The 40,437-nt window shown below is 68.2% G+C and carries 38 protein-coding genes; 18 read left to right on the forward strand and 20 right to left on the reverse strand.

Going from position 1 to position 40,437, the window contains the following annotated elements:
• Window positions 1-835: 835 nt before the first annotated feature.
• The 7 genes from aceK to katG form a co-directional block, all read right to left on the reverse strand.
• The gene (aceK, locus tag HFP89_RS13255) at window positions 836-2,581 is read right to left on the reverse strand and encodes a bifunctional isocitrate dehydrogenase kinase/phosphatase (protein ID WP_168718152.1); all 1,746 of its coding nucleotides are present in this window, start codon (window positions 2,579-2,581) and stop codon (window positions 836-838) included.
• Window positions 2,578-3,114: a DUF805 domain-containing protein gene (locus HFP89_RS13260; RefSeq protein ID WP_168718153.1), complete on the reverse strand. Its 537-nt coding sequence runs from the start codon at window positions 3,112-3,114 to the stop codon at window positions 2,578-2,580. The genes aceK and HFP89_RS13260 overlap by 4 nt, the downstream gene beginning before the upstream one ends.
• A 162-nt stretch (window positions 3,115-3,276) precedes the next feature.
• Window positions 3,277-3,921 (reverse strand): hypothetical protein, encoded by a 645-nt coding sequence (locus tag HFP89_RS13265; protein WP_168718154.1) that lies wholly within the window; start codon window positions 3,919-3,921, stop codon window positions 3,277-3,279.
• Window positions 3,922-4,047: 126 nt separating this feature from the next.
• Window positions 4,048-6,420 carry an SUMF1/EgtB/PvdO family nonheme iron enzyme gene (locus HFP89_RS13270; protein ID WP_168718155.1) on the reverse strand — a complete coding sequence of 791 codons (2,373 nt, stop codon included), beginning with the start codon at window positions 6,418-6,420 and terminating at the stop codon, window positions 4,048-4,050.
• 48 nt (window positions 6,421-6,468) lie between these two features.
• Window positions 6,469-6,912 carry a nuclear transport factor 2 family protein gene (locus tag HFP89_RS13275; RefSeq protein WP_168718156.1) on the reverse strand — a complete coding sequence of 148 codons (444 nt, stop codon included), beginning with the start codon at window positions 6,910-6,912 and terminating at the stop codon, window positions 6,469-6,471.
• A 134-nt stretch (window positions 6,913-7,046) separates the two neighbouring features.
• Window positions 7,047-7,688: a class I SAM-dependent methyltransferase gene (locus HFP89_RS13280; RefSeq protein ID WP_168718157.1), complete on the reverse strand. Its 642-nt coding sequence runs from the start codon at window positions 7,686-7,688 to the stop codon at window positions 7,047-7,049.
• Between the two features lie 142 nt (window positions 7,689-7,830).
• Entirely contained in the window at window positions 7,831-9,990 is a 2,160-nt protein-coding gene (gene katG, locus HFP89_RS13285) for a catalase/peroxidase HPI (protein ID WP_277347529.1), read from the reverse strand.
• 291 nt (window positions 9,991-10,281) lie between these two features.
• Between katG and nudC the strand changes: the two genes are divergently transcribed.
• Window positions 10,282-11,265, forward strand: a complete 984-nt coding sequence (gene nudC, locus HFP89_RS13290; RefSeq protein ID WP_168718159.1) for an NAD(+) diphosphatase — start codon at window positions 10,282-10,284, stop codon at window positions 11,263-11,265.
• 37 nt (window positions 11,266-11,302) lie between these two features.
• On the opposite strand, the gene HFP89_RS13295 is transcribed toward nudC, so the two are convergent.
• Window positions 11,303-11,902 (reverse strand): hypothetical protein, encoded by a 600-nt coding sequence (locus HFP89_RS13295; protein WP_168718160.1) that lies wholly within the window; start codon window positions 11,900-11,902, stop codon window positions 11,303-11,305.
• 267 nt (window positions 11,903-12,169) lie between these two features.
• Between HFP89_RS13295 and HFP89_RS13300 the strand changes: the two genes are divergently transcribed.
• Window positions 12,170-12,517: a hypothetical protein gene (locus HFP89_RS13300; protein WP_168718150.1), complete on the forward strand. Its 348-nt coding sequence runs from the start codon at window positions 12,170-12,172 to the stop codon at window positions 12,515-12,517.
• Here the strand turns inward: HFP89_RS13300 and HFP89_RS15855 are convergent.
• Complete coding sequence (locus tag HFP89_RS15855) at window positions 12,475-12,801, reverse strand: hypothetical protein (protein ID WP_206212371.1); 327 nt, start codon at window positions 12,799-12,801, stop codon at window positions 12,475-12,477. The genes HFP89_RS13300 and HFP89_RS15855 overlap by 43 nt on opposite strands.
• 613 nt (window positions 12,802-13,414) lie before the next feature.
• Here HFP89_RS15855 and HFP89_RS13310 point away from each other — a divergent pair.
• Window positions 13,415-14,785 carry a mechanosensitive ion channel family protein gene (locus HFP89_RS13310; protein ID WP_168718161.1) on the forward strand — a complete coding sequence of 457 codons (1,371 nt, stop codon included), beginning with the start codon at window positions 13,415-13,417 and terminating at the stop codon, window positions 14,783-14,785.
• A gap of 115 nt (window positions 14,786-14,900) precedes the next feature.
• On the opposite strand, the gene HFP89_RS13315 is transcribed toward HFP89_RS13310, so the two are convergent.
• The 3 genes from HFP89_RS13315 to HFP89_RS13325 all read right to left on the reverse strand — a co-directional run bounded on the left by HFP89_RS13315 (window position 14,901) and on the right by HFP89_RS13325 (window position 17,823).
• Window positions 14,901-15,428: a GNAT family N-acetyltransferase gene (locus tag HFP89_RS13315; protein ID WP_168718162.1), complete on the reverse strand. Its 528-nt coding sequence runs from the start codon at window positions 15,426-15,428 to the stop codon at window positions 14,901-14,903.
• Window positions 15,425-16,777: an MFS transporter gene (locus HFP89_RS13320; RefSeq protein ID WP_168718163.1), complete on the reverse strand. Its 1,353-nt coding sequence runs from the start codon at window positions 16,775-16,777 to the stop codon at window positions 15,425-15,427. The genes HFP89_RS13315 and HFP89_RS13320 overlap by 4 nt, the downstream gene beginning before the upstream one ends.
• Before the next feature lie 269 nt (window positions 16,778-17,046).
• Window positions 17,047-17,823, reverse strand: coding sequence for an exodeoxyribonuclease III (locus HFP89_RS13325; protein WP_168718164.1), 777 nt, complete (start codon window positions 17,821-17,823; stop codon window positions 17,047-17,049).
• A gap of 84 nt (window positions 17,824-17,907) precedes the next feature.
• Between HFP89_RS13325 and pyrE the strand changes: the two genes are divergently transcribed.
• From pyrE to purH, 5 genes are all read left to right on the forward strand, one after another.
• On the forward strand, window positions 17,908-18,582 hold the full coding sequence (gene pyrE / locus HFP89_RS13330) for an orotate phosphoribosyltransferase (protein WP_168718165.1): 675 nt from the start codon (window positions 17,908-17,910) through the stop codon (window positions 18,580-18,582).
• Window positions 18,583-18,587: 5 nt separating this feature from the next.
• Window positions 18,588-19,253: a DUF4124 domain-containing protein gene (locus tag HFP89_RS13335; protein ID WP_168718166.1), complete on the forward strand. Its 666-nt coding sequence runs from the start codon at window positions 18,588-18,590 to the stop codon at window positions 19,251-19,253.
• A 7-nt stretch (window positions 19,254-19,260) separates the two neighbouring features.
• Window positions 19,261-20,013, forward strand: a complete 753-nt coding sequence (locus HFP89_RS13340) for a zinc-ribbon and DUF3426 domain-containing protein (protein WP_168718167.1) — start codon at window positions 19,261-19,263, stop codon at window positions 20,011-20,013.
• Between the two features lie 182 nt (window positions 20,014-20,195).
• Entirely contained in the window at window positions 20,196-20,447 is a 252-nt protein-coding gene (locus tag HFP89_RS13345) for a helix-turn-helix domain-containing protein (RefSeq protein WP_168718168.1), read from the forward strand.
• The gene (purH, locus tag HFP89_RS13350) at window positions 20,444-22,012 is read left to right on the forward strand and encodes a bifunctional phosphoribosylaminoimidazolecarboxamide formyltransferase/IMP cyclohydrolase (protein WP_168718169.1); all 1,569 of its coding nucleotides are present in this window, start codon (window positions 20,444-20,446) and stop codon (window positions 22,010-22,012) included. Before HFP89_RS13345 ends, purH begins: the two co-directional genes overlap by 4 nt.
• Window positions 22,013-22,034: 22 nt before the next feature.
• Here the strand turns inward: purH and HFP89_RS13355 are convergent, their stop codons facing one another.
• A complete protein-coding gene (locus HFP89_RS13355) occupies window positions 22,035-23,252 on the reverse strand; it encodes a Calx-beta domain-containing protein (protein WP_168718170.1) in 1,218 nt (405 codons plus the stop codon).
• Window positions 23,252-23,959: a right-handed parallel beta-helix repeat-containing protein gene (locus HFP89_RS13360; RefSeq protein WP_168718171.1), complete on the reverse strand. Its 708-nt coding sequence runs from the start codon at window positions 23,957-23,959 to the stop codon at window positions 23,252-23,254. The genes HFP89_RS13355 and HFP89_RS13360 overlap by 1 nt, the downstream gene beginning before the upstream one ends.
• A 167-nt stretch (window positions 23,960-24,126) precedes the next feature.
• On the opposite strand from HFP89_RS13360, the gene HFP89_RS13365 reads away from it, so the two are divergent.
• Entirely contained in the window at window positions 24,127-26,868 is a 2,742-nt protein-coding gene (locus HFP89_RS13365) for a TonB-dependent receptor (RefSeq protein WP_168718172.1), read from the forward strand.
• 1 nt (window position 26,869) lies between these two features.
• Here the strand turns inward: HFP89_RS13365 and hemW are convergent, their stop codons facing one another.
• The 3 genes from hemW to rph are packed head-to-tail and all read right to left on the reverse strand — an operon-like array spanning window position 26,870 to window position 29,368.
• Window positions 26,870-28,030, reverse strand: a complete 1,161-nt coding sequence (hemW, locus tag HFP89_RS13370) for a radical SAM family heme chaperone HemW (RefSeq protein ID WP_168718173.1) — start codon at window positions 28,028-28,030, stop codon at window positions 26,870-26,872.
• A 13-nt stretch (window positions 28,031-28,043) separates the two neighbouring features.
• A complete protein-coding gene (rdgB, locus tag HFP89_RS13375; protein WP_168718174.1) occupies window positions 28,044-28,643 on the reverse strand; it encodes an RdgB/HAM1 family non-canonical purine NTP pyrophosphatase in 600 nt (199 codons plus the stop codon).
• Window positions 28,643-29,368 (reverse strand): ribonuclease PH, encoded by a 726-nt coding sequence (gene rph / locus HFP89_RS13380; protein ID WP_206212372.1) that lies wholly within the window; start codon window positions 29,366-29,368, stop codon window positions 28,643-28,645. The genes rdgB and rph overlap by 1 nt, the downstream gene beginning before the upstream one ends.
• 203 nt (window positions 29,369-29,571) lie before the next feature.
• Here rph and HFP89_RS13385 point away from each other — a divergent pair, with 203 nt between their 5' ends.
• The 9 genes from HFP89_RS13385 (at window position 29,572) to HFP89_RS13425 (ending at window position 37,915) form a co-directional block, all read left to right on the forward strand.
• Entirely contained in the window at window positions 29,572-30,441 is an 870-nt protein-coding gene (locus tag HFP89_RS13385) for a YicC/YloC family endoribonuclease (RefSeq protein WP_168718175.1), read from the forward strand.
• Window positions 30,431-31,072, forward strand: coding sequence for a guanylate kinase (gmk, locus tag HFP89_RS13390; RefSeq protein WP_168718176.1), 642 nt, complete (start codon window positions 30,431-30,433; stop codon window positions 31,070-31,072). Before HFP89_RS13385 ends, gmk begins: the two co-directional genes overlap by 11 nt.
• A 79-nt stretch (window positions 31,073-31,151) precedes the next feature.
• On the forward strand, window positions 31,152-31,421 hold the full coding sequence (rpoZ, locus tag HFP89_RS13395; protein WP_168718177.1) for a DNA-directed RNA polymerase subunit omega: 270 nt from the start codon (window positions 31,152-31,154) through the stop codon (window positions 31,419-31,421).
• Window positions 31,422-32,472: 1,051 nt separating this feature from the next.
• Entirely contained in the window at window positions 32,473-34,593 is a 2,121-nt protein-coding gene (locus tag HFP89_RS13400) for a bifunctional (p)ppGpp synthetase/guanosine-3',5'-bis(diphosphate) 3'-pyrophosphohydrolase (RefSeq protein ID WP_168718178.1), read from the forward strand.
• Window positions 34,571-35,242, forward strand: a complete 672-nt coding sequence (locus tag HFP89_RS16355) for a 2OG-Fe(II) oxygenase (protein WP_206212373.1) — start codon at window positions 34,571-34,573, stop codon at window positions 35,240-35,242. The genes HFP89_RS13400 and HFP89_RS16355 overlap by 23 nt, the downstream gene beginning before the upstream one ends.
• A gap of 62 nt (window positions 35,243-35,304) precedes the next feature.
• Window positions 35,305-35,667, forward strand: a complete 363-nt coding sequence (locus HFP89_RS13410; protein ID WP_168718179.1) for a metalloregulator ArsR/SmtB family transcription factor — start codon at window positions 35,305-35,307, stop codon at window positions 35,665-35,667.
• Entirely contained in the window at window positions 35,664-36,092 is a 429-nt protein-coding gene (locus tag HFP89_RS13415; RefSeq protein ID WP_168718180.1) for an arsenate reductase ArsC, read from the forward strand. Before HFP89_RS13410 ends, HFP89_RS13415 begins: the two co-directional genes overlap by 4 nt.
• Window positions 36,089-37,138: an ACR3 family arsenite efflux transporter gene (gene arsB / locus HFP89_RS13420; protein WP_240956397.1), complete on the forward strand. Its 1,050-nt coding sequence runs from the start codon at window positions 36,089-36,091 to the stop codon at window positions 37,136-37,138. The genes HFP89_RS13415 and arsB overlap by 4 nt, the downstream gene beginning before the upstream one ends.
• Before the next feature lie 219 nt (window positions 37,139-37,357).
• Window positions 37,358-37,915, forward strand: a complete 558-nt coding sequence (locus HFP89_RS13425) for a lysophospholipid acyltransferase family protein (RefSeq protein ID WP_168718181.1) — start codon at window positions 37,358-37,360, stop codon at window positions 37,913-37,915.
• Between the two features lie 31 nt (window positions 37,916-37,946).
• Here the strand turns inward: HFP89_RS13425 and HFP89_RS13430 are convergent, their stop codons facing one another.
• The 3 genes from HFP89_RS13430 to HFP89_RS13440 all read right to left on the reverse strand — a co-directional run.
• Entirely contained in the window at window positions 37,947-38,390 is a 444-nt protein-coding gene (locus tag HFP89_RS13430; protein WP_168718182.1) for a hypothetical protein, read from the reverse strand.
• Between the two features lie 125 nt (window positions 38,391-38,515).
• Window positions 38,516-39,091 carry a hypothetical protein gene (locus HFP89_RS13435; RefSeq protein ID WP_206212374.1) on the reverse strand — a complete coding sequence of 192 codons (576 nt, stop codon included), beginning with the start codon at window positions 39,089-39,091 and terminating at the stop codon, window positions 38,516-38,518.
• Between the two features lie 202 nt (window positions 39,092-39,293).
• A protein-coding gene (locus HFP89_RS13440) for an IS3 family transposase (protein WP_168718184.1) occupies window positions 39,294-40,437 on the reverse strand; the annotation gives its coding sequence in 2 pieces (ribosomal slippage) (window positions 39,294-40,198 and window positions 40,198-40,437; 1,145 coding nt annotated over the 2 pieces). This gene is flagged as partial in the annotation.

Raw genomic sequence — 40,437 nt, forward strand, 5'->3', positions numbered from 1 at the left:
CGAACCGAGCCAGCAGCAATGATCCGGCTTCGCCTCGGGTTCCAATGCCTCTGTACCCGGCAAGCCCTTCCTTCTCCGCGGCACTGCGCGATTTTTCGCGCCACGACCCCATGCCGGAGGGCAAACCCCGACCGGTACGCGTGCTTTTAAAAAAGCCCTTTTGGGTACTTTTGTGGCGATTGACAAAAGTACCTCGCCAGAAAGCGGACGACGTCCGCGTGGCGAAACGCTTGTAGCCCTGGGCAGCAACAACCCAGAGGCGAGCAAGACACGAGAAGCACAGCCGCCACGGATGCATCCGAGAAGTCAGGGCCAGGCCGACGAGGCGTTGGTCGGCCACAACCGTCGACCGAAGCGGCCTGTGTTCGAACCGAGCCACCGGCAATGATCCGGCTTCGCCTCGGGCTCTGACCCCTCTGTACCCGGCAAGCCCTTCCATCTCCACGGCACTGCGCGATTTTCCGCGCCACGACCCTCACCGGAGGGCAAACCCCGCCCGGTACGCGCGCTTGTAAAAAAGCCCTTTTGGGTACTTTTGTGGCGTTTGACAAAAGTACCTCGCCAGAAAGCGGGCGAAGCCCGCGTGGCGAAACGCTTGTAGCCAAGGGAAGCAACAACCCAGAGGCAAGCAAACCACCGAACGCAAGACATCCGCCCACCGAAGGGCCGTTCACCGCACCAGAAGTACGACACCCACCCACCCACCCGAAGGGCCGTTCACCCAACCGAGCCGCAATCACTCCGACACAAGCGAAACAACCGACCAGAAGAAACCTTCGCGCAAGGCGCCGTTCAGAAACGGCGCCGGCAACCAGCTGCCGGCCGGAGTCAGGACTCAGGCACCCGGATCGCGACAGGCCTGCAATCGAGCCGCTTCGGCATAGGGCCGCACGTCGGCGTCCGGTCGTTCGATCAACCGTTGTTTCAGCGCGCTCCACCAGTCGGGATCGAACAGTTCGCCGTGCGCTTCGTGGAAGGCTCGGCGATGGGCGGCAGGAAGGTCCATGAACCGGGGAAACTGTTCGGGAAAGACGTCGCCGGGGTTGACCGGGTACCAGGGCGTGTCGGCGAATTCCTCTTCTTCCGAGCGAGCCGGCGGCACGCGGCGGACGTTCAGGTCGGTGACCTTCGAGACTTCGTCGTAGTCGTAGAACACCGCCCGGCCGCTGCGCGTGACGCCGAAGTTCTTCAGGAACAGGTCGCCGGGGAACAGGTTGGAGCGGGCCAGGTCGCGCACGGCCTGGCCGTAGTCGAGCAGCGCTGCGCGTGCGACCTCGTCGGACTGTTCGCGCACGAACAGGTCCAGCGGTCGGACGCGGCGCTGGACGAAGCAGTGGCGCACCAGCACGGTGTCGCCGCGCAATTCGATCGCGCGTGCGCATTCGTTCAGCAGTTCCTCGAGCGCGGCCGGGTCGAAGCGGTCGCGGGCGAACGCCAGGTGGCGGTATTCCTGGGCATCGATCAGCCGGCCGACCCGATCGTGGTTGAACACGTAGCGGTACTGGGCCAGCACGTGCTCGCGGCCGATCTTCTTGCCCGGCGCGAAATGATCACGCACGACCTTGAACACCAGCGGAAACGACGGCAGCGTGAATACCACCATCACCATGCCGCGCTTGCCGTCGGCTTCGACCAGCCGATCGTCACGATCGAGGCCGAGATGATGGAAGAAGCGGCGATACCGCTCGGTCTTGCCCTGCTTGGCACGGCCCAGCACGGTGTAGAGCTCGTCGACCGGCTTGTCCGGCAGCAGTGTGCGCAGGAACACGATGGCATCGCCGACCGTGGGCAGGTCGGCGTGGAAGTAGCTGTAGGTAAAGCCGAACAGGATGCTGACCGCGGTGCGATCGAGCAGCACGGCATCGACCCGCACGCCGTCGTCGGGGTGGTCCAGTGCAATCACGCAGGGCCGCCAGCGTTCGGCGGCCAGCACCCGGCCGATCCGGTAGGCCCGTCGATCACGGAAGAACGGGACCTTCAAAAGTTCGATGGCCAGCGGCCCGCCGTCGTCGGCCAGCGTCGCGTTCAACCGCTCGGCCAACGCCGCGGCCCCTTCCTCCAGCGCCTCCTCGCCCAGGCCGAGGTCCGGCTCGGCGAGCAGGCGACGGCAGGCGTCGACCGGATCGTCGGCCAGTCCGTAGATCCGCCGGTCGACCGGCCGGGTGATGTGCGCGGTCGGTTCGATGTCCAGCGCCACGAACTCGACCCCGGCATCGACGCCACGCGTCTTGAACAGCCGGCGACTGGTGGTGTTGAAGAAGGTCTTGTACAGCTCGGCATCGAGCCGGTCGTCGATCAGCTCGGCATAGCGGGCATGGATGTCCAGCCACAGCGATCGAGACAGCAGCCGTTCGGCCAGCGCCCCTTCCAGCCGGCCGATGGTCTCGGCGATGCAGTCGTCGTAGAGCCGGATCCGCGCCCGCGCATCGCGCCCCTGGCGGGCCCAGTCACGGCGCCGGAAGTGGCGCTCGGCGCGGCGAGTGATGTCGGAGAACCGTGCGTTGTAGTCGTCGAAGGCGTCGACCAGCAGCGCAGCGGCCGCTTCGATCCGGCTCGATCGTGGATCGCGGCTCGGCTTCATCCGCCCGGTCGAGACGCGGGCGCGAGCGCGGTCGGGCGGGTCTGCAGCCAGACCACCAGGACCAGGCCGAACGGCACCAGCCAGAACAATTGCCACCAGGGACTTTCCCCGGCATCACGCAACCTGCGCGTCCCTGCCGCCAGCATCGGCACGATCAGGGCCAGCGCGATCAGGCCATGAACGACCGGGTGCAGCAAGGCGCCCATGGCCAGCACCAGGATCACCGCCAGCATGAACCACCAGTAGTCGGGCCGGCCGCTTCGCCCCGAAAAGTCGTCGAAGCGCTGCAGACCGCTGCGGATCGCAGCCACGGCACCGCTCGGTGCCATGGCCGAGCCGCAGTCGACGGACAACGAGTCGACCTCGACCTCGAACACCGCGGCCAGCGCTCGCAACGAGTCCAGCGATGCACGTCCGCTGGACTCCAGGCGCTGGACCGTGCGCAGGTTCAGGCCGCAGGCGTCGGCCAGCTGGTCCTGCGACCAGTGGCGGGCCCGGCGCAAGGCGCGGACCCGAAGGGAATCGATTCTCATGTCGGCATTGCTCGGTCGTCGTTCGGAGCCGCAACGATAGCGCCGCACCGGGCAGCGCCGCTACGGCAATGCTACGACAACTCGACGACAGCACGCCAACCGGGGCCGTCCGGCATGACGAGGGCCGGCTGGACCGGCCCTCTCCCGAACGGAACGACGCTGTCAGTCTTCGCCGACGGCGTACTGGCAGCTGACCTCCGGGTTGAACGGCGCGAACAGCCCGTCCGGGTTCGGCGTGGCCGCCCAGACATGCAGGGCCCAGATCCCGTTCGGCGGGACGTTGGGATTGAACTCGAGCTCCTGGCCGAGGAACTCGGGCGGAAACGGCTCGGTCCAGAGGTCGGCCGGGATGATGTACTCCACGCCGTGGAACTGCATCGATCCGTCTTCGGTCGGCGCGTAGAGCAGCACTTCGGGCCGCAGCAGGTTGAGGTGGCCGTTCATCAACTGGTCCATGTTGTGGACGTGATAGCCCATGCCCCCCATCGGACTCTCCACGCACTCGCCGAGAATCGTGTCCCAGCCGGCCGAAACGGCGACGTCGTAGTTGAAGAAGGGCATGATCGAGAGGGCCAGTGCGTCGAGCTGGTCGAGGACGTCCTGCGGCAGCCCCGGCTCGGCCTCATCGCGGCAGGCCGGCGGTTGCACCCCAAGCATGCCGAGCAGGATGCACATCCGCTCGGTGGGTGCGCCCATCCCGCCGGACTGCGCGCGTGCGTCGGGAGAAAACTGGACGGCGACGGCCAGCACCAGGGCCAGCGCGGCCGATCGGATCATCGGGATGTTCGAACGATTGGACAGCGTCATGCGTCGTACTCCTTGTCATGGGTCGATGCGACGGCGGGTCCACCCCGTCATCGCAGGTCCATCGTCGGAGACGGCACGGCCGAACACTTGAAGAAACCCTCAGAAACGCCTTAAATTTCGATCAAATCATGGGCTTGAGTGAATATCGACGGCCTGGGCGAAACGCCCGTCGCCGGCCGGACCGAACCAGCGGTCGATCCACTCGAGCAGGTGGCGGGACAGCTCGGTGTAGCCCGGCGGGAGGTGGCCCGAGTCCAGCGCGACGTGCTGCTTGTCCGGGCCCGGTGTCGCGAGACGCTCGAAGAAGGGGCGCTGCGATTCCTCGTAGGACATCGTCAGGTCGTTGCGCCCGGTGACCAGCAGCAGCGGCAGCGTCACGCGAGCGAGATAGTCGACCTGCTGGATTTCGGGCGGCAGATGCTCGGTCGGCGAAAGGCCGGTCGAGACCAGCATCGCGATCGCGAAGCGGGGCTCGGTGGCCAGCAGATAGGGAGCACGAGTGGCACCGTAGCTGACTCCGTGAAACGCCAGGCGATCGGTATCGATGTCGTCTCGGGTCTCGAGGTAATCGAGCGTGCGACGCAGGTCCTTGGCCTGCTGGATCAGCAGGTCACGCACTCCGATCGGACCCGACGGCGGAACCGGCCCGCGCTCGAACGTGCCCTTGAAGACGGGATAGGCCACCGCCCGGCCGGTGCGCAGGAACGGCTCGACATGCAGCAGCCCGGCATCATTGCTGTCGTCGAGCAGCCGGGCGTCCCCACCCGGAAAGTGGACGACGGTCTGGTACGGCGGCTCGACGTCTTCGGGAAGGAAGAGCTGCAGGATGACGCGTTCGTCGCCGTAGGCCGCGTCGAACTCGATCCGCTCCCGGCGCCAGTCGGCGTGGTCGTTGCCGACGGCCACGAGATCGACGTTCAGCGGCGTCTTGTCGTAGTCATACAGCCGGCGGTAGATCGCGAACGTCTCGTCGTCGACCGGGTCGGCCGGCGATCTGGCTTCGATCGTGACGGTACCGGGCAGCACGTCAGGCGTCTCGTCGGCCTGCAGCATCAGGCGGAATCCGGCACCGCGGTCGCGGGTGGTCGGCTCGAAGACCTGCCAATCGGTGAACTGGTAGCTGTTCTCGTGAAACGCCGCGCCCATGGCGTAGGGGCGGTTCCCGGCGCGGGTCCGGCTCCACTCCCGTACATTGCCGGCCATGTCGTAGGTCCCGAACGGCCCCAGCCCCCGGGCCTCGCCGACCGGCGTCGTCCCGTCGCGGCCGAAGTTGCTCGCCGGAAGGATTTCCGAGAACAGCGCTGCCTGGTCCCCGCCCAGCCCGGCGGCACGGTACCAGTGGAACGCGGTCGGCAGCTGCTTGCCCACCCACTCGGCATAGGCCGACGCCTCGAACCAGCTGACGCCGCTGACCGGATGCCCGCCCTCGCCGTCCGGATACGTCCCGAACGCCCAGCTCGACGGCCCCGGCATTCCGGTCCCATCGACGAACCGGCGCAGCAGTGCTGCGCGATCGAGCATCTCGCCGTCGATTTCGACCCGTTCGGGCCACAGCGCCGGGTCCTGGTACCCGCCGGCTTCGACGAACTCGAGGTAGTCCGCATTGGTGACTTCGTGCCGATCGATCCAGAATCCCGGCAGCTCGGCGCGCTCGCGATGGTACCGGGCCGGTCCCGGCGGCACGTACACCATGCCGTCCGGCGCCTCGTCGGCCGGGTGCAGCCGGAACGGCTCGGCGAACGGCAACACGCTGGGCGCCACCTCGATCGACTCGAAGCCGGCCTTCGACACCCGGAACCGGAGCGCCGACAGCGGCAGCCGTTCATCGGCCAGGGGCGTCGTCCCGATCGGCACCCAGTCCGCCGGTCCCGCGCCGTAGCCGGCCACCTCGATCCGGGCACCCGTCGGCTCGCTGTCGAGCGAGACCGGCAGCGACAGATCGAGCCACAGCTGTTCGATGCGGGGGTCGTCGGGGACGCGTTCCCGGGCTTCTCGAACCAGCCGCCAGGCGGCGGTGATGTCGGTCTCGATCTGCGCCTCGACGGCCGGAAGCAACTCGCGTTCGAGCCAGCGCCGATCGGCGCCCTGCCACCACCACGCCAGCGCCAGCACCGACACGGCCACCACCGACAGCAGCGCCGTCCACGGGGGCCGGGCGCGGTCCGGCGAGGCGCCCGCCCCGTGCGTTTCGATCGGCTCGACATCGGGCAGGATGCGGTAGCCCCGACGATGCAGCGTTTCGATCACAGAAGGGTCGGAGGCCGAGTCGCCCAGCGCCTGACGAAGCTCGCTGATCGCCTGCGGCAGGACGTTGGGCGACAGGGCCGTTCGGCCCCAGGCCTCGTCGAGCAGCGTGTCGCGATCGACCAGCGCGGGCGCATGATCCAGCAGCACTTCGAGCAGCCGGAAGGTCTGGCGACGAAGCGTGATCGGCCCGTCGGGGCCGACCAGCGCGCCCGTTTCGGCGTCCAGCAGGTAGGGGCCGAATCGATACTTCATCCTTCGAAATATACCCGGCCGGTGCGTCCGTCACCAGCCGGGGACCCGTCAGTCGTCGGCCGGAATCCGCGTTGCCTGCCACGTGAACGCCGCCCAGGAATCGCCGGCGCGCCGGAATACGCCGGTGTTGAAGTACTCGGCAATCCGCTGGCCGTCCTGGTCGGCAGTCAGGCGGAAGGTGACCACGGCGACGTCGTCCATGACCCGGACGGTCACGTCCTCGGCGCCGTAGCTCGGTGGATACGGGTCGTCGTCACCGGTGCCATCGAAGCCGGCCAGGATCTCGGCCTTGCCGAAGCGCTCGCCCGACGAGGCGGTGTAGATCAGGTCATCGGCCCAGAAGGACTCGTGGATCGCCCGGGCGTCGGCGGCGGCCAGGAAGGTGTGCAGCAGCCGTTCGAGCTCGGCGTGGTCATCAGCGACCGCGGCCGGCACGGACTGCGGGAGCAGCGCCAGGACCAGGGTCAGCAGCAGGGTTCGGACAGCGTTCATGCAGGTCTCACCGGAAGGCTTGGAAATGATCGGTCCCGAGGATAGCGCGGCGCAACGCCTTGCAACAGACTCGAACGACCGAAGCCGGCTGCATGCTCGCCCGCAGACCGCCCGACGGACGGAATATCACGCGGTCACTGCCGCCGCGCGACCAGGAACACGACCCGCCCGCTGCCGGTCCGATATTCATATTCGACTTCGAAGCCGACGTCCTGCATGCGTTGGAGGAGGTCGGCGCGATGCAGGACGAGCACCGGCGGGACTTTGCCGAACCAGCGACCGACGGCCAGGATCGGCCGCAGCCAGTTCATGCCGTCGGCCAGGCAGCCGGTGTTGGACACGAACAGGCCGCCGGGCCGGACCAGTTCGTGGATGTCGGCCAGTGCGCCGTCGAGATCCTCGACGAGGTGCAGCACGCTGAGCGCCAGCACGGCGTCGTAGCGGTGACCCCGAGACGCAACGTCGGCCAACGACGCGGTCTCGACCTCGATGGTATCGACTCCGGCCGCACGCGCCTTGTCGCGACCGATCTCGATCATCCGTTGCGAGAAGTCCGTGGCGTGGATCCGTTCCACGTGGGCCGCCTGCTCGATCGCCGTGGAGCCGGTGCCGCACCCCGTTTCCAGGCGATGCATTCCGGGCCGCAGACGCTTCTGCGTTTGCTCGAGCTTGTGCCGGTAGGCAGCGTCGTCTGCCATGGGCCGGCGGGCGTACTTGTCCGCGGTGCGGTCCCAGAAGCGGGCCGAACGATCGCCAGCGTGGGGAACGGTATCCATGCCACCTCGATAGCGCCCCGACCCGGCCGGGTCGTCTGCCAGAGGTCACGTCACGACAGCAGCACTCCGCGTCGACCGCAGCAAAGAAAACGGCGGCGCGGGGCGCCGCCGTTTTCGATGGTCCGTCAGCAGCCGATCGGAATCAGTTGCTGGCCATCATGGTGGTGTCGACATCGAACCGGTCGGCCGTCATGACCTTGGTCCAGGCCGCGACGAAATCGCGGATGAACTCCTCGTCACCGTCGGCCGACGCATAGGCCTCGGCCACGGCGCGCAGCTCGGAGTTCGAGCCGAAGACCAGGTCGACCGGTGTGGCCGTCCACATCGCTTCGCCGCTGTCCCGATCCCGGCCGACATAGATGCCATCCATCTCGTCGGACTTGCTCCAGGCGTAGTCCATGCTCAGGACGTTGACGAAGAAGTCGTTGGTCAGCTGCCCGGGCGTATCGGTGAACACACCGTGGTCGACGCCGCCAACGTTGGCGTCCAGCGCCCGCATGCCGCCGACCAGCACGGCCATTTCGGGCACGGTCAGATCGAGCAGCGCGGCCTTGTCGACCATCGCTTCCAGCGGCGCGAAGTAATGGCGGTCGCTGTAGTAGTTGCGGAACGCGTCGGCGTAGGGTTCGAGGTGGGCGAAGGAGTCGACTTCGGTCATCTCCTGCGTCGCGTCACCGCGACCGGGCACGAACGGCACCTCGATGTCGTGGCCGGCGTCGGCGGCGGCCTTCTCGATGGCGGCCGCGCCGCCGAGCACGATCAGGTCGGCCATCGAGACGTCGGCGCCCCGGCCTTCGTTGAAGTCCTGCTGGATGCCTTCGAGCACGCCGAGCACGCGGGTCAGTTCGTCCGGGTTGTTGACCTCCCAGCCGATCTGCGGCTCGAGCCGGATGCGCGCACCGTTGGCGCCGCCGCGCATGTCGCTGGCGCGGTAGGTCGAGGCCGAGGCCCAGGCGGTCCGGACCAGTTCCGGCACGGTCAGGCCCGAGTCCAGGATCGCGTCCTTCAGCTCGGCGATGCCGTCGCCGTCGACCAGGTCGCCGGACCAGCTCGGCACGGGGTCCTGCCAGCTCAGCACCTCGGCCGGCACTTCACTGCCGACGTAGCGGGCGCGCGGACCCATGTCGCGGTGGGTCAGCTTGAACCAGGCGCGGGCGAAGGCGTCCTCGAATTCCTCCGGGTTGGCCAGGAAGCGTTCGGCGATTTCGCGGTAGGCCGGATCGCGCTTCATCGCCACGTCGGTGGTCAGCATGATCGGCGTCGACGGACCGGCGCCCGGCTGCACTTCGGGCACGGTGTTGTCCAGCGCCCCGTCCCTGGCCACCCACTGGGCGCCACCGGCCGGGCTCTCGGACAGTTCCCATTCGAAGTTCAGCAGGTTCGACAGGTAGAGCATCGACCAGCGCGTCGGTGTCTGGGTCCATGCCCCTTCCAGGCCGCTGGTGATCGTGTCGGCGCCGTTGCCGGTGCCGCAGTTGTTCTTCCAGCCCAGGCCCTGCTCTTCGAGACCGGCCGCGGCCGGCTCTGCACCGACGCAGTCGGCCGGGCTGGCCGCACCGTGGACCTTGCCGAAGGTATGCCCACCGGCGATCAGCGCCAGCGTCTCTTCGTCGTTCATCGCCATGCGGCCGAAGCTTTCGCGGATGGCCGTGGCCGCCGCCACCGGATCGGGCACGCCGCCCGGACCTTCGGCGTTGACGTAGATCAGGCCCATCTGGGTGGCGGCCAGCGGTCCCTGCAGTCGACCTTCACCGTCGCGCCGCTCGGCGGCGAGCATGGCTTCTTCCGGGCCCCAGTAGACCAGGTCCGGCTCCCAGTCGTCCTCGCGGCCGCCGGCGAAGCCGAAGGTCTTGAAGCCCATGTCTTCCATCGACACGTTGCCGGTCAGCACCATGAGGTCGGCCCAGGACAGCTTGCGGCCGTACTTCTGCTTGACCGGCCACAGCAGGCGGCGAGCCTTGTCGAGGTTGGCGTTGTCCGGCCAGCTGTTCTGCGGGTCGAAGCGCAGCTGACCGCCGCCGGCGCCGCCACGGCCGTCGACCGTGCGGTAGGTCCCCGCCGAGTGCCAGGCCATGCGGATGAAGAACGGGCCGTAGTGGCCCCAATCGGCCGGCCACCAGTCCTGCGAGTCGGTCAGGACCGCGCGGATGTCGGCCTTGACGGCGTCGAGGTCGAGCGACGCGAATTCGGCGGCGTAGTCGAAGTCCTCGCCGTAGGGGTTGGACGAAACGTCCTGGTCGCGGAGCGGGCTCAGGTCGAGCTGGTCCGGCCACCAGAACTGGTTGCTCTTGGCGTCGTCCATCGCCGAGGCGTTGGCGACCGGCAATGCCAGCGACACGGCCAGCGCAAGCGCGGCGAGGGACTTGGTGGATGTACGCATGATGCGATCTCCCATGAGATTGAGTGGACCCGAACGGGGTTGGCTCATAACCTACGCCTTTCAAATCGAACCGTCCAATTGATATCGGCAATGCTGCCGATTGAGGAAAGGTATGCAACCCTTGAGCAAGAATCATTCAGGGGCAGTCGGACCCTCCATCGTCTCGGCGCGTGCCCCGATCGGGCGCGATGATCGGCTACAGTGATCCGGACCATGCCCGGATCCGATGCCAACAACCCTGCGCCGCTGCTGGCCTACTCCGGGCTGCGTCTCCGGCGGACCTCCCCGCTGCGCGAGCGCGACGACTGGCGCGAGGCCAGCCTGGCGAATCCCGAAACGCGGGTGCTGCCGGTCTGGCGGGGACGCAATCTCGTCGCCGGCTGGCGCGGCGGCAGCGGCGACGCCCGACCCGGCGATGCGTTGGACCTGCACGTGCTGCCGGCGGATGCGGCCGAATTCGCCGAACTGGTGCTGCTCGGCGTCGACGGCGACGCGCCGGTGCTGGCTGCCGACCTTTCGGACTGGCCCGAAGATCGAGCGAATGCACTGGCCGATGACGCCGGGTTCGTCGATCTTCGCCAGGTCGGTCCGGCCCTCGGCGCGCAGAGCGCCGCCCTGCTCAGCTACGCCCGCGGGATGGTCCACTGGCACCGCACCCATCGGCACTGCGGGCGTTGCGGCGCGGCGACGGCCAATCTGAGGGGCGGCATGCTGCGCCGCTGCCCGGACGAGCACTGCGGCGGCGTGGCGTTCCCGCGCATCGATCCGGCCGTCATCGTGCTGGTCGACGACGGCGGGCTGCACGGCGACGGCATCCCGCGCTGCCTGCTCGGCCGGGCCCCCGGCTGGCCGGCCGGGGTGTACTCCACGCTGGCCGGCTTCGTCGAGCCGGGCGAAACACTGGAGGAAACCGTGGCCCGCGAAGTGCGGGAGGAAAGCAACATCGGCGTCGAGAACGTCCGCTACATGGCCTCCCAGCCCTGGCCCTTTCCCTCCTCGCTGATGCTGGGCTTCCACGCCTCGGCCCGCACCCTGTCGATCCAGCGCAACGACAACGAGCTCGAGGACGCCCGCTGGTTCAGTGCAAACGAGCTGCGCAACGCCGGCACCTGGGGCGACGACGACGAGATCTGCCTGCCGCGCAGCGATTCGATCGCGCGCTATCTCATCGAGAGCTGGCTGGCCGGACAGGACTGACCGACGGCCGATCGCGCGGCCGGCGGACGGACGCGGATCAGTTGCGGGTAACTTCCCGGCGGTCGCCGTCGACCGGCACGCCGCCGGCCTTCAGGAGATCGACGATGTAGGCGCGGTGCTCGTCGCCGAGCTCGCCGTCGGCATAGATGCTCTGGACCAGACGGCGCAGCCGGTAGGCGTAGCGAACCACCGGCAGCAGCTTCTTCTGTTCGGCATCCAGCGCCCGGCGGGCCTGGTCGAGCTCGGCCTCGAGGTGGGCAATGCGATCCCGGGCATGATCGAGCTCCTGCTGCTTCGCGTCCAGCGCGTTCTGAAGCTCGCCGGTCGACTGGACCTGGCTGACTTCGGCCGAGAGGGTCGACCGACGGGCCTCGCGCAGCCGATCGGCCAGCTGACGGACCAGTTCCTCGTCGTCGCGCGCCGCGTCGGCCTCGGCCAGCTCGGCCAGGCGCTTGCGCAGCACGCCGACGTCGTTGCGCATCTGCCGCAGCTCACGCCGGACCGAATCGTCGGATTCGAGCATGGTCCGGGCGTCTTCGGGCAGGTCGGACGGCTCGGGATACTCGCTCACGTTGCCGGCAGCGACTTCCTGAAGCCACTGACGGAACCGCGCGCGCTGCGAGAGATGTTCGAGCATGACCTCAGCGTACCGGAGGTTTTTTTCAATTGCATCAACATCTTGAGGAACGGCTTCGCGTCTGCACGCGTGGAATGTGATGCAGGTTCCAGTTCGGCCGATCGCGTCTCTCGCGACCGGCCGTCCCGGCGCCGATCCGGCGAGCGAAGAACGCTGCCGACCCGATCGAACCGGGCGATCGGACGCGATGAATCCGATGTAACCGCGCTTGCCGGCGTACTACCCTTCGAGCGGTCACGACCGGTGACACACCGAGAGTCAATACCAATGAACAAGCACATTCCTGTCCTGCTGGCGCTGATCGCCGGCCTCGGCCTCGCCGCAGGTGCGGCCCGGGCCGACGATCCCTCGCACGAACCGCACGAATCCGAGCACCAGCATCACCACGGCGACGACGGCCATGCCGACGAGCACGAGCACCATCACGGCAACGACGGCCACGCCGACGAACACGAGCACCATCACGGCGACGACGGCCACGCCGACGAGCACGAGCACCATCACGGCAACGATGGTCACGCCGACGAGCACGAGCACCACCACCTCGACGGCGACGATCCCGAAGACCATCATCACCACCACCAGGACGATGGCGATACCGACGGCTCGTCCTGACGATCGTTTGAATCATCGACCCCGGAACGCGCCGGCCACGGGCGCGTTTCCGGTTCTTCGCCGTCGATGCGCCGGCGCACGAGGTCGATCGCCCGCCGGGCACCGAACCGCCGGACGATCTCGCGCAGTGCGCCGTCCCCGAAGCCGACCACGGACGCCATCGTCACCGATCCGCGAGTGAGCCCCTTCGTTGGTCCTGTACCGTCCAGCGAGTCGACATTGCCGCGTTCCGCCCCCTGGAAAGGACGCTGCCATTCCCTGCGAGACAGGCCTTGCAGCTGCACGCTCTCCGACTCGCCATACGTCACACAATGAGTGGCGGGGTACACTAGCCCGCATTACTCATGAATGAGCTCGCGCCCTTGCCTGGTTCTTGTCCGCACAGCGAATCGTCCTCGCTCGGAAATACAGCAGGGTATTCCGCTCGGTCGGAACATCCCCTGTGCGAACGATTCCCGGCGCAATCATCGCGGCGATTCATGAATAATGCGGGTCAGGAAACATCCGAACACGTCTGCGCGGAGCGCGCTTCAGTCGGAAACGCCGCAGATCGTGCGTGCCGTGGCGAGTGACAGTCGCCATGGCGACGGCCGAGTCACATCGCGTGCCAGCTGCGGCGTCTCCGGCGAACCCCGGTCGGGACGGGCCGTTGCGGGCCACACGGCGCCGCTTGTCATGACCATCGGACGCGTTGGTTCGGGTCGGGCGCGCTGATTCGGGAATCACCGAACCACGCTCGTCGAAGCCACGCCGGGTGATTGCGCCGCTCGTCATGACAAGCGTCATGACAAGCGTCATGACGAGCGCTCCGTCGCGCCCGCGCAGACCTGTTCAGAGCTTCCCCAGCGGACTTCGAGCATCGTCCGCACCGCTGCCGACCCCGGAGGACACCGCGCGATGGCCCGACTGCCGAGAATCCGATTCACCTGGCTCATCCTGCTGGCCCTGCTGGCCGGGCTGCCGGCAGCGGCCCAGGTCGAGGACCCGGCTTCGGCCGAGCCGTCGGACCGCCAGATCGACCCGGCGTCTCCGCCGGCGTCCGACCACCGGATCGGCGAGCGGCTGCGCGAGATCTTCGCCGAGATCGAATCGCTGCAAGGTGTCGAGGTGGCGGTGTCGGCCGGCGTGGTCGAACTCAGCGGCGAAGTCGAAGCCCAGGCCACCAGCGCACGGGCCGAACGCCTGGCCGGCCAGGTCGAGGGCGTGGTCGAGGTCGAGAATCGCCTGAGCCTGAATCGCGCGCTCGACGACCGTCTCGAGTCCACCGGCAACGAGCTCGCCGAGCTGTTTCGTGGTCTGATGGCCGGCCTGCCGCTGTTCGGCGTCGCGCTGCTGGTGTTCGTGCTGTTCTGGCTGGCCGGCCGATGGATCGGTGCCCGCCACGGCCTGTATCGGCGGTTCAGCCCGAACGTGTTCATCGCCGAGTTGATCGGCCAGGTCGCACACCTGGTGTTCATCGTCCTCGGGCTGGTGCTCGCGCTGTCCCTGCTCGACGCGACCGCGCTGCTCGGCACCATCCTCGGCGCAGCCGGGATCTTCGGCCTGGCGCTCGGCTTCGCGGTCCGCGACACGGTCGAGAACTATATCGCCAGCATCCTCCTGAGCATCCGCAATCCGTTCGGCATCAACGACCTGGTCGATGTCTCGGGCCAGATCGGCAACGTCGTCTCGCTGACCTCGCGCGCGACCATCCTGCTGTCGCCGGAAGGCAACCACGTGCGCATTCCCAACGCCATGGTGTTCAAGGCCGTCATCGTCAACTACACGCGGCGGCCCGAACGACGCTTCGAGTTCGACGTCGGCGTCGACACCGACCACGACCTGCGATCGGCGCAGCAGGTGGCGATCGATACGCTCGAGTCCACCCCCGGGGTACTGCCCGAACCCGCCGTGCAGGTCATCGTCCAGGCACTCGGCGACTCCAACGTCGTGCTGCGCTGTTACGGCTGGGTCAACCAGCAGGCCCACAGCTTCATCAAGGTGCAGAGCGAGGCGATCCGCCGGGTCAAGGAAGCCTTCGACGAGGCCGGCATCGTCATGCCAGAACCCGTCTATCGCCTCAGGATCGTCGACCGCGTCGCCGGCACGGCCGGCGCCACGCCGGACCGCGCGCCGAAGCGCGACGCGGAGCGCAGGAAAGGCGACAACGACGATCCAGCCCCGGCCGATGTCTCGGTCGACCACACCATCGAAAAGCGCGTGATCGTCGAGGCACAGGATGCCGAGAGCGAGAACCTGCTCAGCCCCGACGCCGATCAGGAGCTCTGAGCGTTCGATGGCAGAGACGGAATCCCGGTGCCGAAGGCGGGCCGGCCGGTTGCTCGCGCGACAATGCGCTTTGGCGTTGCGGGGTCTGCATCAGGGCCACTGCTGACCCAGCGCTTCACCGCACGATCGGCGATTCGGCCGCGCCGAGGCGTTTCTGCATCAGCGTCACGTCCTGCCAGGCATCGAACTTCCACCCGACGTCCCGCAGCACGCCGACGCGCTCGAACCCGACCCGTTCGTGAAGACGAACCGAGGCAGCATTGCGCTGGCCGCCGATCACCGCGATCATCTGCCGGAATCCACGCGACTCGCATTCACGGATCAATCGGTCCAGCAACGCCCTGCCGACGCCGCGGCGCTGGAATTCGCGTGCGACATAGACCGAGTTCTCCACGGTTCTCCGATACGCCGGACGACCGCGGAACGAGCCCGCGTAGCAGAAGCCGGCGACCCGAGCGTCGAGTTCTGCGACCAGATAGGGGTAGCCGCGTTCGCTCAGCCGCGCCTGACGCCCTCGCATCTCCTCGACGGTCGGCGGCTCGAGCTCGAACGATGCGCTCCCGTTCAGCACCGCCTCGGCATAGATCGCCTGGATGGCTCCGAAGTCGCGGTCCTCGACGGGGCGCACGACCGGATCGCTCATGAATCAGCCGCGGACTCGAGCGCCCTTTTCCGCATCAGCCAGACGATCAGCAGGATCGCCGGAATGCCCAGCGCGGAGGCGTAGACGAAGAAGGTGACGTAGCCGGCGCTGTCGACGATCACGCCCGAAGGCCCGCCGATGATCTTGCCGGGCAGGGTCATGAACGAACTGAACAAGGCATATTGCGTCGCGGTGTAGCGACGCGAAACCAGGCTGGACAGAAAGGCGATGAACACCGTGGCCGAGAAGCCGTTGGCGAAGTTGTCGGCGCCGATGGTGACGAACAGCGCCGGGATGCTGTAGCCGACCGTGGCCAGCCAGGCGAACACCAGGTTGGTCAGCGCAACCAGCAACGCGCCGGCCAGCAGCATCGGCAGGATGCCGTAGCGGGCCACGACCACGCCACCGACCATGCCGCCGATCAGCGTCATGACGATACCGAAGACCTTGGTCACGCTGGCGATTTCCGACAGGCTGAAGCCGAGATCGATGTACAGCGGATTGGCCATCGCGGCCATCGACAGGTCGCTGACCTTGTAAAGGCCGATCAGCGCCAGCAGCGGCAGGGCCAGCCAGCCGTAGCGGTGCATGAAATCGCGGAACGGCGCGATCACCGAGCCGACGATCCAGGCCCCGGCCTCCTGGCGCCAGCCGGTGGTCGCGGTGTTGGCACGAAAGGCCTGGACCAGCGGATCGCGGTCGATGTCCAGCCGATCGGCCGACGACGGCTCGCGCGACAGCAGCACCGCCAGCATGCCCACCGACACGCAGGCGGCCATGGCCAGGTAGGCCACCGTCCAGTTCCAGAAATCGGCGATGTACAGCGCACCGGCGCCGGCCACCAGGATCGCCAGCCGGTAGCCGATGACGTAGGTCCCCGCCATCGCGGCCTGGAACTCGTCGGCATCGGATTCGATCCGGAACGCGTCGATGGTGATGTCCTGGGTGGCCGAGCAGAACGCGACCAGCAGCGCCAGCAGCGCGATCGCGGTCAGGCTGTCGGTCGGGTCGGTCAGCGCCATCGCGGCCAGCCCGGCTGCAATCCCGACCTGGGCCAGCAGCATCCACGAACGACGCTGGCCGAGCAGCCTCGTGAGCAGCGGCAGCGGCACCCGATCGACCACCGGCGCCCACAGCACCTTGATCGAATACGTGGTGCCGATCCAGGCGAAGAAGCCGATCGCCGAGCGCGAGATCTCGTAATCGCGCAGCCAGGCCGTCAGCGTGGTGAACACCAGCAGGAACGGGAGCCCGGCGGAAAAGCCGAAGAACAGCATCCGCACCACCGACGGCCGCGCATAGACCCGCAGCGCCTCGGACCAGCCCCGCTTCGTCGCTTCAGTGGCCATTCTTCCCCTTCCGGCCGCGGACAGCGGAACCCGAAGAACAATTGGAACCGCAGATGACCGCAGATGACCGCAGATGGAAAGAAGGAAAGGCAAAAGAACTTGAACAGGACAGGCAACGGAGGGCTTCTGCTGGCAGCGCCATGACTCCACCGGCCGCTCCGGCGCCACCACGGAACGGGACGCTGGCTACCCACGGATTCATCGACAGCATCGATTCTCTTCTGCGAACATCTGCGTAACCTGCGGTTTCAAGGGCTCTTGAGTGTCGTTCAGAGATCCGCGTCGTAGTCGAGGATCAGCGGGGCGTGGTCGGAGAAGCGGACGTCCTTGTAGATGCGCGCCCGCTCGGCGCTGTCGGCCGGGCCGGTGCTGGTCACGTGGTAGTCGATCCGCCACCCGACGTTGTTGTCCCAGGCCCGGCCGCGGTTCGACCACCAGGTGTACTGCTCCGGCCGCGGGTCGACCCGGCGGAAGGCGTCGTGCATGCCGACGGGTCCGAAGACCTCGTCCATCCAGGCGCGCTCTTCGGGCAGGAAGCCGGAGTTCTTCTGGTTGGCCTTCCAGTTCTTCAGGTCGATTTCCTTGTGGGCGATGTTCCAGTCGCCGCAGATGATCCAGTCCCGGCCCGACGTCGCCCATTCGGCGAGCTTCGGCTTGAGATGCTCCATGCACTCGTACTTGAACTGTTGACGCTCGTCCTTCGAGGTCCCCGACGGCAGATACAGCGAAACCACCGAGGTGGTGCCGAAATCCGCCTGCAGCCAGCGCCCCTCGCGATCGAAAGCGTCCCAGCCGAGGCCGACCTGCACCTTGTCGGGCTCCTTCCTGGCGTAGATCGCCACGCCGGAGTAGCCCTTCTTCTCCGCGTCGTGGTAGACGCAGGTGTTCATGAAGGCCGGGCGGAACGCGGGATCCTCGAGCTGCCACTCCTGCGCCTTGGTCTCCTGGATGCAGACCACGTCGGCCCGCTGGCGCTTGAGCCAGTCGAAGAAGCCCTTGCGGGCGGCGGCGCGGATTCCGTTGGCGTTCAGGCTGATGATGCGCATGGATGAAGAGCGGGCCTCGGCGTGTCAGCGCTCATGGTAGCCGGTGGATGGTGCGAACTGGGGCGGCGGCGGTACACTGCCGACATGAACGAATGGACCCGGAAATTCATCGCGCTGGCTTGCGAGGTCGAGGCGCTGCGCTTCGGCCGCTTCGAACTGAAGTCCGGACGGATCAGCCCGTACTTCTTCAACGCCGGCCGGTTCGCCAGCGGCCGCAGCCTGGCCGGGCTGGCCGACTGCTACGCCGACGCCATCGCCGACTCGATGGCCGCCTCGGGTCTCGAGTTCGACGTGCTGTTCGGCCCGGCCTACAAGGGCATCCCGCTGTCGGCCGCGGTCGCGGTCCGGCTGTTCGACCGGCACGGCATCGATACGCCGGTGGCCTACAACCGCAAGGAAGCCAAGGACCATGGCGAAGGCGGCACGCTGGTCGGCGCGCCGATCGAGGGCCGGGTGCTGGTCGTCGACGACGTGCTGTCGGCCGGCACCGCGTTCGCCGAGGCCCGAGCCCTGATCGAGGCGGCCGGCGGTCGGGTCAGCGGATTCGCCGTCGGCCTGGATCGCCAGGAACGAGGAACCGGCACCACCTCGGCCGGGTCGGAACTGATGAAGGCGGGCATCGATGTGATTGCCATCGCAACTCTGGGCGACCTGGTCGATGCACTTCGCGAGAATGTCGCCGGCGAGCTGGCGAGGGACGAAAATCTCTCTGCTATGCTGGCTTATCAAAGGGAATACGGAGCGGCCCCAGGGTCGTGAGGACCATGCGCAGCCTGACCGCACTGGTCGTGCTGGTGGCGTTGACCGACGCCGCCGCGCAGACCGTCTACAAGTGGGTCGACGAGGACGGCGAGACGCACTACAGCCAGACGTTGCCGCCCGATCGCGTCCAGCAGGAACACGCCCAGCTCGATCGCGAGGGCCGCGTGACCGCCGAAGTCGCGCGCGCGCCGACCGCCGAGGAGCGCGCCGAGCTGGCCGAGCGGATGCGGGTCGAGCGCGATGCCAGCGAGCGCGACCGACTGCAGGCCCAGCAGGACCGGCTGTTCCTGGCCGCCTACCCCACCGAGGAGGCCGTGACCGATTCGATCGACGCCCAGCGCGACGTTCTGATGGCCGAGTTCAGCTCGGTCGACTCGCTGATCGAACAGGCCCGCGTCCGGCTCAACCAATCGGTGAACCAGGCGGCCTCGATGCAGCGCAGCGGCCGCGAGGTCCCGGAGCACCTCCGCAACGACATCGCCCGCGCCCGCGGCAATCTTGCCGAGCTGAACGACCGTCGCGCCGAGCTCGAAGACGAAATCAACGGGCTCGACGACCTGCTGGCCGAAGAGCTGGCGCGCTTCCGGCGACTGACCGACACCGGGCCGAAACCGGCCGAATCGGACCCCGCGCCGTCGGATCCGGACGACGACGCAGGCGCCGGCTGAGCGATCCGTGTATACACGCTGCGAACACTGTCGGGCCGTGCTGCCGATTCGGCCCGAGGATCTGGCCCAGGCCGGCGGTATGGTCCGCTGCGGTTCCTGCGGCCGGACCATCAACGCGCTGGCCGCGATGTACCGCGAGCCGCCGACGACCGGCAGCCCGCCGATCCCGGCCGACGGCATGCCGCCGATGCTGACCCCGCGCGTCGAGCAGGACGCCCTGCTCGACGGCGACGAGGCCACGGAGGCCAGCGAGCGGCCGGACCCGTCGGCCGATCTCGCCGACGACGTGCCGTCACCCGATTTCTCGCCCGACCCGCCGCCGCGCTGGGCGCGCTGGTTGTGGCCGACCGTGGTCGTGATCGCGCTCGGCGCACTGGCCGTGCAGCTGTTCGGCCCCGAATCGCTGCGGGTCGAGCCCGAAGCGCTGGGCTTCGGGGCGCCACCGCCGATCGAGGCCTCGGAGGCCATCGAGCTGGTCTCGCGTGACCTCCACCGTCATCCCGGTCTCAGCGATGCGGTGATCGTCAGCGCTGTCCTGGTCAATCGGGCCGAGCGTCCGGTGCCGTGGCCGCGGATCGATCTGCGGCTGTTCGACGCCAGTCAGCAGGTGATCGGCCAGCGGCTGCTGGAGCCGGCCGACTACCTCGACCCATCCGCCGACCCGGACGGCATGCTGGCGCCGAACGTCCGTCTGCCGGTGGTGCTCGAAATGGTCGTCGAAGGCTCCGCGCCGTCCGGGTTCAGCATGAGTTTCCACTAAGCGGGCGGCCACCGCCCGGCGGTCGGCAACGGGTTACGTCCCCGCTCCGGCGGCCGGCCCGGCGCGCCGGACGAATGTGATGAATTCCACATTTCGATGCCGATCCGCGCCGGTTCGGGCCATTCGCTGTGGTACGCTTTGCGGCCGTTTGCAACCGCCCCCGAGTGCCTCCGGAATCCCGCATGCCGCCATCGAAACCCGAGTCGAACGGCCCGTGCCTGCGCGACGTCGTCGCCCGCTCCGTTCAGCAGTACCTTGACGATATGGGGCCGACCCCCCCCGACGACCTGCACGACCGGATCATCCGCGAAGTCGAACAGCCGCTGATCGAGACGGTACTCAGACATACCGGCGGCAACCAGTCGCGGGCCGCGCGCATCCTCGGCATGACCCGCTCGACCCTGCGCACCCGCATCCGGCGCTACGGCCTGTGAGCGGCAGCGAACCGCGCATCCGCCGCGCGCTGCTGAGCGTGTCGGACAAGCGCGGGCTGGTCGAACTCGGCCAGGCGCTGACCGGACACGGCGTCGAACTGCTGTCGACCGGCGGCTCGGCGCGCGCGCTGCGCGAGGCCGGCCTGGAGGTGATGGACGTATCGGGCTATACCGGCTTTCCCGAGATCATGGGCGGTCGGGTCAAGACGCTGCATCCGAAGATCCACGGCGGCATCCTGGCCCGAGCCGGCGTCGATGACGCAGTGGCCGCCGACCACGGCCTGCCACCGATCGACCTGGTCGCGGTCAACCTCTATCCGTTCGCGGACACCGTGGCCGACCCGGACTGCAGCTGGGCCGATGCGATCGAGAACATCGACATCGGCGGGCCGACGCTGGTCCGCGCCGCGGCCAAGAACCACGCGCGGGTGACCGTGCTGTGCGATCCCGACGACTACGCGACCGTGATCGCAACGCTGCCGGCTGCGCCCGACGAGGCGCTGCGCCGCCGACTGGCGACCCGGGCCTTCGCGCACACCGCCAAGTACGACGGCCAGATCAGCGAGTGGCTGTCGGCCCGCACCGACATCGATACCGGGATCGACGAACCCGGCCTGCCGCCGCGCCTGAGCCTGAACCTGGACCGTGCGGCCGCGCTGCGCTACGGCGAGAACCCGCACCAGGCCGCCGGCCTGTACGTCGAGCGCGAAGCGCCGCGGGCCGGCCTGGCCGGCGCACAACCGCTGCAGGGCAAGCCGCTGTCGTACAACAACCTGCTCGACGCCGACGCCGCGTGGAGCGCCGTGGCCGGCCTGGGCGAGGCGCCGGCCTGTGTGATCATCAAGCACACCAACCCCTGCGGCGCCGCGCGCGGAGAGTCGCCGGAGGCGGCCTACCGCAAGGCGCTGGCCTGCGATCCGACCTCGGCCTTCGGCGGCATCCTGGCCTTCAACCGCGAACTCGACGGCGCAACGGCCGAGGCGATCAGTCGACAGTTCGCCGAGGTCGTGCTGGCGCCCGGCTTCAGCGATGCGGCGCGCGAAGTCTTATCGGCGAAGAAGAACCTGCGCCTGATCGCGCCGGGCGACCCGGCCCGCGGATGCTACGAGCTGCGCCGCATCGACGGCGGCTGGCTGGTCCAGCAGCCCGATGCGCTGGCCTGGGATCGCGACGCGATGCAGGTGGTCACGAAACGTACGCCGGACGAGCGCGAATGGCGCGACCTGGCGTTCTGCTGGTCGGTGGTGGCCGCGGTGCGCTCCAACGCCATCGTGCTGGCCCGCGACGAGGCGACCCTCGGCATCGGCGCCGGCCAGATGAGCCGCGTCGACTCGGCCAGGATCGCCACCCGCAAGGCCGCCGAGCAGGGCCTGGCCCTCGACGGCGCGGTGCTGGCCTCCGATGCCTTCTTCCCCTTCGCCGACGGCGTCGAGACCGCCGCCGAAGCCGGCGTGAAGGCCATCGTCCAGCCCGGCGGCTCGAAGCGCGACGACGAGGTCATCGAGGCCGCCGACCGCCACGGCATCGCCATGGTGTTCACCGGCCGGCGGCACTTCAGGCACTGAACCACCGCCGGCGCGGCCCGGCTCAGGGCCGGAACTCGAAGCCGTCGGCGAACAGCACCGTTTCGTCATCGAAGATCCGGATCACCACGCTGGCCGGACTGATCGGCGTGGCCGCCCCATCGGTGACCTCCAGCGTCACGCGGAACTGCTCGACCGGCTCGGCGATGCCGTCGTTCAGGATCGGGATGTCGACGGTCTGGATGGTGGTCTCGCCGTCGCCCCAGCTTCGTGTCACGTCGATCGCGGTGAAGTCGCTGCCGGCGGTCGCCGACTCGGCCACGGTCCGGATGCGCACGGTGGTCGGCCCTTCCGCCGCGCCCTCGCGGCGCACCGTCAGCGTCGCCGTGCCGAAGTCCTCCGGGATCTCGAAGAAGCCCGCGCCGAAGCGCACCGTGCCGCCGTCGATCCGGGTCAGGCCGGACAAGGCATCGACATCGGCGTCGGGCAGCGACGGATGCAGCGAATCGACCAGGTAGACCAGCGAGAACACGTCGGCGACCGGATCGTGCAGCAGCAGATCGTCGTCATCGAAGCCAAGGCCGTCGATCCGGCCCGGCGTGTCGAAGCTCATCAGCATCCGGCCGTCGTCGAGCACGTGCAGCGCGTCCAGGTTCAGCGCGCGCGGCACGCGGTCGCCGTCGAAGAACCCAGTCAGCTGGAACCCGTCCCAGCCGACCACGTGACTCGGCGACAGGTACGGTACCAGCGAGCCGCGCAGCGGGATGAACTGCAGGATGAACGAGTCGAACGACAGCAGCAGATCGCCGCTGAGCGGATCGAAGGCCACGGCGTCGACGTTGACCTCGTCCGGCAGGCCGGCCGAGGCCGGGTCGAAAAGCAACGTGCCCGCGCCGGTCCAGACTTCGCCGGGCCGCATCGTGACCGTCGGGCCATCGAACAGGTCCAGCGTGTCGGTAATGTCGATGGAAAAGGCGTCGAGTGCGAGGTCGTAGGCGTCGACATCGTAGCGGTGGAGGGTGGGCAACCCGCTTTCCAGCGCTTCGATGCCGGCGTAGAGATCGGTGTCGAGATTTACCCGGGCCACCTGGCTGTCGCCGAAGGTCACGCTGCCGGCGGGCCCGACGAGGATGGCTTCGATATCCAGACTGATCAGCAGTTCCTCGAGCTCGGCGCCGATATCGATCACCCCGGCACGTGCCTGCGGAACGGCCACCGCGAAGAGCAGCGCCAGCACCCCTGCTCGCCACAGACATTGCGCGTTGTCGCGTCGCATGGCCATCAGTCGCAGTCGGTCGACGGCGAACACCGGTTCGGGCCGATCGCGGTGCAACTGTCGCCGTTGTCGTTGGCGGACATCAGGACCTGGGAGCAGTACATGCTGAACACGCCCTGGTTGCCGTTGTTGACCACGGTGCTGTCGATCACGTGATGGGTGCCGAACACCGAACCGATCCCGGAATCCCCGTTCAGGCCGATCGAAAGCCGCCGGAAGACGCCGCCGACCGAGCCGAAGCCGATCACCGAAACGCCCAGAGCCCCGTTGCTGGTGATCGTCACGTCCTCGACCCGGGCGTAGTTGCCGACCACGATGCCGTCGCTCCCCATGCCGCGAACCGAGCCGTTGACGATCGTCACGTAACTCCGGCCGCTGGCGGAAATGCCGTCGCCGATGCCGGTGCCGGTGCAGCTGACCGTGCTGCCGGAGCACACCGCCGGGCCGAGCAACGCGAAGCCGTTGAGGTCGACCTGCACGTTGTCGGCGTTGACCTGGATCAGCGTCTGGTTGGCGTTGGTGGTGGTCAGGTTCGAGGTCAGGATGTAGCTGCCGGGCTCGGTCAGCGTGATCGGATAGCCGCCGGAATCGCCCGGCACGCAGCCGAACGGCGCGCACTCGGCGCTGAGTTCCCGTGCGCCTCGGTCGGCGAAGGCGGGCGAGGCAGTCAGCGCAAGCAGCGCGACGGCGGAAAGACGGGCACGAATGGACATCGATGAATTCCTTATCTGGGAATGGGTCTACTCGATCAATCGGATACCGTGGAACAACACCGCCAGCCGCCGCCACGCCGCATCGGCCTGCTCGGCCGTGTATGCTTGCTGCCGGTCGCGGCGGCGTCGCGGTGCCCGATGTCCCTCTCGAACTGCTGAAGCCCTCGATGCCCGTTCATCCGCTTGCCCGCCCGACCCTGTTGCTTGCCTTCGCGCTGCTCGTTCCCGGCAGCCTGCTTGCGCAGTCTCCGGCCGACCCCGACGCCGACCAGGACGACGCCCTCGACCGCGTGGTCGTCACCGGCTCGCGGGTGCAGAGCGCGATCCGCGCCGGCGCCCGGCCGCTGACCCGCATCGACCGGGACTTCATCGAGACCAGTGGCGCGGTCCGGCTCGGCGACCTGCTGCAGCAGCTGCCGATGTTTTCCGGCTCGCCGCTGAACACCCGGACCAGCCAGCGCGGCCAGGGCGGCGGGCTGTCGCGCGGCATCGAGACGCTGGAGCTGCGCGGGCTGGGCCCGGAACGCACCCTGGTCCTGGTCAACGGCCGCCGCTTCGTGCCCGGCGGCAGCGGGGCCTCGGGCCTGGTCGACCTCGGCATGATCCCGACGGCCTGGATCGAGGCCGTCGAGATCTACCGCGCCGGCGCTTCGGTCGAGTACGGCGCCGATGCCGTGGCCGGCGTGGTCAACATCCTGACCCGGCGACGCATCGACGGCCTGGAACTCGATGCGCAGGGCCGGATCACCGAGCGCAACGACGCCGAGACGCTGCAGGCCAGCGTACTGGCCGGACGCACCGGCGAGCGCGGCGGCTGGCTGGCCGGCCTCGAAGTCGTCGACCAGCCGTCGGTCTCCAAGGGCGACCGGGGGTTCTCGTCGGCCCGCCTGACCCTCGACGGTCCCGACAACCAGCGCGTGTTCGACGGCTCGTCGGCCCCGCCGAGCGGCCAGTACCGCAGCTCGTTCGGCCGCTTCACGCTGCGCGACGGGCAGGACGGCGACGAACTCACCGACTTCCGGCCGTTCACCGACGCCGACCGCTTCAACTTCAACCCGTTCGAGGACCTGCTGCAGGCCTCCACCCGGACCACGCTGTTCGGCAGCGGCGAATGGACCTTCGGCCACGGCGTGCGGGGCTGGGTCGAAGCGCTGGCGCACCACCGCGAATCCAGTGCCCAGCTGGCCCCGCTGCCGTTGTTCACCACCCGCGAGACCGACGTGGTGGTCGATGAGAACAACCTCTACAACCCGTTCGGCGAGACCCTGGTCGACGTCCGCCGGCGACTGGTCGAGGCCGGCCCGCGCCGCTTCGAGCAGGACAACGACGCCTGGCGCGTGGCCGCCGGCCTCGACGGCTGGATCGGCCAGTGGAGCTGGGATGCGTCGCTGACCTGGGGCCGCAACGAGACCGACCAGCGCCAGACCGGCGACCTGCTCGACGACCGGCTGCGCAGCGCGCTGGGCCCGTCGTTCCGGGCCGACGGCACGGCGATCTGCGGCACGCCGGACGACCCGATCCCCGGCTGCGTGCCGCTGAACCTGTTCGGCGGGCCGGGCAGCATCACCGATGCCATGCTCGCCTACGTCGGCGCGGACCTGCGCGACACGGGCTACAACGAACAACGCGTGGTCGAGCTCAACCTGCTCGGCGACCTGGTGACCCTGCCGGCCGGCCCGCTGGCCACGGCCTTCGGGTTCCAGTACCGCGAAGAGGAAGGCGCCGAAACGCCGGACCCGCGCACCCAGGCCGGCAACACCACCGGCTCAGCCCGGGGCGCGACGCGCGGCACGTTCGAGGCCGCCGAGGCCTACATCGAGTTCGGCGTGCCGATCACCCCGGACCTGGAGCTGGATCTCGGCCTGCGCGGCGTCGACTTCTCGAACTTCGGCAGCGACGCGGTGTTCGAGACCGGCCTGGCCTGGCGGGCGAGCGAGCGGCTGACGATTTCGGCCCAGTACTCCGAGGCCTTCCGCGCGCCCAACATCGGCGAGCTGTTCGGCGCGCAGAGCCAGGCCAACCCGATCGTCATCGACCCCTGCGCGCGCTTCGAGGAGCGCACGCCCGAAGAAGTCCAGCGCTGTATCGACCAGGGCGTGCCGGCCGACGGCAGCTTCACCCAGTCCGGCGAGGAAACGCCCGAACTGTCCGGCGGCAATCCGGCGCTGACGCCCGAGCGAGCCACGGTGCGCGCGGTCGGCCTGGCCTGGCGGATTCCGGGGCTGGCCAGCGCCAACCTGCGGATCGACGCCTACGACATCGACATCGAAAACGGCATCGGCGCGCTCGGCGCCGAGACCGTACTGAACCAGTGCCTGGCCACGGGTGCGGCGGCGTTCTGCGACGCCGTCGAGCGCGCACCCGGCGGCGCCATCACCGCGATCTCCGCGCGGCTGCAGAACCTGGCCCGGGAGGAAACCCGCGGTATCGATCTGGAAGCCGACTGGACCGTCGATGCGTTCGGCGGCCGGCTCGGCCAGCGCCTGCTGCTGGCCTGGGTCGACGAGCGCAAGCTGGTCGCCTTCCCCGGCGCCGAGCCGCTGTTCGGCGCCGGCGACTACGATCCCGACCGCTTCGGCGCGATCCCGGAATGGCAGGGCCGCTACCGGCTGGACTGGCGGCACGACCGCTGGAAGGTCGGCTATTCCGCGCAGTGGATCGACGCGATCGAAGAGCGCGGCGGCGAAGTCTTCCCCGGCACCGTCAACCGCGCCGGCAGCGTGCTGTACCACGACCTGTTCGCCGGGCTGGACCTCGGCGACTGGCAGCTCACCGCCGGCGTCGACAACCTGACCGACGTCCGCCCGCCGTTCCTGGCCAACGCCGACGAAGGCAACACCGACTTCGGCACCTACCGCCTGCTCGGCACCACCTACTGGCTGCGGCTCGGCGCCCGGTTCGGCCGCTGACTCAATCGGCCACGGGCAGGAACATCGCCTGCAGATCGTTCAGGAACTGCGCGCCGTGCTCGGTGCGCAGCAGGACATCGTCGCGCCGCTCCAGCAGACCGGCCTCGATGGCCCGGTCCAGGCCGGGCTGCAGCGCGGACTCGTCCAGGCCGGTGCGGGCACGGAAGTCGGCCAGCGGCATCGGCTCGGCCAGGCGCGTGCGGTTGAGCATGAACTCGAAGGCCAGGTCCACGGCCGCCACCGGTTCGGCCTCGGCGATGAACGAGCGATCGGCCGCGGCGCGCAGCCACGAGGCCGGGATGGTCCGGCGGCGGGTGCGCAGGACCTGCTGCTCGGCCGGCAGCGTGATCTTGCCGGACGCGCCGGCGCCGATCCCCAGGTAGTCGCCGAAGCGCCAGTAGTTCAGGTTGTGACGGCTCTCGCGGCCCGGCCGCGCCCAGGCCGAGATCTCGTAGTTGGCGTAGCCGGCCGCCGCCAGCCGTTCCGCCGCCGCGTCCTGCATCGCCCAGACCGTGTCCTCGTCGGGCAGGGCGGGCGGGTGCTTGGCGAACACCGTGTTCGGTTCGAGCGTGAGCTGGTAGTGCGACAGGTGCGGCGGCGCGAAGGACAGCGCGGCGTCGAGATCGGCCTGCATGCCGGCCACGTCCTGGCCCGGCAGCGCCCACATCAGATCGATATTGAAGTTGTCGAAGCCCGCCGAACTCACCGCGTCGATCGCGCGCCTTGCCTCCTCGCCGCCATGGATCCGCCCGAGCACGGCCAGCCGCTCGTCGTCGAAGCTCTGCACGCCGAGGCTGATGCGGTTGACGCCGGCGCTGCGGTAGGCCTCGAAGCGGTCGTGCTCGACGGCACCGGGGTTGGCCTCCAGCGTGATCTCCGCGTCCGGCGCCAGTCGCACCCGGGCGCCGACGCCCTCGAGGATCGCCTCGATCGAGGCCGCCGAGAACAGGCTCGGCGTGCCGCCGCCGAAGAAGATCGCGTGCACCGTCCGGCCCCAGGCGCGCGGCAGGTCGAGCTCCAGGTCGGCCAGCAGCGCGGCCACGGTCTCGGCTTCGGGCAGCGTGTCCGGAGCGACGTGCGAGTTGAAATCGCAGTACGGGCACTTGCGCACGCACCACGGCAGGTGGATGTAGAGCGTCAGCGGCGGCAGCGTCAGCGCCATGTCCGCGCGCCCGTCAGGCCGCCCCGATCAGGCGGATCAGCTGGTCGAGCGCCCGCCCGCGATGGCTGACCCGGTTCTTCTCGCCGGCCGGCAGCTCGGCAGCGGTCGCGCCCATTCGCGGGTCGTGGAACACCGGGTCGTAGCCGAACCCGCCGGTGCCACGCCGCGCCTCGAGAATGTAGCCGTGCCAGCGGCCGGTGGCGATCAGCGGCGCCGGATCGTCGGCGTGCTGCAGCAGCACCAGACAGCAGTAGAAGTACGCGCCGCGCCGTTCTTCGGGCAGATCGCGCAGTTCATCGAGCAGCTTGTCGATGTTGTCCTGGTCGGTGGCATCCTCGCCGGCGAAGCGAGCCGAGCGGATGCCGGGCCGGCCGTCCAGCGCATCGACCACCAGCCCCGAATCGTCGCCCAGCGCCGGGCCGCCGGCCGCTTCGGAGGCGGCGCGGGCCTTGATCAGCGCGTTCTCGACGAAGGTCCGCCCGGTTTCCGGCGGCGGGACCACGCCATAGTCGGCTTGCGACTTCACCGAAAAATTCAGCGGCGAGAGCATCTGGTCGAACTCGGCCAGCTTGCCGGCGTTGCCGCTGGCGATGACGAGCGTCGGCATCGCCATCAGCCGGCGTTTTCCAGCGCCGCGGTCTGGGCGGCCTGCAGGTCCTTGATGCCGGCCGCGGCAAGGTCGAGCATGCGGTCGAGCTCGTCGCGATGGAAGGCGTGGCCCTCGGCCGTGCCCTGGACCTCGATGAAACCGCCGCCGTCGTTCATGACCACGTTCAGATCGGTGTCGGCGCTGGAGTCCTCGGCATAGTCCAGGTCCAGCACCGCTTCGGAGCCGACGATACCGACCGACACCGCGGCGACCTGGCCGTGGATCGGTTCGCGCGCCAGCTTGCCGCGCTTGCGGATCGTCGCGATCGCATCGACCAGCGCAACGTAGGCCCCGGTGATCGACGCGGTGCGGGTGCCGCCGTCGGCCTGCAGCACGTCGCAGTCCAGCGTGATGGTGCGCTCGCCGATGGCCTGCAGGTCGATCACCGCGCGCAGGCTGCGGCCGATCAGGCGCTGGATTTCCAGCGTGCGGCCGCCCTGCTTGCCGCGGGTGGCCTCGCGCATGTTCCGGGTGCCGGTCGACCGCGGCAGCATGCCGTACTCGGCGGTCACCCAGCCCGAGCCCTTGCCGCGCAGCCACGGCGGCACGCGGTCCTCGACGCTGGCGGTGCACAGCACGCGGGTCTCGCCGCAGCTGATCAGCACCGAACCTTCGGCGTGGCGGGTGAAGTGACGGCGGATCTCGATCGGGCGCAGTTCATCGGCGCGGCGGCCGGATGGTCGGGACAAGACAGACTCCTCGGAATGGGGCGTGGACGGCGGTTCTCCGGGTCCCGGAGCCCGCGCCCCGCAGCACGCGGAGCCGGGGTTCGGGACCCGGGAATCCAGGCCGCAAAGAGTATCACGCGACTCGACCCGGACCGCAGCGGCGATGCGGTCGACGCGGCCCGATCGGGTACCATGTCGCGTCTCGAACCGACCGGAACGCCGCCGTGATCCGAAGCATGACTGCCTACGCCAGCCTCAGCCGGGCCGGTGATTCCGGACAGCTGACCTGGGAAGTCAAGAGCGTCAACCAGCGCTATCACGAGGCTTCGCTCCGGCTGCCCGAGGATTTCCGGGTGCTGGAGCCCGAAATCCGCGCCCGGCTGAAGGCACGATTCGCGCGCGGCAAGTTCGACGTGACCCTGCGCTACCACGCCGACGCCGCGGCCGCTGCGGCCGCACCGGTGCTGAACCGCGACCTGGCCGCGGCGCTGCTCGAGCGCCACCGCGAGCTGGCCGGGCTGGCCGGCTCGTCGGCCGATCCGGACCTGGTCCGCCTGCTGGCCTGGCCGGGCCTGCTGATCGAACAGCGGCCCGACTTCGAGTCCGAGCAGCACAATGCCCTGACGCTGCTCGACGACACCCTCGACGCCCTGCTCGAAGCGCGCGAGCGCGAAGGCACGGCAATTGCCGAAATGCTCGAGCCCCGGCTGGCCGGAATCCTCGAGCAGGCCGAGCTCGTCCGCCGCCACCTGCCGGCCGTGCGCAACGCGCTCGAGACGCGCTTCCGCGAAAGGCTGGAAGGCCTGGGCGCGGACATCGAGCCCGGCCGGATGGAACAGGAGATCGCGCTCCAGCTCGGCAAGCTCGACGTCGACGAAGAGCTGGACCGGCTCGAAGCCCACGTCGCCGAGGTCCGCCGCGTGCTGACGCTGGACGAGCCGGTCGGCCGGCGGCTGGACTTCCTGATGCAGGAACTCAACCGCGAGGCCAACACGCTGGGTTCGAAATCGGTAGCCACCGAGACCACCGGCGTATCGGTGGAGCTGAAGGTGCTGATCGAACAGATGCGCGAGCAGGTCCAGAATGTCGAGTGAGGCCGGCGGCGAGCTGTACGTCATCGCCGCGCCCTCGGGCGCAGGCAAGACCAGCCTCATCGGCAGCCTGCTCGAACAGTTCCCCGATCTGGCCTTCTCGGTTTCCGACACCACCCGGCCGCCCAGAGCCGGCGAAGTCGACGGCGAGGCCTACCACTTCATCGACGCCGACACCTTCCGCCGCCGGATCGGCGAAGGCCGCTTCCTGGAACACGCCCAGGTGTTCGGCAACTACTACGGCACCGACCGCGAGCGGGTCGAGGCGCTGTGGGCCGAGGGCAAGGACGTGCTGCTGGACATCGACGTCCAGGGAGCGGCGCAGGTGCGCGAATCGCACCCCGAGGCCTGCCAGGTCTTCATCCTGCCGCCGTCGCTGGCGGTGCTCAAGCAGCGCCTGACCGGGCGCGGCACGGATCGGCCCGAGGTCATCGAACGTCGTCTCGGCGAGGCCCGCAGCGAAATGTCGGCCTGCATGGAATTCGACTTCATCGTGGTCAACGACGATTTCGACCGCGCCCGCGACGACCTGACCGGCATCCTGCGCGCCTGGCCGCTGCGCCGCCGGCGCCAGCAGCAGGTGCAGGCCGAACGACTGGCCGATCTGCTGCGCGAGGACGGCGAAACCGCCTGACTTCGAAGGGTATCTTTTGCGGCCCGGATTGCGTAAACTAACGGGCTCGCTTTTCGAAATGCATTCGCAGGAGCTCTTGATGGCTCGCGTGACCGTAGAAGACTGTATCGATTCCGAACCGAACCGGTTCAACCTGATCGTGATGGCCGCCCAGCGCGCCCGCCAGATCGCCAACGGCGCCGACCCGCTGGTCGACGAGGAAACCGACAAGCCGACGGTGATCGCCCTGCGCGAAATCGCCGAGGGCGTGATCGACAAGGACAACATCCGCACCTACCAGGCGGAACTGGACGCGCGGCTGGCCGCCATGCAGGCCGAACTGCCACCGCCCCCGCCGGACGAAGACTGAGCTCGGCCCGCCTTCGCTGAGGACACCCGGGAATGCACCGCTCGGCGGCCACCGCTGACCGTGCCCGCACCTCACCCCGGGTGCCCCCTTTCTTGCCGATCCAAACGCCTCCCGCCGAATCCGGCGGAGTCGCCCGTGCGCGGTCACTCCATGCCGTGCTCGTGGCACCCGCTCGCAAGCACCGCCGCGCGCCGAGCACTCGCCGTGCAGTAGCGCCCCAGAACGCCCCGCAGAATCTCGGAAACTCGCACCCACAGCCGACCCGAAGCGCCATCGGTTGGGCCCATCGAAGCCCCGAGCGCCCCCGCGCGCGGAGCGAGCGGCTCGTGGTCGGTGATCGCCAGCGCGGAGGACCCGGAGCGCACTCGAGTGTGCGTGAGGATTCCGAGCACTGCCGAGCGCCGAGCACGAGCCGCGCAGTAGCGCCCCAGAACGGCCCTGAGCATTCCAGAATCTCGCACCCACAGCCGACCCGAAGCGCCATCGGTTGGGCCCATCGAAGCCCCGAGCGCCCCCGCGCGCGGAGCGAGCGGCTCGTGGTCGGTGATCGCCAGCGCGGAGGACCCGGAGCGCACTCGAGTGTGCGTGAGGATTCCGAGCACTGCCGAGCGCCGAGCACGAGCCGCGCAGTAGCGCCCCAGAACGGCCCTGAGCATTCCAGAATCTCGCACCCACAGCCGACCCGAAGCGCCATCGGTTGGGCCCATCGAAGCCCCGAGCGCCCCCGCGCGCGTAGCGAGCGGCTCGTGGTCGGTGATCGCCGGAGCGCAGCGACCGGAGTGCACTGTCAGGTTCATGAGGATCGCGAGCACTGCCGAGCGCCGAGCACGAGCCGCGCAGTAGCGCCCCAGAACGGCCCTGAGCATTCCAGAATCTCGCACCCACAGCCGACCCGAAGCGCCATCGGTTGGGCCCATCGAAGCCCCGAGCACTGCCGAGCGCCGAGCACGAGCCGCGCAGTAGCGCCCCGAACCATGGCACGAAACCGACGCAGAGCAAGGCTTCAAACCGAGGCAGGACCCCAACTCGCCAAAACGCGGGGAGAACAACGATGAGCTACCCCGCGCCGGTACGTGAACTCAAGCGGCTGCTCAATACCTACCTCGAACCCGAACAGGTTGCCGCCACGCTCTACGCCTTCGAAGTCGGCGAGGAAGCCCACCGCGGCCAGACGCGCAGGTCGGGCGAGGACTACATCATGCACCCGGTCGCCGTGGCCTCGATCCTGGCCGGGATGCGGATGGACAGCCCGACGATCACCGCGGCGATCCTGCACGACACGGTCGAGGACACCGACCTCACCCTCGACGACCTGAAGCGCGAGTTCGGCGACCAGGTCGCCAAGCTGGTCGACGGCGTCACCAAGCTCGACAAGATGAAGTTCCGCACCCGGCAGGAGGCCGACGCGGAAAGCTTCCGCAAACTCCTTCTCGCCATGAGTCGAGACCTGCGGGTGATCTTCATCAAGCTGGCCGACCGGCTGCACAACATGCGCACGATCGAGGCGATGTCGCCGGAATCGCGCCGCCGGATCTCGTCGGAAACCCTCGAGATCTACGTGCCGATCGCCGACCGGCTGGGCATGCACGGGTTGAAGAGCGAGCTCGAGGACCTGGGCTTCCAGAACCTCTACCCGAACCGCTACCGGATCATCGCGCGCCGGCTGCGCTCGATGACCAAGTACCGCAAGGAGATCATCGACTCGGTCTCCGAGGCGTTGAAGAAACGCCTGAACGAGGCCGGCATCGCCGCGCGCGTCGAAGGCCGCGAGAAGACGATCTACAGCATCTACTCGAAGATGCGCTCGAAATCGCTGAGTTTCGACGAGGTCAACGACCTGTATGCCTTCCGGGTGATCTGCCCGGCCGAATCGCATTGCTACCAGGCGCTCGGGGTAGTCCACAGCCTGTACAAGCCCCGTCCGGGCAGCTTCAAGGACTACATCGCCCTGCCCAAGGCCAACGGCTACCAGTCGCTGCACACGGTGCTGACCTCGCCGTACAACGTGCCGCTGGAAATCCAGATCCGCACCGAGGAGATGGACATGGTGGCCGAGAAGGGCGCCGCCGCGCACTGGCTGTACAAGGCCACGCCGCCGGACGGCTCGACCGCCGTGCGCGCCCGCGAGTGGCTGCTGAAGCTGGTCGAGACCCAGTCCCGGGCCAAGGAGTCGCTGGAGTTCATCGACTCGGCCAAGGCCGAGCTGTTCCCGGACGAGGTCTACGTGTTCACCCCCCGGGGCAAGATCATCGATCTGAAGGCGCGGGCCTCGGCGCTGGATTTCGCCTACGCCATCCACACCGACGTCGGCAATCGGGCCCGCCGGGCGCTGATCGACCACAAGCCGGCCCCGCTGTCGGCGGTGCTGGAAAACGGCCAGACGGTGAAGATCGAAACCGACGAAACGGTAGAGCCGAAACCGGAATGGCTGGACCACGTGGTCACCGCCAAGGCCCGCACCGCCATCCGTTCGCACCTGAAGAACCTCGAGCAGGCCGACTCGGTGGCCATCGGCCATCGACTGCTCGACCAGGCGCTGGCCCGGCGCGACAGCTCGCTGGACAAGATCTCGCAGCGCAAGCTCGACCGCTATGTGCGCAAGGCCGGGCTGGAGCGGCTCGAGGACCTGCTGATCCGGATCGCCCACGGCGAACTGCTGGCCGCGACCGTGGCCCAGAAACTGCTGCCGATCACCCAGCGCCGGAGTGCGGAGAGAACCACCGGCGATGTGTTCACCGTCGGCGGCTCCGAGCGCAACGCGATCGTCTACGCCAACTGCTGCCACCCGATTCCCGGCGACCGGATCACCGGCTACCTGTCGCCCGGCCGGGGCATCATCGTGCACCGGCACAACTGCCCCAACGTCCCGGCGCTGGAACGCGAACACCCCGAGCGCTGCCTGGACGTGGCCTGGGAGCCGCTGACCCGCGGCAGCTACAGCGTCCAGCTGAAGGTCGTCACCGTCAACGGCCCCGGCGTGCTGGCCTCGGTGTCGACCTCGATCAGTCAGGCCGACGCCAACATCGAGCGCGTCGAGCAGCGCGAAAGCACCGGCGACACCGCCGAGCTGCACTTCCTGATCGGCCTGCGCGACCGGACCCAGCTGGCCCGCGTGCTGTCGCGGATGCGGCGCAACCCGAAAGTCTTCCGTGTCCAGCGCGAAATGGGCTGACGCCCCGCAGGGGCTCGCCGACCGCCTGCCGCTGGACGCCATTGCCGAAGCGCTGACCGACCACGGCTGGTGGGTCGGCGACGACGCGCTGCCGCCCGACCTCACCGCCCGATTGCGCGCCGAACTCGACCGCCTCGAAGACGAAGACCGCCTCCGCCGCGCCGGCATCGGCCGCGAGACCGACTACCAGCTGGCCCGCGACGTCCGCCGCGACCGGATCCGCTGGCTGAACCGCGAGTCCGCCGTCCAGGCCGAACTGCTCGACTTTGCCGGCGCGCTCAAGGATCGTTTGAACCGCGCCCTGTTCCTGGGCCTGTTCGAGTTCGAAGGCCACTTCGCCCTGTATCCCGAAGGCGCCTTCTACCGCACCCACTACGACAGCTTCCGCGGCGCGGCCAACCGGCTGGTCTCGCTGGTGCTGTTCCTGAACCCCGACTGGCAGCCGGACCACGGCGGCGAACTGGTCCTCTACGCCGACGACGAGACCACCGAGCGGGCCCGCATCGCCCCGCTCGACGGCCGGCTGGTGCTGTTCCTCAGCGAAGAAATCCCGCACGAAGTCCGCCCGACCCACGCACCCCGCAGGAGCGTGGCCGGCTGGTACCGACTCAATACCTCGATCGGTGGGCAGATCGACCCGCCGCGGTGAGCCGGCAAGCACGGCGACGATCTGAACTCGACCGCAACCATTATTTCCATTATTCTGGAATTATGGAATTCGAAGACGCAACCCGCGCACTGGCCGGGCTGGCCCAGCCGACCCGGCTGCGGCTGTTCCGACGCCTGATCGCTGCCGGGTCGGCCGGACAGGCCGCTGGTGAGCTGGCAGCGGCGCTCGGCGTGCCCAACAACACCCTTTCATCGCACCTGGCGTGCCTGAAGAACGCCGGACTGATCGGGTCTCGGCGCGACGGGCGGTCGATCATCTACAGCGTCGAGATCGACGCGGTCCGCGCGCTGCTCGGCTTTCTGGTCGACGATTGCTGCGGAGGGCGCCCCGAGTTGTGCGCCGGCCTCGTCGAATCGAAGGTCGAATCGGTGCCAATGCAGCCGAACAACGAGCAACGGTCATGAGCGAACCCACTTCGCCCCGCACCGTACTGGTGATCTGCACCGGCAACTCCTGCCGATCGATCATCGCCGAAGCCCTGATCAACGCCTTACCCTGCGGGCGCTATCGCGCCGTCAGCGCCGGCAGCGCGCCGACCGGCACCGTGCACCCGGGCGCACTGGCGGTGCTGAAACGCCGCGGCATCGACCCGGGCCGGCCGCGCAGCCAGTCCTGGAAGGACTTCATCACCCGCCACTTCGACGTGGTCGTGACCGTCTGCGACCGCGCCGCGGGCGAGGCCTGCCCGGTGGCGGTCGGCGATTCGCGGGTGCTGCACTGGAGCCTTCCCGACCCTGCAGCCGTGCACGGCACCCACGACGAGATCGAGCAGGCCTTCGACGCCGTGTTCGACCGCTTGAAGCAACACATCGACGAGGACCTTCAATGAGCGCTGACCGCGTGGATCCCCAAAGCGCCATGACGGCGTTCGAGCGCTACCTTTCGCTGTGGATCGCCGGCGGAATCGTGACCGGCGTGGCGCTCGGCGCGTTGCTGCCGGGCCTGTTCGAAAGCCTGGCCGGCATCGAGTACGGCCAGGTCAATCTGCTGGTCGCGGTGTTCATCTGGCTGATGATCTACCCGATGATGGTCAACGTCGACTTCAAGGCCATCGGCAACATCGGCCGGGCGCCCAAGGGCCTGTGCATCACGCTGGTCGTCAACTGGCTGATCAAGCCGTTCACCATGGCCGCGCTGGCCGTACTGTTCTTCGAGCACCTGTTCGCCGGCTGGGTCGATCCGCAATCCGCGCAGGAGTACATCGCCGGCATGATCCTGCTGGGCGTGGCACCTTGCACGGCAATGGTGTTCGTGTGGAGCCAGCTGGTCCGCGGCGACCCCAACTACACGCTGGTCCAGGTGTCGGTCAACGACATCATCATGGTCTTCGCCTTCGCGCCGCTCGCCGCCTGGCTGCTGGGCGTCACCGAGATCATCGTGCCCTGGGAAACCTTGCTGCTGTCGGTGATCCTCTATGTGGTGCTGCCGCTGGTCGCCGGCAGCCTTACCCGCACCGCCCTGGGCAGCGGCGACCCGGCCCGCATCCGGGCCTTCACCGCCCGCATCCGCCCCCTGTCCACCATCGGCCTGCTGGCCACCGTGGTGCTGCTGTTCGCGCTGCAGGCGCCGAGACTGCTGGCCGATCCGTTGATCATCGGCCTGATTGCCGTTCCACTGCTGATCCAGAGTTACGCCATCTTCGCGCTGGCGTTCGGCTGGGCGTGGTTGTGGAAAGTGCCGTTCGAAACCGCCGCGCCCGCAGCGCTGATCGGCACGTCGAACTTCTTCGAACTGGCCGTGGCGGTGGCCATCGGGCTGTTCGGCCTGAACTCCGGCGCCGCGTTGGCCACAGTGGTCGGCGTGCTGGTCGAAGTCCCGGTCATGCTGTCGCTGGTCGCCCTCGCGCGTCGGCTGCAGCCGCACTTCGAGCGCTGAGACCACGATTCAGCCGCAAGACCAACGACCGCGTCGTTTCTGCACTGCTCCTTGTCCCGATCCGCGGGCTGAGCCACCAGCCACGCCGGAGTCCTTGGAGTCGGCGCAGTTCGCTGCTGGATCGCGACCTGAACGAGATACTCGAATACCGACACCCCACAACGACTCGCTTGCCGGTATCGTCGCCGCTACCGCTGGCCTGAACAGCCGACCTCACTAATGAAGAATTTTGCCCGATTTCTCCTCCGGGCCTTTGGCTGGACCCTGACCCAAGCCGATCCCGGCACCCGCCGCTACGTGCTGGTCTTCGCGCCGCACACCAGCAACTGGGACTTCGTGGTCGGCCTGCTGGCGGCCTGGGCGCTGGGGCTGAAGGCGCACTGGATGGGCAAGCACAGCCTGTTCCGGGGTCCGCTGGGGCCGGTCTTCCGGTGGTGGGGCGGCATTCCGGTCGATCGCAGTCGGCGAGGCGAGTTGAGCCGGCAGATGGCCGCGCGCTTCGCGGCCGCGGAGCATTTCGTCCTCGGCATCGCGCCGGAAGGCACCCGGAGCTTCTCCGATCACTGGAAATCGGGCTTCTGGCACATCGCCCGGGCCGCCGGCGTGCCCGTGGTCATGGCCTACATCGACTATCCGCGCAAGCAGGTCGGCATGGGCGCGTCCTTCGTGCCCGGCGACGACCTCGAGGCCGACTTCGTGCGGATCCGGGCGTTCTACGCCGACAAGCGCGGCCGGTTTCCCGACAAGGAAAGCACGATCCGGCCGCGGGCGCGCTGAGTTCGCGGTAACGCCTGGCCCTCGAAGCCCGTCAGAAGACTTCCAGCAGCACCCCGTAGAACAGGACCAGAAACCCGCCGATCTCGGCGGCGATCAGCGTCCACATGAAGATCGAGATCGCCGAACCGGGCACCGTGCGGTTCCCGAGCCTGAACGGGCATTTCAACTGATTGTCCGTGTCCTGCAGCAACCCGTGGACCACGTAGGTCAGGATCGATGCTGCGAAATACAGGACGAGCGCAGCAACAGCGGCCAGCTCCACGGCCACGGGCAGCCGGCTGATCTCGACAAAGGTCAGCAACAGAATGCAGGCGAACGCGTAGAGCAACGAGGCACGGTGGCCGATGTCGATGTAGGGATGGGCCGTGGCGCTATCGGACGCAGCGATCTGGCGGTACTTGATCACGCCGGTGATCAGCCCGGTCAGAAAGAACACCCCGGCCGAAACGACCGTCAACTTGGCGGCAGCGTCCATGGCTCGTACCCCTTCACGTTCGGAGCATCGTAGCGGAACGAGCGCATCGGCAGATCAGGCGCTGTTCGGTGGGCGTTGTCCGGTGGCGTTGCCCGGTGGGTGTCCGCGCTCTCCGCAGTCCCCGGTCAGCCGCAAGCGAACGGAATCGGCGTGGGCTCCCGAATCTCGATCCGCTCGCGCTCGAGCAAGCGGACCATGCTGGGAAACTGTCGCGCATCGAACTGGGGATACAGCAGGTAGTTCAGCAGGCCGTGGGTGCCGTTCTCGATCTCGGCCTGCCGGAGCGCGGCGGCGGCTTCTTCAGTGCGGGACAGCGTGCCCAGGACGAACCAGTTGTTCTGCGCTTCCGCATCCTCTTCGAACAGGGCGACCGCATCGTGGACCCGTCCTTCGGCGCAGGCCTGCCGAATCTGCAGCACGAGTTTCCCTTGAGGCGGCAGATCCATCAGCAGCAATCGGTCATGAAACGCTCGCGCCTCGGCAACCCGGCCGGCCCACAGGAGCGCACGGTGGATCTGGTACTGGACGAAGACGGCGTCCGGCCAGCGCGTCGCGAGCCGGTAGGCGTGATCGATCCATCCTTGGGGCGCCTGGGTGCGATAGGCCTGCACGAGGTAATGGATCGCCACCACGCGATCGTTGAGCGAACGCTCGCGAAAGACCGCCAGCGCCTGCTCATGCAAGGCGTCATCGCCGACCATGTAGGCGAGTTCCAGGGCCTGCAGCCACGCTTGAAAATCGCCGGGTCGTTCGCCAACGTAGCGCCGGAACAGAGACACAGCTTCGCTCAGTCGAAGCTGTTCGCGCGCTTCGACCGCGCGGTAGAGGATGGCGTCGAGCGGGTCAGGGGCCGTTTCGATCGCTGCCTCGATCCGCTCAGCGAAGTGAATCGCCCCGGCTTCTCTAGACACTCTTGAGCCGTTTTTTTGCTGCCTTCTCATACTCTACCGGCGACAGCCCGTCATTGGAACCGTGCCGCCGCCGGCGGTTGTAGAACAGCTCGATATAGTCGAACACGTCCGCTCGAGCTTCATCCCGCGTCGCGTAGATGCGCCGCTTGATCCTTTCTCGCTTCAGTAGCTGGAAGAAGCTCTCGGCAACCGCATTGTCATGGCAGTTTCCGCGACGGCTCATCGAGCATTCGAGCTTGTGGTCGTCGATGAACTTCTGCCACTCATGCCCGGTGTACTGGCTGCCCTGATCCGAGTGAACGAGCAAGCCCGGCTCGTGCTTGCGCTTCCAGACCGCCATGACCAGCGCCTTGAGCACCAGGTCCGCCTGCATCCTCGACTGCATCGACCAGCCGACGACCTGGCGGGAGAACAGATCGAGCACCACGGCCAGGTACAGCCAGCCCTCGTAGGTCCGGATCATCGTGATGTCCGTGACCCAGGCGCGATTGGGTTGGTCTGGATCGAACTGACGGTCAAGCAGGTTCTCCGCTACCACCGCCGGCTTTCCGCCGTTGTAGCTGCGACGCTTCCGGTAGCCCACTTCGGCCCGGAGGCCTGCCGCGCGCATCAGCCGGTAGACCCGATGCTTGCCGATCTCTTCACCCAGGTCCCTCAGGTCGTCATGGATCTTTCGATACCCGTACACCGCGCCACTCTCCAGCCAGGACTGCTTGATCAGGCCGGTCTGGCGCTGATCTTCCTTAAAACGCTGCGAGCACGGCGCCTTCAGCCAGGCGTAGAAGCCGCTGGGATGCACCTCGAGCACCCGGCACATCGTGCGCACCCGGAACTCCTTGCGGTGGGCCTGAATGAACCCGTACTTCACCCGGACTCCTTGGCGAAGTACGTTGCGGCCTTTTTTAGAATGTCGCGCTCCTCCTCGACGCGCTTCAACTCGGCCTTGAGACGCTGCAGCTCGCGCTGCGCCTCATCGTGCTCCAGGCTGGCCCGGTCCTTCGATCCGAACTTCTTGATCCAGGCGTAGAGACTGTGCGTGGTGATCCCCAGTCGTCCCGCAACCTCGCCGACCGAATGACCCCGGTCCGTGACCTGCCGAACCGCTTCGATCTTGAACTCTTCCGTGTACCGCTTTC

The organism is Wenzhouxiangella sp. XN79A (assembly GCF_012272825.1).
Lineage (GTDB): Bacteria > Pseudomonadota > Gammaproteobacteria > Xanthomonadales > Wenzhouxiangellaceae.

Excerpts from the sequence above, each read along its gene's own strand:
- katG (WP_277347529.1), bottom strand. The coding sequence starts at position 9,990 with ATGGACGACGCCAAGAGCAACCAGTTCTGGTGGCCGGACCAGCTCGAC.
- gmk (WP_168718176.1), top strand. The coding sequence starts at position 30,431 with ATGTCGAGTGAGGCCGGCGGCGAGCTGTACGTCATCGCCGCGCCCTCG.
- HFP89_RS13410 (WP_168718179.1), top strand. The coding sequence starts at position 35,305 with ATGGAATTCGAAGACGCAACCCGCGCACTGGCCGGGCTGGCCCAGCCG.
- HFP89_RS13415 (WP_168718180.1), top strand. The coding sequence starts at position 35,664 with ATGAGCGAACCCACTTCGCCCCGCACCGTACTGGTGATCTGCACCGGC.
- aceK (WP_168718152.1), bottom strand. The coding sequence starts at position 2,581 with ATGAAGCCGAGCCGCGATCCACGATCGAGCCGGATCGAAGCGGCCGCT.
- HFP89_RS13355 (WP_168718170.1), bottom strand. The coding sequence starts at position 23,252 with ATGGCCATGCGACGCGACAACGCGCAATGTCTGTGGCGAGCAGGGGTG.
- rpoZ (WP_168718177.1), top strand. The coding sequence starts at position 31,152 with ATGGCTCGCGTGACCGTAGAAGACTGTATCGATTCCGAACCGAACCGG.
- HFP89_RS13325 (WP_168718164.1), bottom strand. The coding sequence starts at position 17,823 with ATGCGCATCATCAGCCTGAACGCCAACGGAATCCGCGCCGCCGCCCGC.
- HFP89_RS13400 (WP_168718178.1), top strand. The coding sequence starts at position 32,473 with ATGAGCTACCCCGCGCCGGTACGTGAACTCAAGCGGCTGCTCAATACC.
- hemW (WP_168718173.1), bottom strand. The coding sequence starts at position 28,030 with ATGGCGCTGACGCTGCCGCCGCTGACGCTCTACATCCACCTGCCGTGG.
- HFP89_RS13320 (WP_168718163.1), bottom strand. The coding sequence starts at position 16,777 with ATGGCCACTGAAGCGACGAAGCGGGGCTGGTCCGAGGCGCTGCGGGTC.
- pyrE (WP_168718165.1), top strand. The coding sequence starts at position 17,908 with ATGAACGAATGGACCCGGAAATTCATCGCGCTGGCTTGCGAGGTCGAG.
- HFP89_RS13360 (WP_168718171.1), bottom strand. The coding sequence starts at position 23,959 with ATGTCCATTCGTGCCCGTCTTTCCGCCGTCGCGCTGCTTGCGCTGACT.
- HFP89_RS13295 (WP_168718160.1), bottom strand. The coding sequence starts at position 11,902 with ATGCTCGAACATCTCTCGCAGCGCGCGCGGTTCCGTCAGTGGCTTCAG.
- HFP89_RS13425 (WP_168718181.1), top strand. The coding sequence starts at position 37,358 with ATGAAGAATTTTGCCCGATTTCTCCTCCGGGCCTTTGGCTGGACCCTG.
- HFP89_RS13315 (WP_168718162.1), bottom strand. The coding sequence starts at position 15,428 with ATGAGCGATCCGGTCGTGCGCCCCGTCGAGGACCGCGACTTCGGAGCC.
- HFP89_RS13300 (WP_168718150.1), top strand. The coding sequence starts at position 12,170 with ATGAACAAGCACATTCCTGTCCTGCTGGCGCTGATCGCCGGCCTCGGC.
- nudC (WP_168718159.1), top strand. The coding sequence starts at position 10,282 with ATGCCCGGATCCGATGCCAACAACCCTGCGCCGCTGCTGGCCTACTCC.
- HFP89_RS13270 (WP_168718155.1), bottom strand. The coding sequence starts at position 6,420 with ATGAAGTATCGATTCGGCCCCTACCTGCTGGACGCCGAAACGGGCGCG.
- HFP89_RS13365 (WP_168718172.1), top strand. The coding sequence starts at position 24,127 with ATGCCCGTTCATCCGCTTGCCCGCCCGACCCTGTTGCTTGCCTTCGCG.
- HFP89_RS13260 (WP_168718153.1), bottom strand. The coding sequence starts at position 3,114 with ATGAGAATCGATTCCCTTCGGGTCCGCGCCTTGCGCCGGGCCCGCCAC.
- HFP89_RS13435 (WP_206212374.1), bottom strand. The coding sequence starts at position 39,091 with ATGGTCGGCGATGACGCCTTGCATGAGCAGGCGCTGGCGGTCTTTCGC.
- HFP89_RS13310 (WP_168718161.1), top strand. The coding sequence starts at position 13,415 with ATGGCCCGACTGCCGAGAATCCGATTCACCTGGCTCATCCTGCTGGCC.
- HFP89_RS13275 (WP_168718156.1), bottom strand. The coding sequence starts at position 6,912 with ATGAACGCTGTCCGAACCCTGCTGCTGACCCTGGTCCTGGCGCTGCTC.
- arsB (WP_240956397.1), top strand. The coding sequence starts at position 36,089 with ATGAGCGCTGACCGCGTGGATCCCCAAAGCGCCATGACGGCGTTCGAG.
- rdgB (WP_168718174.1), bottom strand. The coding sequence starts at position 28,643 with ATGGCGATGCCGACGCTCGTCATCGCCAGCGGCAACGCCGGCAAGCTG.
- HFP89_RS13345 (WP_168718168.1), top strand. The coding sequence starts at position 20,196 with ATGCCGCCATCGAAACCCGAGTCGAACGGCCCGTGCCTGCGCGACGTC.
- HFP89_RS13280 (WP_168718157.1), bottom strand. The coding sequence starts at position 7,688 with ATGGATACCGTTCCCCACGCTGGCGATCGTTCGGCCCGCTTCTGGGAC.
- HFP89_RS13265 (WP_168718154.1), bottom strand. The coding sequence starts at position 3,921 with ATGACGCTGTCCAATCGTTCGAACATCCCGATGATCCGATCGGCCGCG.
- HFP89_RS13430 (WP_168718182.1), bottom strand. The coding sequence starts at position 38,390 with ATGGACGCTGCCGCCAAGTTGACGGTCGTTTCGGCCGGGGTGTTCTTT.
- HFP89_RS13335 (WP_168718166.1), top strand. The coding sequence starts at position 18,588 with ATGCGCAGCCTGACCGCACTGGTCGTGCTGGTGGCGTTGACCGACGCC.